This window comes from Pseudoalteromonas sp. AWM4_233 (genome assembly GCF_056158285.1).
Window position 1 is genome coordinate 401,954 of record NZ_JBSWSZ010000001.1, and the last position, 57,671, is coordinate 459,624.

41 protein-coding genes and 2 pseudogenes (2 of these 43 running past the window's edge) are annotated in these 57,671 nt (G+C 41.2%); 34 read left to right on the top strand and 9 right to left on the bottom strand.

Annotation, left to right across the window (positions count from 1 at the left end; genetic code table 11):
• The 11 genes and pseudogenes from ACXAC4_RS01740 to galU all read left to right on the top strand — a co-directional run.
• Nucleotides 1–592, top strand: partial view of a glycosyltransferase gene (locus tag ACXAC4_RS01740; protein ID WP_475158579.1) — the 3' portion only. 548 nt of this gene lie to the left of the window's left edge; the window shows 592 of its 1,140 coding nt (coding positions 549–1,140); the start codon falls outside the window, past its left edge; the stop codon is at nucleotides 590–592.
• A complete protein-coding gene (locus ACXAC4_RS01745) occupies nucleotides 570–1,403 on the top strand; it encodes a glycosyltransferase family 2 protein (RefSeq protein WP_475158580.1) in 834 nt (277 codons plus the stop codon). Before ACXAC4_RS01740 ends, ACXAC4_RS01745 begins: the two co-directional genes overlap by 23 nt.
• Nucleotides 1,404–1,434: 31 nt before the next feature.
• On the top strand, nucleotides 1,435–2,394 hold the full coding sequence (locus tag ACXAC4_RS01750; protein WP_475158582.1) for a glycosyltransferase: 960 nt from the start codon (nucleotides 1,435–1,437) through the stop codon (nucleotides 2,392–2,394).
• Complete coding sequence (locus tag ACXAC4_RS01755) at nucleotides 2,384–3,655, top strand: capsular polysaccharide export protein, LipB/KpsS family (RefSeq protein ID WP_475158583.1); 1,272 nt, start codon at nucleotides 2,384–2,386, stop codon at nucleotides 3,653–3,655. The genes ACXAC4_RS01750 and ACXAC4_RS01755 overlap by 11 nt, the downstream gene beginning before the upstream one ends.
• Before the next feature lie 52 nt (nucleotides 3,656–3,707).
• Nucleotides 3,708–4,790 (top strand): UDP-N-acetylglucosamine--undecaprenyl-phosphate N-acetylglucosaminephosphotransferase, encoded by a 1,083-nt coding sequence (gene wecA / locus ACXAC4_RS01760; protein WP_475158584.1) that lies wholly within the window; start codon nucleotides 3,708–3,710, stop codon nucleotides 4,788–4,790.
• A gap of 303 nt (nucleotides 4,791–5,093) precedes the next feature.
• Nucleotides 5,094–6,091 (top strand): annotated as a pseudogene (locus ACXAC4_RS01765) (integrase core domain-containing protein).
• A 537-nt stretch (nucleotides 6,092–6,628) separates the two neighbouring features.
• Nucleotides 6,629–7,393, top strand: coding sequence for a 3-deoxy-manno-octulosonate cytidylyltransferase (gene kdsB, locus ACXAC4_RS01770; protein ID WP_475158586.1), 765 nt, complete (start codon nucleotides 6,629–6,631; stop codon nucleotides 7,391–7,393).
• Nucleotides 7,390–8,319: a KpsF/GutQ family sugar-phosphate isomerase gene (locus ACXAC4_RS01775; RefSeq protein ID WP_475158587.1), complete on the top strand. Its 930-nt coding sequence runs from the start codon at nucleotides 7,390–7,392 to the stop codon at nucleotides 8,317–8,319. Before kdsB ends, ACXAC4_RS01775 begins: the two co-directional genes overlap by 4 nt.
• 398 nt (nucleotides 8,320–8,717) lie before the next feature.
• Nucleotides 8,718–10,865, top strand: a complete 2,148-nt coding sequence (locus tag ACXAC4_RS01780; protein ID WP_475158588.1) for a YjbH domain-containing protein — start codon at nucleotides 8,718–8,720, stop codon at nucleotides 10,863–10,865.
• Between the two features lie 345 nt (nucleotides 10,866–11,210).
• Nucleotides 11,211–12,461 (top strand): annotated as a pseudogene (locus ACXAC4_RS01785) (MBL fold metallo-hydrolase RNA specificity domain-containing protein); the annotation flags it as partial.
• A gap of 101 nt (nucleotides 12,462–12,562) precedes the next feature.
• Nucleotides 12,563–13,438 (top strand): UTP--glucose-1-phosphate uridylyltransferase GalU, encoded by an 876-nt coding sequence (gene galU / locus ACXAC4_RS01790; RefSeq protein WP_475158590.1) that lies wholly within the window; start codon nucleotides 12,563–12,565, stop codon nucleotides 13,436–13,438.
• A gap of 620 nt (nucleotides 13,439–14,058) precedes the next feature.
• Here galU and ACXAC4_RS01795 read toward each other — a convergent pair.
• Nucleotides 14,059–16,191, bottom strand: coding sequence for a S8 family peptidase (locus ACXAC4_RS01795; protein ID WP_475158592.1), 2,133 nt, complete (start codon nucleotides 16,189–16,191; stop codon nucleotides 14,059–14,061).
• 326 nt (nucleotides 16,192–16,517) lie between these two features.
• On the opposite strand from ACXAC4_RS01795, the gene ACXAC4_RS01800 reads away from it, so the two are divergent.
• A complete protein-coding gene (locus ACXAC4_RS01800) occupies nucleotides 16,518–17,705 on the top strand; it encodes a BaiN/RdsA family NAD(P)/FAD-dependent oxidoreductase (protein ID WP_475158594.1) in 1,188 nt (395 codons plus the stop codon).
• 413 nt (nucleotides 17,706–18,118) lie between these two features.
• Here ACXAC4_RS01800 and ACXAC4_RS01805 read toward each other — a convergent pair whose 3' ends face one another.
• Complete coding sequence (locus ACXAC4_RS01805; RefSeq protein WP_475158595.1) at nucleotides 18,119–18,784, bottom strand: response regulator transcription factor; 666 nt, start codon at nucleotides 18,782–18,784, stop codon at nucleotides 18,119–18,121.
• A gap of 403 nt (nucleotides 18,785–19,187) precedes the next feature.
• Here ACXAC4_RS01805 and ACXAC4_RS01810 point away from each other — a divergent pair, with 403 nt between their 5' ends.
• The 4 genes from ACXAC4_RS01810 (at nucleotide 19,188) to ACXAC4_RS01825 (ending at nucleotide 25,413) form a co-directional block, all read left to right on the top strand.
• Nucleotides 19,188–20,075, top strand: a complete 888-nt coding sequence (locus tag ACXAC4_RS01810; RefSeq protein WP_475158596.1) for a sulfite exporter TauE/SafE family protein — start codon at nucleotides 19,188–19,190, stop codon at nucleotides 20,073–20,075.
• A 142-nt stretch (nucleotides 20,076–20,217) separates the two neighbouring features.
• Entirely contained in the window at nucleotides 20,218–20,862 is a 645-nt protein-coding gene (locus ACXAC4_RS01815) for a TetR/AcrR family transcriptional regulator (protein WP_475158597.1), read from the top strand.
• Nucleotides 20,846–22,195: an efflux RND transporter periplasmic adaptor subunit gene (locus ACXAC4_RS01820; RefSeq protein WP_475158600.1), complete on the top strand. Its 1,350-nt coding sequence runs from the start codon at nucleotides 20,846–20,848 to the stop codon at nucleotides 22,193–22,195. The genes ACXAC4_RS01815 and ACXAC4_RS01820 overlap by 17 nt, the downstream gene beginning before the upstream one ends.
• A 2-nt stretch (nucleotides 22,196–22,197) precedes the next feature.
• Nucleotides 22,198–25,413 (top strand): efflux RND transporter permease subunit, encoded by a 3,216-nt coding sequence (locus ACXAC4_RS01825; protein ID WP_475158602.1) that lies wholly within the window; start codon nucleotides 22,198–22,200, stop codon nucleotides 25,411–25,413.
• Nucleotides 25,414–25,723: 310 nt separating this feature from the next.
• Here ACXAC4_RS01825 and ACXAC4_RS01830 read toward each other — a convergent pair whose 3' ends face one another.
• Genes ACXAC4_RS01830 through ACXAC4_RS01840 form a run of 3 tightly spaced genes read right to left on the bottom strand, consistent with a single transcriptional unit; the run spans nucleotide 25,724 to nucleotide 27,945 of the window.
• Nucleotides 25,724–26,980 (bottom strand): NAD(P)/FAD-dependent oxidoreductase, encoded by a 1,257-nt coding sequence (locus ACXAC4_RS01830; protein WP_475158605.1) that lies wholly within the window; start codon nucleotides 26,978–26,980, stop codon nucleotides 25,724–25,726.
• A gap of 45 nt (nucleotides 26,981–27,025) precedes the next feature.
• Nucleotides 27,026–27,346 (bottom strand): 2Fe-2S iron-sulfur cluster-binding protein, encoded by a 321-nt coding sequence (locus ACXAC4_RS01835; protein WP_130254559.1) that lies wholly within the window; start codon nucleotides 27,344–27,346, stop codon nucleotides 27,026–27,028.
• A gap of 8 nt (nucleotides 27,347–27,354) precedes the next feature.
• Nucleotides 27,355–27,945 carry a carboxymuconolactone decarboxylase family protein gene (locus tag ACXAC4_RS01840; protein WP_475158607.1) on the bottom strand — a complete coding sequence of 197 codons (591 nt, stop codon included), beginning with the start codon at nucleotides 27,943–27,945 and terminating at the stop codon, nucleotides 27,355–27,357.
• Between the two features lie 232 nt (nucleotides 27,946–28,177).
• Here ACXAC4_RS01840 and ACXAC4_RS01845 point away from each other — a divergent pair, with 232 nt between their 5' ends.
• The 9 genes from ACXAC4_RS01845 (at nucleotide 28,178) to ACXAC4_RS01885 (ending at nucleotide 39,898) form a co-directional block, all read left to right on the top strand.
• Complete coding sequence (locus ACXAC4_RS01845; RefSeq protein WP_475158608.1) at nucleotides 28,178–29,251, top strand: alpha/beta fold hydrolase; 1,074 nt, start codon at nucleotides 28,178–28,180, stop codon at nucleotides 29,249–29,251.
• The gene (locus ACXAC4_RS01850) at nucleotides 29,251–30,471 is read left to right on the top strand and encodes an NAD(P)/FAD-dependent oxidoreductase (RefSeq protein WP_390446637.1); all 1,221 of its coding nucleotides are present in this window, start codon (nucleotides 29,251–29,253) and stop codon (nucleotides 30,469–30,471) included. Before ACXAC4_RS01845 ends, ACXAC4_RS01850 begins: the two co-directional genes overlap by 1 nt.
• A 9-nt stretch (nucleotides 30,472–30,480) precedes the next feature.
• Nucleotides 30,481–31,623 carry an acyl-CoA dehydrogenase family protein gene (locus ACXAC4_RS01855; protein WP_475158612.1) on the top strand — a complete coding sequence of 381 codons (1,143 nt, stop codon included), beginning with the start codon at nucleotides 30,481–30,483 and terminating at the stop codon, nucleotides 31,621–31,623.
• Nucleotides 31,620–33,128, top strand: a complete 1,509-nt coding sequence (locus ACXAC4_RS01860; RefSeq protein WP_475158614.1) for an amino acid adenylation domain-containing protein — start codon at nucleotides 31,620–31,622, stop codon at nucleotides 33,126–33,128. Before ACXAC4_RS01855 ends, ACXAC4_RS01860 begins: the two co-directional genes overlap by 4 nt.
• A gap of 85 nt (nucleotides 33,129–33,213) precedes the next feature.
• Nucleotides 33,214–34,761, top strand: coding sequence for an NAD(P)-binding domain-containing protein (locus ACXAC4_RS01865; RefSeq protein ID WP_475158616.1), 1,548 nt, complete (start codon nucleotides 33,214–33,216; stop codon nucleotides 34,759–34,761).
• Nucleotides 34,762–34,784: 23 nt separating this feature from the next.
• Complete coding sequence (locus tag ACXAC4_RS01870; protein ID WP_421963553.1) at nucleotides 34,785–35,414, top strand: chorismate--pyruvate lyase family protein; 630 nt, start codon at nucleotides 34,785–34,787, stop codon at nucleotides 35,412–35,414.
• 3 nt (nucleotides 35,415–35,417) lie between these two features.
• Nucleotides 35,418–36,896: a cytochrome P450 gene (locus ACXAC4_RS01875; RefSeq protein WP_475158619.1), complete on the top strand. Its 1,479-nt coding sequence runs from the start codon at nucleotides 35,418–35,420 to the stop codon at nucleotides 36,894–36,896.
• 153 nt (nucleotides 36,897–37,049) lie between these two features.
• Nucleotides 37,050–38,021, top strand: a complete 972-nt coding sequence (locus ACXAC4_RS01880) for an LNS2 domain-containing protein (RefSeq protein ID WP_475158621.1) — start codon at nucleotides 37,050–37,052, stop codon at nucleotides 38,019–38,021.
• 191 nt (nucleotides 38,022–38,212) lie between these two features.
• Nucleotides 38,213–39,898, top strand: coding sequence for a hemolysin D (locus tag ACXAC4_RS01885; protein WP_475158623.1), 1,686 nt, complete (start codon nucleotides 38,213–38,215; stop codon nucleotides 39,896–39,898).
• A 93-nt stretch (nucleotides 39,899–39,991) separates the two neighbouring features.
• On the opposite strand, the gene ACXAC4_RS01890 is transcribed toward ACXAC4_RS01885, so the two are convergent.
• Entirely contained in the window at nucleotides 39,992–42,115 is a 2,124-nt protein-coding gene (locus ACXAC4_RS01890) for a TonB-dependent receptor plug domain-containing protein (protein ID WP_475158626.1), read from the bottom strand.
• 162 nt (nucleotides 42,116–42,277) lie between these two features.
• Here ACXAC4_RS01890 and ACXAC4_RS01895 point away from each other — a divergent pair, with 162 nt between their 5' ends.
• From ACXAC4_RS01895 to ACXAC4_RS01905, 3 genes are all read left to right on the top strand, one after another.
• Nucleotides 42,278–42,979 carry a response regulator transcription factor gene (locus ACXAC4_RS01895; RefSeq protein WP_130254570.1) on the top strand — a complete coding sequence of 234 codons (702 nt, stop codon included), beginning with the start codon at nucleotides 42,278–42,280 and terminating at the stop codon, nucleotides 42,977–42,979.
• Nucleotides 42,979–44,724 (top strand): sensor histidine kinase, encoded by a 1,746-nt coding sequence (locus ACXAC4_RS01900; protein ID WP_475158630.1) that lies wholly within the window; start codon nucleotides 42,979–42,981, stop codon nucleotides 44,722–44,724. The genes ACXAC4_RS01895 and ACXAC4_RS01900 overlap by 1 nt, the downstream gene beginning before the upstream one ends.
• 421 nt (nucleotides 44,725–45,145) lie before the next feature.
• On the top strand, nucleotides 45,146–46,396 hold the full coding sequence (locus ACXAC4_RS01905; protein WP_475158632.1) for an EAL and HDOD domain-containing protein: 1,251 nt from the start codon (nucleotides 45,146–45,148) through the stop codon (nucleotides 46,394–46,396).
• A 78-nt stretch (nucleotides 46,397–46,474) separates the two neighbouring features.
• Here the strand turns inward: ACXAC4_RS01905 and ACXAC4_RS01910 are convergent, their stop codons facing one another.
• From ACXAC4_RS01910 to ACXAC4_RS01920, 3 genes are all read right to left on the bottom strand, one after another.
• The gene (locus tag ACXAC4_RS01910; RefSeq protein ID WP_475158635.1) at nucleotides 46,475–47,971 is read right to left on the bottom strand and encodes a Ppx/GppA phosphatase family protein; all 1,497 of its coding nucleotides are present in this window, start codon (nucleotides 47,969–47,971) and stop codon (nucleotides 46,475–46,477) included.
• The gene (gene ppk1 / locus ACXAC4_RS01915; RefSeq protein ID WP_475158636.1) at nucleotides 47,955–50,045 is read right to left on the bottom strand and encodes a polyphosphate kinase 1; all 2,091 of its coding nucleotides are present in this window, start codon (nucleotides 50,043–50,045) and stop codon (nucleotides 47,955–47,957) included. Before ppk1 ends, ACXAC4_RS01910 begins: the two co-directional genes overlap by 17 nt.
• A 102-nt stretch (nucleotides 50,046–50,147) precedes the next feature.
• On the bottom strand, nucleotides 50,148–50,654 hold the full coding sequence (locus ACXAC4_RS01920; protein WP_349284586.1) for a glycine cleavage system transcriptional repressor: 507 nt from the start codon (nucleotides 50,652–50,654) through the stop codon (nucleotides 50,148–50,150).
• Between the two features lie 296 nt (nucleotides 50,655–50,950).
• Here ACXAC4_RS01920 and ACXAC4_RS01925 point away from each other — a divergent pair, with 296 nt between their 5' ends.
• From ACXAC4_RS01925 to ACXAC4_RS01950, 6 genes are all read left to right on the top strand, one after another.
• Nucleotides 50,951–53,188 (top strand): ABC transporter permease subunit, encoded by a 2,238-nt coding sequence (locus tag ACXAC4_RS01925; RefSeq protein WP_475158638.1) that lies wholly within the window; start codon nucleotides 50,951–50,953, stop codon nucleotides 53,186–53,188.
• Nucleotides 53,189–53,206: 18 nt separating this feature from the next.
• Nucleotides 53,207–54,856, top strand: coding sequence for a phosphate ABC transporter permease PstA (gene pstA, locus ACXAC4_RS01930; protein WP_475158639.1), 1,650 nt, complete (start codon nucleotides 53,207–53,209; stop codon nucleotides 54,854–54,856).
• A gap of 30 nt (nucleotides 54,857–54,886) precedes the next feature.
• Nucleotides 54,887–55,711: a phosphate ABC transporter ATP-binding protein PstB gene (gene pstB / locus ACXAC4_RS01935; RefSeq protein WP_058028771.1), complete on the top strand. Its 825-nt coding sequence runs from the start codon at nucleotides 54,887–54,889 to the stop codon at nucleotides 55,709–55,711.
• A 22-nt stretch (nucleotides 55,712–55,733) separates the two neighbouring features.
• A complete protein-coding gene (phoU, locus tag ACXAC4_RS01940) occupies nucleotides 55,734–56,435 on the top strand; it encodes a phosphate signaling complex protein PhoU (RefSeq protein ID WP_058028772.1) in 702 nt (233 codons plus the stop codon).
• Nucleotides 56,436–56,738: 303 nt separating this feature from the next.
• The gene (locus ACXAC4_RS01945; RefSeq protein ID WP_138560716.1) at nucleotides 56,739–57,416 is read left to right on the top strand and encodes a TIGR00153 family protein; all 678 of its coding nucleotides are present in this window, start codon (nucleotides 56,739–56,741) and stop codon (nucleotides 57,414–57,416) included.
• Nucleotides 57,417–57,451: 35 nt separating this feature from the next.
• Nucleotides 57,452–57,671, top strand: partial view of an inorganic phosphate transporter gene (locus ACXAC4_RS01950; protein WP_475158640.1) — the 5' end (the start) only. The gene runs 1,049 nt beyond the window's last position; the window shows 220 of its 1,269 coding nt (coding positions 1–220); the start codon lies at nucleotides 57,452–57,454; its stop codon lies beyond the right edge, outside the window.

The following is a 57,671-nucleotide window of genomic DNA, read 5'->3' on the forward strand; positions in this document are numbered from 1 at the left end:
CTATATTGATACAAATAAGTATTACTCAAAAGAGTTTTCTGAAAAAGATGATGTTATTTGTTTTGTCGGTAGGTTTAATAAACAAAAGAATATAATCAATCTATTAAGGGCTTATAAGGACTCGCGTATTAGTCAAGAACTGTTAATAATTGGGCAGGGCGAGTTAGAAAGCGAGATTAGGGTATTAATTGAGAGTCTAGAGCTTTCGGAAAAAGTAAAGTTATTAGGTAGGTTAAGTAATGATGAGGTTGCAAGTTGTTTGCGAAGCTCTCGTTACTATATTATTTCATCATTGTATGAGGGGATGCCTAAAACACTCTTAGAGGCAATGGCAAGTGGCTGTTTTTGCTTAGCAACCAATGTAGATGGCAACAATGAAGTTATTAAAGATAGTTTTAATGGCATTTTAATTGATGATACCAGCTCTCAATCAATAGAGCGTGCATTAAAAGCATATTGTCTTACAAAACCTCAGTCTATAGATTTAATCTCAGCTAATGCAATTGATTATATTAATAAGTATCACTCCCTTGCCGCCTATTCTCAAAGTGAATATAAGAGGTTAAAGTATGTTTATTCCTACAAAAAGTAATGATAAATATGGTGAGTTTAGTGTTTTTAAATCGGAAAATACTCCTGTTAAACCAATAGTTAGTGTAATTATGAGTGTTTACGACTCAGCATCAAGCTTACATTCAAGCATAGAGTCAATTTTAAATCAGTCGTTTTTAGATATAGAAGTGGTTGTTACTAATGATGGTTCAAAAGACGATAGCTTAAAAATTTTACTGGAATATCAAAAAAGAGACAGTAGATTGGTCGTTATTGACCAGGCAAATTTGGGATTAACAAAGTCGCTAAATCGTATGATTAATCTTGCTAGGGGTAATTACATCGCTAGACAGGATAGTGATGATATCAGTAACTTAGAAAGAATTGCTACCCAGTACAAAGCCCTTGAGAAGAGCTCTTGTAACTTCTGTATATCAAGGTATAGTATAAGAAATAGACATCTACCTAATATAAAATATGTTAGGGCTTTTAATATCAAATCGCTATATTTTGGTAATTACATGTGCCATGGAACTTTTTTCGGGAAAAAAGAAGTTTTCAACTTGATGTACAATGATGAACACAAATATGCACAGGATATAGAGTTTGTATTACGAAACAGTCAAAGTTTGAAAATTATCTTCTTAGAGGACGTTCTTTACGAATACATGCTTAGTGAAGACCAAATCTCAATGAGCAAGAAAGCAGAGCAGTTTGAAAGTTTCGCTATCGCTTGCAAGTTGTATTTTGGTCTACGACCAATAAAACACATTTTCTTGCGAAAGTCCCTCAGATTTCTTTATTTAAATTTTAAGTATTATTATGCGAATTTGCTCTCTGTTAAATCGTGATATTAACTGCGCTACAAATAGCGTACATGCAATGCTCTCAGACAAGTCAGCGACCTGGGAAATTAAATATCTTAAAGAGGAAGAAGGTAAAGGCGGGTTGCAATTTTCTCTTGTCTCATTCTTTTCAAAATCTTTTTGGTTAAGATTGACGAGATTACTTGATGCTTACGATGTAGTAGTTGTTGATGGGCTGGTTTCATTTTACTTGATATGGTTTTCTTCTTTTTTGGTGAAAACAGACTGTAAATTCTTTTTATTAATTCATAACGACTACTCTCAAGTAAACACGCGCAGTAGGTGGAAGTTTGTACCTAACTTTTTGTTTACAGCCTTGTATGATTTTGTGCTAAAGCGTTCTGGCTTTCCTATTATTAGCTGCTCTGAATGTACACAACGCTGCCTTTTAGATAGAGGGGTTAAGTCGATTTCTATTGATAATGGTATCAGTTTGAGTGGAAATAGCTTAGAACCTAACAAAGATAATGTAATTTGGTTTGTAGGAAGATTGATCAAATTAAAGAATGTTGACCTTATCATACATGCTTTAAGAAATTTTGATTCTGAAAATTACACTTTAAATATCGTTGGTGACGGGCCTGAAAAAAAGTCTCTTATCGCCTTAGCCAGAATGTTGAATGTTAAAGTTCAATTCTTAGGTTACGTTGATAATCCTTTTAATCTTGTTCGGCCTGGAGATATTTTTATACTTCCTTCGAGCGTTGAAGGACGTTCTTTAGCTTTAATGGAAGCTTTAGATAAAATGAGCTATGTAATCGCCTCCAACATAGAAGCTAATTTATGTTTTGAACCTCACGGCGTAGATCTATTTTGTCTTGAGCAAGAAGGTAGTTTATATACGAGCTTAGAAAAAGCTCTAAAGTTACAACCTTCAGATAGGGCTGATTTGGCAACTTCACATAGATCTATCATTGAAGGCTTATCAGACGATATAATGTTTAAAAAGTATATGGAGGTTATTAGTGCAGTTTAATATTTTAAGCTTAGACCCAATGTATAATAATCTGCATTCTGAAATTGCTCAAGCTTTACCTCAAGGCAAGCGTTTCTCTTTATTATCTTCATTTGGTTTTAACCATTACTTGAAAGGTTTTGAACATTTTTATATTTCTCAAAATATAAAAAAGATTAGTCCTCTGATTTGCAATATCAGCAAAGACCTAAATTTTCACTACAAAGCTAAAGTTGAAAAAATTGAATGCAGAGACCTAACAGCTGAAGAGCTTAACTACTTCAATAGCTACAAGCAGCTTGTCAGACAGTTTATAATTGAAAGGGAAATTAGATTAGTATTATTACATAACGATTTGCGTTGGAATCATGCAATAGCTATCGAGGTTTGTAAAGAGTTAGGAGTTAAATACCTAGTTACTGAGCAAGGTCTGTTTCGTCCTTACACGACAGTTATTGATAGTAATGGTGTTAATGCAAATAGTAGTGTTAAAGAACTGTTTTCTAAAAGAAACGATTTAGTCATTAGTAGCTCAAAACATGCTGTCACTTGCACTCATGATAGCGCAAGGAGTAAACTAAATTTTCTATTTTTTATTTTTCTTCATAAATTAGGGGATTTTTTGGGTGCTAATGCTAAGTTTCCGCACAATGATTTTTCTATGAGTAAATATCTAAAAAGATATATTCTTCAAAGAAAAAAAGGTACTCCGGCTAACCAGATTCAGAAAAACTTTGAGTTTAATGACGGCGTTAAATACATTTATTTCCCTATGCAGTTAAGTAATGATACACAGTTACTTGTTCATAGTCCTTATAGTTCTTTTCATGAAATCTTAAAGCAAGTTGAAAGTGCCATATACAACTCTAAAAGTGATTATGTTTTGCTTGTAAAGAAACATCCAAATGACTTAGAAAGCTACTCTTTAGATCATAGAACAATAATGGTAGAAGGTAATAATGCACAATATATATCCAATTCAGAGTTGGTTATTTCCGTCAACTCTAGCGTTTGTTTTGAAGTATTGAGCAGCTCTACTCCATTAGTAACTTTAGGGGATGCTTTTTTCAACATAGATGGCATAGCAAAATGCACTTCATTGTCTAAACTCGGGGAGTTTATTGACCGTGAAGGTTTTAAGGAAGAAAAGTACTCGTCAAAGGAAAAAAAAGAACAGTTTTTATGTTTTCTGAAAAATACATATTCACTACAGGGGGCCGGTTATGATAACCCAGATTTTGAGATTAAACGGGTCTTAAGAAATTTAGGTGTACAACATTGATAGTGCTCTTAAACTATCGTAATATTTTTGCCAGAAGGCGTGTATTTTATATTTGCATAGGCTAAGGATTGACAATGTTAATCGACTTCTTTTTTATCTTTTTCTTTTCTTTTCTTTTGTTGTTTTGTTTTTTATGAGAAAGGTTGCCAAGGCTACTGGATTGGTAGATAACCCCTCAGAAAGAAAGTTACACTCTGGCAGTATTCCTTTGGTAGGTGGTATTTCAATTTGTATTGTAATCGTTTATTACACTTATCTTAATATGCATATGTTTGAAAATTCTGACGTCTATATTGTTTGTACTCTGGTACTTACGACAATAGGAGCGTTAGATGATCGATTTGATTTAAGTGTTAAACTTCGAATTGTAGCCCAAACTTTGATCTCTATTATAATGATTAATTATGCAGGTCTTGAACTGTTTTCCATCGGTGATATATTTGGTGTTGGTGATATACAGTTGGACAACCTTTCTTCGCTTGTTACTATTCTTGGTGTTATTGCCTGCATAAACGCATTTAACATGGTTGATGGAATAGATGGTCTGCTTGGTGGGGTTTCAGTTGTCACTTTTTGTTGTTTAAGTCTTCTGTTTTATTTGGCTGGAAACAATGGATTGGCAGGTTTTTGTCTATTATTTGTTTTTTGTTTATTGCCTTACATAGCTATGAACTTAGGGATTATAGGCCGAGAGAGAAAGGTTTTTATGGGCGATGCAGGGAGTATGTTGATTGGTTTTACAGTTGTTTGGCTTTTAATAGCAGGTAGTCAAAATCAGAGTCACCTAGCCTTAAGGCCTGTTACAGCCCTATGGCTTATAGCAATACCCTTGATGGACATGGTCGCCATTATGCTAAGAAGATTGAAGCAAGGAAAATCACCTTTTAAGCCAGATAGAGAGCACTTACATCATATTTGTCAGCGTTTAGGTTTTTCGCCAGTTCAAACCCTTTTTCTTATTTGCTTCGTGTCTTCATTTTTCTCTCTAGTTGGATTGCTAGGTGAGGTGTTTGCTGTACCTGAATTTGTTATGTTTTACCTTTTCATTTTTATTTTCTTAATTTATTTGGCTATTTTGGGCAGTTACTCCAAATTTTTTAACGTCAAGCAATTACGTCAATTCGAAGCCAAGTAACCCATAATATACATTTTGATTAGTAACGGTATCTGTATTTATTTCTTGCATTACAGCCTTTTTTAACTTTAATAACTAATACCGTTATTAAGCAGAGAGAACCTGTCTTAAATTGTAACTTTATGTCTTATTTTTTAAAAGAATAGTTTTTGAGATTTAAATAAACCTCTAGCTTTTTACATCTGCAATTTCTTGAATTCTCTTAAAAGCGCTCTTGATAAGGAAAGTAAAACTGTAACTCCCCCCAAAAATGAAACAGTTCATAAGTAGAATTTTCCATTAACTAAAATAGGAAAATTTACGATGAGAAAAAGCAAGTTCACCGAAACTCAAATTGTCAGCATGATCAAAGAAGCTGAATCAGGTATTCCTGTGCCGGAAATTTGCCGAAAGTACGGTATCGGCCACAGTACATTTTATAAGTGGCGCTCCAAGTATGGCGGTATGGAAGCTTCAGATGTAAAGCGCCTTAAAGAACTTGAAGAAGAAAACCTTAGCTTAAAGATATGTTTGCAACGCTTAGCCTAAAGCACTCCATGCTTGAGGATATCATCGCAAAAAAACTGTAAAAACAAGTAGGCGAAGAGCTTGGGTAGAGCATTTAAGAGCTCAATTTAACGTCAGCGTCGCATTTGCTTGTGAAGTGGCTGGGCTAAGCCGCTCAGTTTTTTATTACAAACATAAACGGCCATCAGATTATGAGGTTATCGACGTATTGCTAGCATTGGTCGAACGTCACCAAAGATGGGGGCTGCCCAAATTATTTAAAAGGCTTCGCAATAAGGGAAAACCTTGGAATAAAAAGCGTGTTGAACGAGTTTACAACATGCTAAAACTCAATTTGAGACGTCAAGGAAAACGCCGTGTGCCAACAAGAACGCCAAAACCATTAAGTGCCCCACAGCAACATAATGAATCTTGGTCAATGGACTTTATGAGTGATGCACTAAGCTACGGACATCGTTTTAGGACATTAAAACAGGTCATAGCTTGGCGGGGAAAACCAAAGCAAATTAGAGTAGATAATGGCCCTGAACTTACTTCAACGGCACTTGAGACTTGGGCGGTGGAAAGCAACATCAAGCTAGAGTTTATAAAACCTGGTAGCCCTTATCAAAATGGCTTTGTGGAAAGATTTAACCGAAGTTACCGTGAAGAAGCGCTAGATTTATACTTGTTTGAGTCACTTCAAGAAGTACGTGAAATCACAGATGGATGAGTGGTTAGATATCTATAATTACGAACGACCTCATGATTCACTTGGTGATATGACACCAATTAGTTATCTTGAGGCTGAATAAAATTCTACGGAAGAGCTGTACTAAATAAGGTGGAGTTACAAAACCTCTTTTTTATTTATATTTATACAGCTATTGAAGAAGTATATAATAAATTTAATTGTATAAAGTGACTGTTGAGCAAAAAGGCTTTATTGACGTTCATAAAGGTAGTTGTTTGTGGAGGTTGAGTGTATATTAAGACACTCTGTTTTTATAAAATCAAAAGTTTAATTTAAAAGTTGCCTGGTGTGGATTGAAGAGCAAATATGGAAAAGGTACAGTTTTAGCTCTTTGGGTTATAAATAACGTTTTAAAAACTCCATGAAGTTGAAAATGATTATATGCGGCTTTGTGAATGCGATACCTTTATTTTATGAGCCGAGTTGGTTGCAAGGTAATTTATGTTGCTCCCTATTCTGTAAATAAATTGAATGCTCTAATAAGCGCTTAGCGTTAATCCATATAGCTTTTCTTTCACCATATGTGAGTAATGATTAGGTATTGCCTTATAAAAAATACAGTAAATAAATACAAGTTTCCAGAGAACAGTTTGAAGTTATGTTTGCCGAACATTGTAGTATAAAAGTAGTTATCCCCGCGCGTTATGAGTCTCAAAGACTTCCAGGAAAGCCTTTGCTTGAGATCAATGGGATGCCTATGTTTTGGCACGTTGCTCAACGTGTTTTGGAATCGGGTATTTCTATTAACGATTTAATAATAGCAACGGACGATAGCCGAATATACGAAAGAGCTAGGGCTTTATGTTTGCCGGTAATGATGACCTCATCAGACCATGAGAGTGGAACCGAGCGTTCAAATGAGGTTGCGCGGAGGCTGAATTGGAGTGACGATACTTTAATTATGAATGTTCAGGGGGATGAGCCTCTTGTACCACCTGATCTGTTAAAGGAGTTAGTTACATTTTCGCAAAGTAACACTCAATTTGATATTTTTAGCGCTTACTCTGGCATAAAATCGGTTGAAGATTTTTTAGATAGAAATATTGTTAAAGTTGTAATCTCTGATTCTAATAGTGCTCTTCTGTTCTCTCGAAGCGCTATACCTCTCAACCGAGAACGTTTTGATGACATAGCCTTAGCATATATGCATATTGGTTTATATATGTACCGGGCAGGGGTGCTGAGCAAATTATGTTCTCTCTCACCCTCTAAGTTGGAAAAGTATGAAAAACTCGAACAGTTAAGAGCCTTAAGCAATGGTTTTAGCATAGGGATGCTTAATTACAAAGGTAATGTTTTTCATGGCGTTGATACATATGATGATTATATAAAAACAAAAAAACTAATGGAGAAAATCAAGTGAATTCTTTGGAAGTTGCTAAGCAAGTTATTGAAACAGAAATACAAGCTTTGCGTCAGATGTTTGAAAAATTAGATTCAACTTTTGCAAATGTTGTAGACTTCATTGTTCAGTCTCGTAGCAGAGTTATAATATGTGGTATGGGCAAGTCTGGGTTGATAGGAAAAAAAATCGCGGCTTCTTTTTCTAGCACTGGTACATCTAGCTTTTTTATTCATCCAAGTGAAGCGTTTCACGGTGATCTTGGAATGATAATGCCTGGCGATATTTTTATTGCAATATCCAATTCGGGAGAGACTGAAGAGGTCATTAAACTGCTCCCCTTTTTACGTGATAATCAAAACAGTGTTATCGCTATAACAGGTAATCCAAAATCTACACTTTCTTTGTCGTCTAACTATCACCTAGATATTGGGGTTTCTGCTGAAGCTTGCCCTTTTCAGTTGGCTCCGACTTCCTCTACTACAGCGACTCTGGTTATGGGAGATGCTCTCACCATCGCGTTGATGGAAAAGAGAGGTTTTCAACCTGAAAACTTTGCAAGGTTTCATCCAGGTGGAAGCTTAGGTAAAAGGCTTTTAAGTAAAGTTAAAGATGAAATGATAAAGGATATGTTACCAACTGTAGAGCTGGCTTCACCTATACCTGAAGTTATAAATGTTATTACTAGCGGCTCTCTTGGTTTGGCATTGGTTATTGATAAAAAAGAGCTTGTTGGAATCATAACTGACGGTGATTTGAGAAGGGCTATAGAATCTTTTGGAAGGGATTTGTTCGATTTACACGCGGAAGATATTTGTTCCGAGAGCCCAATTTCAGTAAATGAAGAGTTACCCGTTTCTGTAGCATATGAATTAATGCACGCAAAAAGTGTGAGTAGTCTCGTTGTTAAGAATAATAATTGTGTAGTTGGTGTGTTAAAGAAATAAAGCTTCATTATTCTTAAGCTTGAGAAACTAATTAGACTGTATTGAAGTCGAAAAGAGCTTCAGTGAGACTAACCTAAAGATGCATAGAAGACCTAATCAGACACGTAAGATTTATTTGATACAAGTGGTTACAAGCCAAATGGAAGTGTACAATAAAAATTAAAATAATTGGTAAGGAGGTACAGTCACTTTTATTACTAGCGATTTATATTTAGAGTGATAACTTTGATATTCTTAATTTTAAGTTTTTTAAAGCGAATATTGAAGTATGGATTATAAATACACTTTGCAATATTTTTTTCTTCTCTTATAGGGCTTCAGCTTTTAGGTTATTGGGACAAGTGATATATTAACGCTTATAACTTTGGAACAAATAATAACCCATTGGGCTTTGGAATATGTCTAAATTACTTAATATATTTGCCTCTAGTATGATTGTAGCTGCTAATCCTAGTTGGGCTGACGAACCTTTAAAAACCTACAAAAATTTTACGGGTTTTACTGGGCTTATAAATACCGTCAATGCTGAAGTCTTAGAGCATGGGGTAGTCGGTATGAGTTACAATAATATGCTTGATTTTAGAGGTAAGGAGTATGTTAATGGACATAACTTCACTTTTTCGGCAGGTTTATTTGACGACATAGAAGTAAGCGGTTTGATCGCTTCAAACTCAATGCACGATAATATGTTTAGCTCTAATGTAAAAGAGGAGAGGCAAATTCGAGATTTGTCCTTTAACGTTAAATATCGATTTACAATTATTCCTAAAAACTGGTTTAGTTTTGCTCTTGGTGCGAAAGATATTGGAGGTGCTGCAAATAAATATGAAACTTATTTTGCTGTTGCTTCAAAAGAATGGTCTGACTTCAGATTTTCATTAGGTGTTTCTAGTACAGATCAAAATACAACAGGTGCAATGAATGGCGCTTTTGGTGGTATTGAGTGGATGCCGCTAGATTGGTTTGCATTACAGGTAGAGCATGATGCCGAAGCAGTCAATGCTGCTGCGCGTTTAACAGTGCCGAAAGAGTGGCTATTTGATATTGGTGAACTGACTTTTACTAGCCGTTTTTATAGTAATACCGACTATTCAGAAAATGACAGCACATATTATGGCGTTAACTTTACTATGCCACTATCTAGCCAGGCACGTAAAAACTACACAGAAATTAAACCAGCGCCTGCTATTGTTGTAGCGAAAAACTCAGAGCCTTCTGATTTATCTAAGCCAATCGTAATTAACCAAAGAGCGCCTGAGCCTAAAAAAACAGAGATTACTAAAGTAGACAAATCGGAAGCTGATAGCTTTCAGCCCAAGAATAAACAAAACGTTTCTTTGAGTAGTCAAGTACACCGTTTAAAACTTGCTTTAATTGAAGATGGTTTTGAAAATATCAGTATTGGGTTTAACGAAACACCAAGCGTTGTGGTTAAGTTCGAGAACAGAGTATTTAATCGTAATGACCTAGATGCATTGGGTCTTGTGATGGGGCGAATCGGTGAGTACATTACCAAAGAGCATGCACGTTTCTTAATTCAGTTAGAAAAAAGCGATATTGGTTTATTGAATATTCAAGGCTCTGTTGATAACTATCGTCAGTTTATTGCTGAAGGGGTAAGTCCAGACCTAGATGTTCGCCAAGGTAGTGTTGCAACGCCATCGGGCATGATGTGGGTGGGTAATACCGCAGAGCAAAGCCCATACTTTTTACCTCGGGTTACTTTTTCTCCAGCACTGGCTGCAACTTATGCAACTGAGCTAGGTGTATATGATTTTTCATTGGCGCTTCGAGCTGATGTTGAGGTGCCGCTTTGGAAAGGTGCTGGTGTAAATGTGACTATGCAAAAAGTGGTTGCTAACACTGAAGATTTTGAAAAGGGCGATACATTCAATGGGCGTCGCTTAAAAGGTGGGTTTGATCAAGCCGTTTTCTATCAGGCTTTAGAGCTACCTTTTAATATTTATAACCTGACGCAAGTTGGTATGTTCAGAAACTATCATGAATATTATGGTGTGATTAATGAAACCACTTGGATAAGCCCAAGTGGTCGCCATCAGTTAAGTGCAAATATCACTAAATTTGAGTATCAAGATTATGATGCTTCTCGCGATTATTATTTAGCTGAATATCAATATAATTGGTCAGAGCAAGATATCACGCTTCACGCCAGTATGGGTAAATTCTGGGCCCTTGATGAAGGTGTCAAAGTAGAAAGTCGTTTCTGGTTTGGTGATAGCTATATTGCCATTTATGCGGCCGATACAGCTGCGCAACAAGTTGGTATTGCGTTCAGTATTCCATTGAGCCCACGTAAAGACATGTCAGTTACACCTTATGGGCAAATTAAAGGCAATGAAGCTTGGCGTCATGGAGTAACAACGCGTGTTGGTGAGTCGCATAATGCCTTGGTGAGAGGTCAAGCTTCGAAAATGTATACGCGCATTAACATGGAACGCACATTCTTGAATCAAGGCCGTAATTCTAGCAGTTATGTATATGCGAATTTAGCGAGATTAAGAGAAGCTTATTTGACTTATAAATAAGAGTTTAAAAGTTGTGAGTTAACGAGCGTAAAGTTTGCTAGTCTACGAGTCTAGAATAAGGCGCGGTTCATATTTGTGAAACGCGCTTTTTTGTGCAAAATATACGTTGCGAAGCAAGGTTACTTTTGCGCAAGGTTAAAAGAGCAATTTTAGCAGCTACTATGGAGTACTCAATTATCCAGTTCACTTCTCCATCAATCATCACTTTCTTCACTTTACCCAAAGCTGTAACTTAGCTATTGTTGCTCTTGTTTAAAAAAGGAACACACTATGTCAAGCGGAGATGGCGAAATAATTATAAAGCACCATGGCGCAACCCAAGGGGTAACTGGTTCTTGAAAGCCTCTAAATATCGAATTTGATATTCAAGCCATCTCTGCACTTATCGTCACCCATTGTCATATTGATCATGTTGGGCGTATTCCATAATTGTTGGCAGCAGGCTTTTCTAAGCCTATTTACTGTACTCCTGCAACCGCCAAGTTATTACCGCTTGTGATAGAAGATGCGCTGAAAGTTGGCGTTACTCGAGAACAAACATTAATTAATAGCTGTCTCAAGTTGTTACAAAAGCTGATTGTACCGGTAGAGTTTAACCACTGGCATAAAGTCAATTTAAGCTGCGAGTCTGAGGCAAAAATACGATTTCAGCGTGCAGGTCATATATTGGGTTCTGCATATGTTGAAATTGATATAGGGCAATACCATAAACAAAGCAAAAGCGCTAAGCGCATTGTTTTTTCCGGTGACTTGGGTGCGCCTTACACGCCTCTTTTACCTACGCCAAAACCGCCTTATAAAGCTGATATGCTTGTACTTGAATCGACTTATGGTGATAAAAACCATGATGGCAGAAAACAGCGTACTAAAAAGCTAAAACAAGTGATTGAGAAAGCTGTAAGTGATAATGGTGTTGTGCTTATACCAGCTTTCAGTATTGGGCGAACTCAAGAGCTACTCTATGAGTTAGAACAAATTATCCATAGCGCACCTAAAAAGTCAGTATGGCAGAATATCGAAGTCATTATCGACTCACCTATGGCGTCCAACTTCACTGAATTTTATTTGGAGTTTAAAGAACTGTGGGATACCGAAGCCAAGCGTCGTGTAAAACAAGGTCGTCATCCTTTGGACTTTTCTAGCGTTGTCACAATAGGCGATCACAAAGAGCATGTTGCAGTGGTGAATTATCTAAGAACGCGAAATAAGCCCGCGATTGTGATTGCTGCTGGCGGTATGTGTAATGGCGGTCGCATCGTGAATTACCTAGAAGCATTTTTACCAGATTCTACAGCAGACGTTTCATTTGTGGGTTATCAAGCTAAAGGTACTTTAGGGAGGGATATTCAAAAATATGGTTCGAGAGGAGGGTACGTGTTTATTAATAATCAACGTGTAAATATCAAGGCTGCAATTCACTCTATCAGCGGTTACTCTGCCCATGCCGACCAAGCAGGTCTAATTCGGTTTGCAACTATGATGAAAAGTCCGCCAAGCATGATTAAGCTGGTACATGGTGAGGAATATGCAAAACAAGCACTTAGAAATAAGTTAGCGCCTTTATTGTCAAAAACAGAAATACATATTCCTGAGTAAGGCTTTTAATAGTACTTTACGGGTTGTTATTCGACTCGAAAGGCCGTTAAAATAACGAAAATGCCAAAGAATATGGCGATAAATAATAAATTGGACGAATTATGAAAGCAGTTATCCCAGTAGCGGGCCTAGGTACTCGCATGCTCCCTATGACGAAAGCCATTCCTAAAGAAATGCTACCTTTAGTTGATAAGCCACTTATTCAATACATTGTGAAAGAGTGCGTTGCTGCTGGTATTAAAGAGATTGTGTTAGTCACACACTCTTCTAAAAATGCCATCGAAAACCACTTTGATACAAGTTTTGAACTTGAAGCTACATTAGAAAAGCGTGTAAAGCGTAAGCTTTTAGATGAAGTTCGCGGTATTTGCCCAGAAGACGTAACCATTATGCATGTTCGTCAAGGTGAAGCTAAGGGCTTAGGCCATGCAATTATGTGCGCGCGTCCAATCGTAGGTGAAGATGATTTTGTTGTGGTACTACCTGATGTAATTCTAGATGAGTACACAGCAGATCAAAGCTCTGAAAATTTAGCTGCGATGATTGCTCGTTTTAGAGAGTCAAGTGCTAGCCAAATCATGCTTGAGCCTGTAGCACAAGAAGATGTGAGCAAGTATGGTATTGCTGATATCAACGGTGCTGAGCTAAGTGCTGGTGAAAGTGCGCCAATCAAGACAATGGTTGAAAAGCCTGCAGTTGCAGATGCACCTTCAAACCTTGCTGTAGTAGGGCGCTATGTGTTGTCTAAAAACATTTGGCCACTCCTCAAGAAAACACCTATTGGCGCAGGTGGTGAAATTCAACTGACTGATGCAATCGATATGCTAATGGAGCAAGAGACTGTAGAAGCATTCCATATGAGCGGTCGAGTACACGATTGCGGTGATAAAATGGGTTACCTAAAAGCCATTGTTGAATATGCTATGCGTGATGAAACGTTAGGACCTGATTTTACAAAATTTGTGAAGAGTCTTTAATTCGGTAAAACCGATTTTATAAAGAGTTAGTTAATAAAAGCGTGGATTTATTCCACGCTTTTTTGTATTCGTGCCAAATACATGTTGCGAAGTAAGGTTATTTTTACGCAAGGGCGAAACGCGTCTTGAGGCTTGCTAGTGCGCGCAGCAAGACTAGCGTTGAGCGTGAGGCCTTGGATGGCCGAACCGGACCCATGCTACATGGAAGTATTACAACTCACTATTCTTAAGACCGAAACGAAGTTTCGCAGTATGAGGAGGTGAGGGTATGGGTACCCGATGGGCGTAGCTACATGGATGTAAAACAACACAGCAACCAGAGCTTTTCATTTACAGTGCGCAAAGTGAAATGAGTAATTTTAACAGCTGCAATGGAGTACTCAATCTGTAGTTTTGTCATCGTTAATGGCGACAATTACAAAACCTTGTTGCGCTAAAGCACAACTTACAGGCAGTAGGGCTTAACCTTGTACTAAAGCACAACTTTTTCCAAAACAGAACGCGATATAAAATCGCTGCTACCGAAGTGTTTTAATCATATGTAGGTAGCCATTTATGGCGACAAAAAAGCCGAGCTGAGCTCGGCTTTGTTATAAGAGACCTAATAAGTAGGGTAGAAATTACTTATATTGTGCGTCTAGTGTCACACCAGAGAAAGTGCTGTAAGCACGTAAACCAATGTGCCAAGTACCCGCTTGTGGGTTTGTGAACGTACAAGTTTCAGCATTACCGTTTTTGTACGGACGACAATCGTAAGTTGAAGTAGTTGGTTGGCTGCCTTGTCTTACGTATAGGTCAGCATCACCAGAGCCACCAGACATAGTCACTGTGAAGCTTGTCATGCCCGCAGGGATTTCAACAGTTTTACGAACCCAGTTGCTACGACTTGCTGAAAGGTTCGTTTCAGTGATACCACCTGGTTGAGGACCTACAGAACCAGCAGTTAAATCACCTTGTAAGCTTACGCCTGTGTACGCAGAGTAACCTTGAAGCATTACGTGGTAAGTGCCTGCTGCTGGGTTATCGATGGTACATACTTCGTTGTTACCGCCTTTATAAGGGCGACAGTCGTATGACGATGTAGTCGGTTTGCTACCAGCTTTAACATAAAGGTCAGCATCGCCTGTGCCACCGCTCATAGTGAATGTTACTTTGCTTGTGTTTGCTGGTACTTCCATTGTGTAGAAGTCTTGGCCGCCTTGTGAACCGCTAAGGCCTGTTTTAGCAACGCCATCAGCTAGTACATTGTCACCTACAGGAGGCTCAACTACACCGCCTGAAGCTTCAGCAACTGCTGCAGCTGCATCGATAATACCAGTACCACAGTTGTTACAAGTTGCACCGAAGCTCTTAGTCGTATTTTTAAGAATTGTTTCAATTTCATCAGGCGTCGCTGAAGGTTTAGCTTGCTTAATTAGTGCCGCTACACCTGCAACATGAGGCGCTGCCATTGATGTACCTTGAGAATATGCATAGCTGTCAGAGCTTGGTGTTGTTGAACCTGAGTTGTAAGTAGATAAAACACCTTCAGGGTCATTTGCAAAGCTTTGCGCGCCACCTGGTGCTGCTACGTCAATGTTTGAACCATAGTTTGAGTAGTAAGCACGACCACCGTTACGACCTACCGCAGCAACGTTTACTACGCCAGAACAGTTACCTGGGTTGTAGTTTGCTGAGTTATCGTTGTCGTTACCAGCAGCAATAACAACTACCGCACCATTTGCACGCGCTTGGTTAATTGCGTTTTGCGTTGTTGAACTACAAGCACCACTGCCACCTAAACTCATATTGATAACGTCAGCTGGGTTAGGGTTTGTAGGAACGCCAGACACTGAACCACCTGCAGCCCAGATAATACCGTCAGCGATATCTGATGTTAAACCACCACATTTACCAAGTACACGTACAGGCACAACTTTTGAGTCATAAGCAACACCAACAACCCCTTCGCCGTTGTTTGCTACAGCCGCAACCGTACCCGCAACGTGTGTACCGTGCCAGCTTGAACCTTGTGCACCGTGTGTGTATCCACACTCGTTTGCAGAAATCGCATCACCAGGATCGCTCGCGTCTGAATCACGACCACCACCATCATTAGCAACGAGTGTGTTTGAGATCATGTCATAACCAGGTAGTAGGTTAGCGTTTAGATCTGCGTGAGGGCGGTAACCTGTATCAAGTACAGCAACTACAACGCCAGCACCGGTTGCGCTATCCCATGCCGCAGGTGCGTTAATGCCCGCTGTATTTTCAAAATAGTGCCACTGATCAGAGTACTGCGGATCATTTGGAGTCGCAGTTGGTTTTAGCATTTGGTCAATTTCGATGTATTCAACATTGCCAGATGCTGCAATTTCTTGCATTAATTCGTTTGCTTCAAGCGCTGATAGTTTTTTGTTAACACGCATTACGTGGTGGTTGCTTAACGCCATTGCACGAACGTACTGAGGTGTTACTTTTGCTTTTTTACTTTTAAAGTTCTTAACAAAAGACTGAGCGCGTTGATTCATCATTGCTGGAGAAAGATCTCCAAACTCTGCTGACATCATCATTTGCTGTTGCATGTTGTCTTTATATTTGATGATGAACTGAGTGCCAAGCGTTGACTGGCTTTTTAGTTTTGCCGCTGTTTGGTTAACAGAAGGTGTGTTTACTTGGTCTTGAAAAGGTAAAGCTGAAACTGAGCCTGCTACCATCGCAGAGGCCATTGCCAGGCTAAGTGCGCCTAATTTAAATGGTGTTTTTATTGTCATAATAGTTTCCCAATAGTCACTTGTTGTTTTTCTTCGCCAAACTGCGGCGAGAAAGAAAAGTAAAATAAAAGTTAATTTTTTGAAAGGGAAAGTTTGGTTATTAGTGTATGCGCAATGGTTATATGCAGATGGATAAACGTCTTTTAAATTTTAGATGGTGTTGATTATTAAGGTTTTTTTAAAGTTAAATGAAATTTTAGAGTTTTAACTAGTAATGTAAACATATGTAAATGATTGGTGGTTTTGTGTTAATTTTATGCTTGTTTGCACAAAAGACCCGCCATCAAGGTATAATCCTCCCCGATTTAGGCTAAGCAGAGAAAAATATGTTGCAATACGACGTGGTGATTATTGGTGCAGGTGCTGCAGGTTTAATGTGTGCAGCTCAGGCTGGCTATCGAGGCAGACGTGTTGCAGTTGTTGATATGGGCAAAAAACCGGGCCGTAAAATATTAATCAGCGGCGGTGGACGTTGCAACTTTACCAACGAGGGCGCAAGCCCTGTAAATTATTTGTGTGGCAACCCGCATTTCGTGAAGTCTTGTTTAAGCCGTTATACACAACATGACTTTATAGAACTTGTTGACCGTCATGGGCTTGCTTACCATCATAAAACACTAGGCCAGTTATTTTGCGACAATAGCGCACAAGATATCGTTGATATTCTCATGACCGAATGTGAATGGGCGGGCGTTGAATTACACCTCAGGAATGAAGTATTAAGCGTCTCTGAGTTAGCAGAAGGCGGTTATCAGGTAGCTACCTCTGAGAGTGTCTTTACCTGTGAGTCGCTGGTTGTAGCTGCTGGTGGCTTAACTATGCCGAAATTAGGCGCTACGCCGATTGGCTATAAAATCGCAGAGCAATTTAATTTAAAGGTGTTGCCGACAATGGCGGCACTGGTGCCTTTCACCTTACATGATCATGATAAAACACGGTTTGATGGTTTATCAGGCGTGAGTATTCTATGTTTGGTCTCGAGTGAATGCGGCACTGAATTTAGAGAAAATATTTTATTTACTCACCGTGGTTTATCAGGACCTGCTATTTTGCAAATTTCTTCATTTTGGCGAGCAGGGCAAGCGGTGACTATTAACTTATTGCCAGAACTACAACTGAATGAAGCTATTCATCAATGGCGTAAAGAGCAAGGCAGTAAGTCTTTAAAGAATACTTTGTCTAACATTTTGCCAAAGCGCTTCATTGAAGTGCTGATCAACGAACAAGCTATTCCAGATAAAGCATTGAATCAATTAACACACACCGAAATTGATGAAATTGCAAAATACATTCACCAGTGGCAGATCAAACCTAACGGCACAGAAGGCTACAGAACAGCAGAGGTGACCTTGGGTGGTGTAGACACCGATGAATTAAGCTCAAAGACATTTGAATCGAAAAAGCAAAAAGGCTTGTATTTTATTGGTGAAGTCACCGATGTGACGGGTTGGCTAGGGGGTTACAATTTCCAGTATGCGTGGAGCTGTGGCTGGGCATGCGGGCAAGCTTGTTAGCTCTTAGGCATAAATGAAGGCTTACACAAGACTAAAACACTTGGGCAGCATCGATTTTATATTGCGTTCTGTTGATTGAGTACTCCATTACAGCTGTTAAGACTGTTCACTTCACGTTGCGCAAAAGTAACCTTGCTTCGCGCACTGCAAATGAAGTTTTGGATGTAGTGTTGTTTTACATCCATGTAGCTACGCCCATCGGGTATCCATACCCTCACCTCCTTGTGCTGCGAAACTTCGTTTCGGTCACTCGTCGCCCTTGTGCAAAAGTAACCTTGCTTCGCAACGTATATTTTGCACTATAATGTCGCCATAAATGGAGACCTACAGACTATAAAACCAATCACCTGTAGGTCGTGCTTTAGCGCGACAACTTTATTGATGTAATGCAACACTCAAAGGTAAGCTTAGCCCTATATATTTAACTCATTATTCAGTGCCATGGCTGCAGAACGATTAGGCGCATTTAATTTTTCTAAAATCTTCGCAACATGGTTCTTCACCGTATATTGGCTGATCCCTAGGATCATACCAATCTCTCCATTGGTTTTGCCTGATGATATCCAATCTAACACTTCTTTCTCACGCCCTGTAAGTAAGTGGATAGGTGAGTTATAAGCTCTCATAGACTCATATCTAAACAGCTGTGCTTTATGTAGATAGGGTAAAATGAGCTCAATCAGATAAGACGCTGGGGCTGATGTGTTTGAGCGCTTGTTATTGAAGGCCACTAAAGTTACAAATCCAGAGTCTTGGTTATCTAAATCATATGTCGCGATATCAGATAACGGGTTTCTCGCTTTTGCATAGCTTTTTAATAAATTCACATTGTTTAATTTAGTGCAATTGATGGTTTTTAGTAGTTGTTGTTGTTGGTTAGGTGAGTATTCGATTGAATAATCAGTTTTAACTGATAGGTTCGACTTATCTATTAATGCGATGTATAGCGCTTCTTTTTCAGCAAAAAACATAACCTCTTCAAAAATAGTGAGATCAAAAGAACGGTCTTTTATAGATGTTTTTAATAGCTCTATGGCCTTTAAAATACTAGATAGCTCTTCAGTACAACCCAAAAACATGTGCATTCTCCTTAAAATACGATGTCAAGGTAATGAATTTATTCATATTAATTCTGCAGACGGTGCAGTAACTAAATTCATATTTAATTAATCGCGCGATTAATTAAAGCATGGATGCGGAATTGATAGCAATTAAAAGTGAAGAAATTGTGAATGAAAAAAAATAAATCGCTGATATCGAGTAATTGTCATAAAACTGGGTGGGAAACGAGCAATATAGGGCCGTATAGACGGATACAAGTAATGTTTATGTAATCTAATAATGAATCTGAGCGAGGTAATGGCAGGTGATTCAAGATCTCTGATTTTTCAACATGAGTGATAGATGGTCCTATCAGACTATACGAAGTGTAAGCAGGCATTGTTAGACTTAACAGGCGATTGAAAGGGATCAAGGTGTAATATGATTGAAAGATTACGGCGACCATCGTCATGGCCATTTTATTTTACTGTGCTAATTTATGCTGCATTGATTTGGTTACAAGGCCTCTCGAACTCATTGTTGCAAATAGCTCATGAATTTGAGATCGCATTAACGATGGCATTGGGCTCTTTTGTGGCTGGTGGCACAGCTTTAGGTGGGGGAGCGGTTGCATTTCCTGTGATGACCAAGGTTTTAGCTATAGAGCCCGCGACAGCTAAAGTGTTTTCTCTGGCTATACAGAGCTTTGGTATGACTGCGGCAGCAATCACCATTTTTTGTCGTCGCATTCCTATTTATACCAACATCGTTTTCATGGCATTGCCTATGTCAGCTTTAGGTGTAGCAATCAGTTTGCTGTACGTGGCACCTTTCGCGCCGAGATTATTGGTTAAATCGATTTTTAGTTTTCTACTCTTGTGTTTCGCCATTACCATGGTGCTGCGCTGGTGGCGAAAAGCACATCATCAACCGAGTGCTGAGCATATAAAGCCTAGCCTAGGACGATTTTTATTAGTTGGATTTGTTGGCGGTATTGCTAGCGGTTTAGTGGGGTCTGGCTCTGATATCGCATTATTTGCTTTGCTTATCATTGCCTACCAAGCTGACATTAAAAAAGCGACCGCAACCTCAGTGGTAGTGATGGCATTTACTTCATTGGTGGGCAGCGCTATCAATGCTTGGCATCTCAATGTGATTACACCTGAAATTGAACAATATCTATTGGCCGCAATTCCTATTGTTGTTGTTGGTGCGCCGTTCGGGGCTTATGTGTGTTCAAAAGTGAAAGTTGGCCAATTAGTGAGTTTTTTACTGTTGTTAATCAGCCTAGAAGTATTCTTTACAGGCTTTGAGCTATGGCAGCAGTAAAAGCAATCTCAACTGGCATTCGCAATCAAGAGAGTTATCATAAGTATTTATTCTATAAATAAAAAAAATAAACTTTAGTTGACTAAATAATGAACTTTATATTTAATTAACCGGTTGGTTAATTAAATGTAAAGAGAATAAAATGACGACAAAAGTTACTCGAGGAAGGCCCGTTTGTGAAACCAAAAAAGCGGAGCAAAAGGCTAAGCTGATTATCGCTGCACAGCATTTACTCAACGTGAAGTCGTATAGCCAGATCACTATTCGAGAGATAGCTGCCGAGGCAAAAGTAAACTCAGCGATGATCAAATATTACTTCGATAGCAAAGAAGGCCTATTCGTAGAGCTTATCCAAGCCTTGGCCGATGAACACTTTTCTCAATTTGGTGATTTGCATGCACAGACACGCCCTGTTTATCACTTTATGCGTCAGTTTAATCAAATCTTGCAAACGAATCCGGGGTTTGTGCATTTATTAGCGGAAGAAATTCTCAATAAAACCACGCCATTGGCACAGGCTTTTATGAGTGCGTTTCCAGAGCGTGTGTCGCAATTTTTACCTGAGTTAATCAAACAAGAAGTTGGCATTGATGATCATAAAACAGCCAAGTTGGCGGCTTTTTCACTGATGACACAATTGGTGTCACCTTACATTTTTAAAACACTACGTCAGCAAGCTTGGCAAATCGAAGACGCCGACATACAAAGCGAAAAGCGTGTAAAGGAATTATATCTACAGTTTATTTTTGGCTTAAAGGAGCAACAAACTCATGAGGTGGAATTTTAGTGCAAGAAGGAACTTGCCTATCGCAGTGGCGATTGGCGTTCTATTAGTTGTCATAATAGTTAAATTAAATGCGTCAATGCAGCATCAGCCAGCGACAGATGACGGTCAATTAGCGCATTATCAGTTGCTCAATCAGCGAGCAATAAAGCCAGAAATAGTGGGCTTTGGACGCGTAGAGCCCAATATTCAATTTAATAGTATTGCCGAGGTGTCGGGTAAAATTACCTATGTACATCCAGCATTAAAAAAAGGCGAGCTATTTGAGCAAGACTCTTTATTACTATCGATAGATGACAGTGATTACCAACTCCAACTGGCGAAAGCCAATGCCAACTTAGCGGCAGCAGAGGTCGAACTTGCAGCCAAGAAGACCGAACAATTAAATAATGCGCTCGACATTAAACTTAGCCACAACAAGCTCAAAATAGCGCAAAGCGAATACGAGCGTTTAGCGCGTTTACTTAAACAAAAAAGCATATCTCAAAATGAGCTAGATAGAGCCCAACAACAAGTGTTATTGCAACAGCAAGACTTGCAACGTAACGAAAATACCAAGAGCTTGTTGCCATTAGAGATCAAGGCTCTACAGGCGGGAGTTAATAAAGCCCGAGCCGATGTGAAACAAGCACAGCTTGCGATTGAGCGTACACAAGTTCGTCTGCCATTTACGGGGCGTATTCATAAAGTGAATATTGAGCAATCGCAATGGGTCACTATGGGTATGCCATTATTCAGCGCCAGCGATGTGGCGCAAGTACAAATAAATGCCCAATTCACCTTTAACAGTTTTCATCAATTTACGGGATTCTTTCAACGTCCACCTAATATTACAACGTTATCCGCCCAAGGTATGGCCGCCTATTTTGACGAACAAGGTTTGCAAGCTCAGGTAGAGTTATTGGGCCATAAAGGAATGCGCTGGCAGGCTAAAATTGCTCGCATGAGTGATGAAATAGACCCACAAAGCCAAACTGTTGGGGTGGTTGTCACCATTGACGATAGTTATAAAAATATCGAGCTGGCAAACAAGCCGCCCCTATTGGCTGGTATGCGCGCAAAAGTAACATTAGTAGCCACAGAACAAAACTTCATTGCAGTGCCGAGAGCGGTAGTAAAAGGTCGCTATGCGCTTCTAGCCGATGCACAAAACACATTACAAAAGCTTGATACGCGTAGTGCGCTGAAGCAGCAAAATTATTTCTTATTTCAAGATGAAAAGTTAGTAGGTGCGAAACTGATCACCACAGATCTGTTTCCTGTGATCGCAGGCAGTAAATTACAGTTAGTGCCAGAAAATGCCGTATTGGCAGTGACATCCGTGAAGGAGCTGTAATAATGATCCGCTTATTTGCTGCACACCCCACAGCAGCCAATATTTTAATGCTGCTGTTTATTGTGATTGGCTTAGTCAGCCTACCACAAATTCATCGTGAAACTTTACCTAAAATCAACCAGTACCAGCTTGATATCGTGGTGCCTTACCCCGGAGCCAGTGCTGAAAACGTCGAACAAAAGATCTGTTTAAGTCTAGAGAGTGCCTTAGACGGGATCAGCTTTTTAGAAGAAAAGCATTGTGTGGCAAGACAAAATGTTGGCCAGATGACGGTCAAAATGTTTGAACAAGGTGACTTTGAGCAGTTCAGTACTGACGTTAGAAATGCCATCGACACCATAGATGATTTTCCTGCTCAGGTTGAGCAATGGACCATAAATGAGCGAGGACGTACACAAGATGTGGTGAGTGTCGCAGTGACCACTCATGCGGCACAAAATGGCGCAGATAAGGGTTTATCGCGCGTTGAGTTAAAAGCCTTAGCTGAGCAAGTTAAAGTGACTTTACTGCGCCACCCTGACATTCCGATTGTTGAAATCAACGACTTTTCGAAACATCAACTGCGTGTGACAGCATCGCAAGACGCGCTGCAACAATACGGCATGAGCTTGCAAACCTTGAGTCAGCGTTTAACTACGCAGAATATCGAACTGCCGCTCGGTGTGCTCGAAACTTCAGAAGCCGACACGCAAATTCGTATTAAAGACGAACGTCGCTCTGCGGAGCAGTTGGCAGATGTAGTAGTGAGCACAGGCACACAAGGTAATCATGTGCGCATCGCTGATTTAGGGCAAGTGAGCGATACGTTTGAACGCGATGAAAAGCAGATCTTTTTTAACGGTGTGCCAGCGGCCGTAATCACCATTAAAAAGAACACCAATGAAGATAGCTTGCGAGTGTTACATGCCACCGAAGCGGTGCTGGCAAAGTTACAAACCAGTTTGCCAAGTGGGGTGCATTTAACCTTGACCAACGACAACACCAGTTTAGTTAAAGACAGGATCAACCTGTTGCTCACCAATGCATGGCAAGGTTTGTTGTTGGTTTTTTTTGTAATGTGGCTGTTTTTCTCTTTTAAATATGCGTTTTGGGTGGTGATGGGTCTACCTGTGTCATTTTTAGCGAGTTTCTTTCTAATGATGCACTTGGGGATCTCAATCAATATGCTCTCTATGGTGGCGCTGTTATTGGCGCTTGGGATCTTAATGGACGATGCCATCGTGATCGCCGAGTCTATTGGATCGCACATTGAAAAAGGATTAAAAGTACAAGATGCCGTACTTCAAGGCACTAAAGTCGTCTTGCCAGGGGTGTGTTCTTCGTTTGTCACCACGTTATGTATTTTTGTTGGTTTGATCTTTATTGAGGGCAATTTAGGGCAGATCTTAAAAGTGATCCCCATTGTGCTTATTTCTGTTATCACCGTTTCTTTGATTGAAGCCTTCTTCATTTTGCCGAACCACTTAAGTCACGCCCTACAAAGTAAAAGCAAAGAAGGAAAATGGGCACAACGTGTTGGTGCTATTCGGGCTCGTTTTGAAACTAAGTTTACCCATTGGAATCAGCAGATATTGCATTTGAACCATGTGTTGATCCGCTACCGCTATTTGGTGTTTGGTACGGTGATCGCAACCTTTTTATTGTCTTTGAGTATGTTAGTCTCTGGCGTGCTGAAATTTACTGCATTCCCTGATATTGATGGTGATGTATTGCAAGCGCGTTTGTTGATGCCAAATGGCACGCCGTTGGTTAAAACTCAGCAAACCATGCAAAAGATTGAGCAAGCTTTGGCGCGCACAAATGCAAAACTCAGTGAGCAAGAAGAGGGTGAGTTGGTGATTGCCAGCACGGTGGTGTATGGGCAAAACCCAGACTACCAAGATCAAGGGGCCAACTTGGCTTATATTTCAGTGGATTTACTCAGTGCAGAGCAGCGCAATACTCACTTACAGGCTTTTTCGGATCTATGGCGCAAAGAATTAGGTGATGTACCAGAGGCGCTGAGTTTATCGTTTAAAGAGCCAAAATTGGGGCCTCAGGGCAGAGCCGTCGATATTCGTTTGCAGTCTGACGACATAGAACAGTTGAGTCGGGCAGCCTATGAGCTAAAAAACTGGTTAAAGGGTTATCCTGGAGTGCAAAATATTACCGACGATTTGAGGCCGGGCAAACCTGAGTTTACCTTGACGCTTAAACCGGACGCGTTAGTTACGGGTATTACCTCTGCGGACATAGCACAGCAACTTAGGCCTGCATTTCAAGGTAGCAAACTATCTGACATTCATGTCGGGCTCGAAAATTACGAAGTGACAGTAAAACTGGCAGCGCAAAGCATGGACGAATACAGTGATTTTGATAACTTTCTGATTATTCATCCAAAAAGCCAAGTTGCCATTCCCCTAGCTGCGTTAGTTAATATCGAGCAAACCCGAGGGCTTGCGGTGATCAACCGCGTGAATAATATGCCGACGGTTTCTGTATTCGCTGATATCGACAGTGAGCTTAATACCGCCTCTGCGGTGGTCAAAGATGTCGAAAAACGCTGGTTGTCTGAGCTCAATTCACGCTTTCCCGACATGACTTACAGTATTGAAGGTGAAGTCAAAAATGCAGGGATCACCCAGTCGTCTATGCGCCGCGCTATGTTACTCGGCATGATAGGTATTTTCTTGTTGTTAGCTTTGCAATTCCAAAGTTATATCGAGCCTTTAATTGTCATGGTGTCTATTCCGTTTGCCATGATAGGCGTTATTTTAGGTCACTTTATTATGGGTATTAACTTCTCGATGCCCTCGCTAATGGGCTTTATTTCGTTGGCAGGTATTGTTGTTAATGATTCTATTTTGTTAGTGCAATTTGTGAAGCGTCGTGTCAAAGAGGGTTTGTCAGTACATGATGCTGCCGCTCAAGCAAGTCATGACCGTTTTCGTGCGGTGGTGTTAACATCAGTGACCACAATAGCGGGTATGACGCCGCTGTTATTCGAAACCAGTTTACAGGCGCAGATCTTAATTCCGCTGGCGACCAGTATTGTGTTTGGTATTTTGGCCTCAACCTGTTTGGTACTGCTGGTGTTACCTTGTTTATATAGCATTTTAGAAGACTTTGGGGTGGCAAAACCCTATCACAGTCATCATGGTATAGACTCGGGCGATGCGATTAACGAGCACGCCTTAGATGGTGATGTAAAAGTTAACGCAGTTGTAAAATCAATTTAAACTGAGTCATAACATTTAAAGGCCACAGCGGGGCAAACCGCTGTGGCTTTTTTGTTTCTATCTAGTTCTCTTAATTAAGCTGTCTATTTTGAGGCAAGAAAAACTAGTCGATAACAAGGCGAAAATTTTACTATTTAGTTGTTCTAAATAAGAAGTTCTCAACGACGTTAGCGTCAGTTTTAGTCTCTCAAAATGATTAAGTATTTTTGAGGATTGGTATTAGTCTTTTGAGGCTGAAAAAAGAGCCCTGACGGGCTCAAACACTAGGCTTAATTAGCTGGGTAAAATATTGTTTTAAAAGCAGTGGAAATTAAATAGCTTGAGAGCGACCAGAAAGCTGCTTTATCAAATCAATATCGGTATTGCCTATCATGTCGATAGGCAGAGAGATCTTCTTATCTATTAGCTTTTTTGCGGCCATAAAATCTTTAGCCGTGTTAATGCAATCTGCTGCGATGATGCGGCCTTGCTTTAAATACCACAATGAAAAACTGCTTGATGAATGTTGACGTAATACGGTGTTGTCATAGCCATGATTTAAGCCTGCGATCTGAATTTTACAGTCGTATTGATCAGACCAAAACCAAGGCACTGACGTCACTGCTTGATGTTTACCACATATAGCCGCAGCAGCAGTTTTTGCTTGTGCTAACGCATTTGGCACAGATTCAATACGTGTTGCGATACCACTGTGATGTTCAATCCCTATGGTGCAATCGCCTGCAGCATAAATATTTTTATCTGTGGTTTGGCATAATTCATTGACTACAATACCATTTTGCTCCACCAGTAATCCTGCTTGTTCAGCAAGCTCTGTGTTAATTTCGGCGCCAATACCAACAATGACTAAGTCGGCATTAAAATACTGCTCTGTTGTATCTGATTGGGTTAATGTTTTACAGCGCACCCCAGTCACGGTTTGCTCACCGGTGAATGCTAAAACTTGTGTGTTGGTAAGTACGTTTACGCCATGTTGTTGGTGGAGCTGCCGATAAAACTCAGAAATAAACGGGGCGGTAACGCGAGCAAGCAATCTCGGCGCTTGCTCTAGTAGTGTTATTTGATGGCCCATTTTATTGAGTACAGCAGCGGTTTCTAAACCAATATAACCCCCACCAACCATCACAATACGTTGTTTATCTGTGCTAAGCCGTGTGGCTAACTGTTCAATGTCTTTTAGGGTTTTAATATAAAAAATATTGTTTAATTCACTGCCTGAACAAGTAATTTTACGCGCCCGACTGCCCGTGCACAGTAGCAAGTGTTCATAGCTTAGACATTCACCATTTTGTAGTACCACACTTTGTAAAGCGGGCTCTATTCTGGCTACTCGAGTGCGTAATTTTAGGGTGATGTTATCTTTTTGGTAGGCTTGCTCAGGTCTTATTAATAAGCCTTTTTCATCTACCTGACCCAGCAAATAATTTTTAGAAAGCGGAGGGCGATGATAGGGCAAGCTGTGTTCATCACTGATCAAAACAATTTCGTCAGTCCAGCCTTCTTTCCTTAAGCTAATACAAGCTTGCGCGCCAGCATGTCCGCCGCCAATGATGATGCATCTTGCCATGATGTTATCCCTTTAAGTTGTGGCTAAAGCTAAAATTATCCAGAGCTAGTATTGAGATTCTGGTAATCTTACTTGCAAGCCATGGTGTTCATCAGACACTAAAACCTGGCAACTTAGACGACTTAACTCAGTCGGCTCAGAGACCATTTCTAGCATATCTGCTTCACTACTATTTGGTTCGTTTACCTTGCCTTGCCAGTCGTCTGTTAAATAACAATGACAAGTTGCGCAACTGCCTGAACCTCCACACTCAGCTTCAATGCCATCGATCATGTTTTCCATCGCGGCTTGCATTAAAGAAGTCCCAGCAGGCACATCTATGGTGGTTTCATTGCCGCTAAAATCAATAAAAGTAATATCAGGCATAACAGCTCCTACATCGAAAAACGGCTTAGTTGATTAATTTCAGCCAAGATAGCCGCTGGATCGGCCTCTAGTTGACTGTCCATAGTGGTATTCCAGCGGTTTAAAAAACCACAAATGGCGATGACCGCTGAGATCTCAATCACTGCTGCTTCACTAAAGTGCTTACCTAAGTTGTCATAATGGTGTTTTTCTAGGTGAGCAGGCGAGGTGCTTGCAGCAAATGCAAAGCGAAGTGCAGCGCGTTCAGCATCGTCATATAAAATGCTGGTTTCAAATTCAAATGCGGCCAAGACCTTGGCACGATTCACATTCACGCGACTAGCGATATGCGAGAAATGCCCCTGACAATATTGGCACCCCGCAGCATTAGAACTAATGGTGGCAATCGCCCATTTTAGTTCTGTGCTGATGTGTTCAAATTGGCTTAAGCACCCAAACAACTGCCCAAATGCTTTAGCTAGCATAGGGTTTTTAGCCATGGTCAAAATGCCGTTTGGAATAAACCCTAGGTTGTTCTCAATGCCCTGCAAAATGGGCTCTAACTCAGGAATATCAGCACGACTAACCGGGCTGACTAAGTGATTTTTAGTTTGCTGCATTGCAGTCTTCCTAACTGTGATAGCGAGCCATCAAGGTATAGCTAAGCGTAGAACATTCCTATAGTCCCAACGGACCAAGGCCATAGTCCACAGGGGCTATATGGCTATATCAACATTCCCTGTAAGGTTTTTAATAGATTCAAACTGAACCCGAACATTCGCGGCATCGCTTACTATTCAAAGCAAATAAGTCGTGGTTGAAGGATTTGCAAAGACTAGACAGGAAACTAGCATGATTGAAGAACTAATCGACTTTATAAACAACGAATTACTTGAAGGTGCGGCACCTGATTTAGATCAGCACACACCGCTTTTAGAGCTAGGTATTTTAAACTCACTATCGATGGTGAGATTACTTGCGCATGTAGATCAGCGCTATGGTGCGAAGATCCCTGAGCACGATATTACCCCTGTGCATTTTGAGAATATAGAAACACTTGCAGCACTTATTAACACCTTAAGCGCAAAAGATGAGATGCAGGCTGAGCAATCGGTATCTGAGCTAGAGCGACTGGTGAAATTACAAGAAAGCTATGGCATTCAGAGTGAGCTGGTGGATGTAGGTGAAGGCTTTAAACAGCATGTATTGCGAGTTAAAGGCGATGGCCCTTTATGGATTTTACTGCCTGCGCTTGGCAATCCTTCAACATCTTGGTCTTCAACACTGCGTTCAGTACAAGGTCGTCACAATGCCGTGGCGCTTGATTTAGCGGGGTTTGGGCTGAGCCAAAGTGCCAATGAAGCGCCATCTTATGTTGATCATGTTGAGTTTACATTGCAATACCTTGCAACGCTTGAAGAACAAGAGTGGGTGTTGGTGGCGAACTCTGCAGGTAGCATGATTGCGACCGAGATTGCCCGTCGCTTCCCTGAGAAAGTAAAAGCCCTGGTTTGTAGTGGCTTTGGTTTAGTTGAAGACGTCGAAAACTGGTGGGGTGATTTAAAGAAAATGTCGTCAAACCCAGAGCAATTCTTGGCAGCCGCTTATTACCACCCACCAAAGATGACGCCAGCCTTAGAGTCATTACTTGATGATGTTCTGTCTCGCCCTGCCTATCACAGCTTCTTAGATGATTATGCGCGTCAATCTATTGCGAAAACCTTTGACGGGGTGATGGTACCCACTTTATTTGTGGCAGGTAATCACGACCAAATTATTCCTCCAGAATGGAGTGAAAAAGCCGCTGAGCTTCTTGATAAAGCCAGTGTTACTCGCCTTTCTCGCTGTGGTCACTTCTCGGCTTCTGAACGCCCAGAAGAATTTGTTTGGGTAGTGGAAGATTTCTTAAATAGGGAAGCAATGTAATGGATCAGTTTAAAAGTTACGACGTCGTTATTATTGGCAGTGGCCCAGCAGGCAGCTTATGCGGTATAGAGTGTCGCAAAAAAGGCTTATCGGTTTTATGTATTGAAAAAGATGAGTTTCCGCGCTTTCACATTGGCGAATCACTAACTGGTAACGCGGGGCAGATCATACGCGATCTCGGTTTGGCGGATGAAATGAATGCGGCAGGTTTCCCAGATAAACCCGGTGTGAACGTGATTGGTTCACTATCAAAAAATGAGTTCTTTATTCCTATCTTAGCGCCGACTTGGCAGGTACGCCGTAGCGACTTTGACAACATGTTAAAGCGTAAAGCCCTAGAGCATGGCGTTGAATATCAGCAAGGCTTAGTTAAAGATGTGATCAAACATGAAGAAAAAGTGGTTGGCGCGATTTATAAAGCCGATGGCGTTGAGCATCAAGTACGCTCAAAGGTACTGGTAGATGCCAGTGGTCAAAATACCTTTTTATCGCGCAAGGGCATTGCAGGCAAACGTGAAATTGAGTTCTTTTCACAGCAGATCGCTTCTTTTGCACATTATAAAAATGTTGAGCGTGACTTACCGCCTTTCTCAACGAATACCACCATTTTATATTCAAAGCAGTATCACTGGTCGTGGATCATTCCAATCTCACCTGATACAGACAGTCTAGGAATAGTGATCCCGAAAGACTTGTACTACAAAGAATGTAAAAACCCAGATGATGCCATCGAATGGGGTATGGAGCATATCAGCCCTGAGATCAGGCGCCGTTTCAAAAATGCAGAGCGCGTAGGTGAGTCGCAATCTATGGCAGACTTCTCTTACCGTATTGAGCCGTTTGTAGGAGATGGTTGGTTATGTATCGGTGATGCGCATCGATTCTTAGATCCAATTTTCTCTTATGGTGTGTCATTCGCCATGAAAGAGGGCATTAAAGCCGCAGATGCCATTAAACGTGCCATCGATGGTAACGATTGGAAAACGCCTTTCTACGAATACCGCGATTGGAGTAATGGCGGTCAGCAAATTGCTGCAGATCTTATTCGTTACTTCTGGATTTACCCAATTTTCTTTGGCTATCAAATGCAAAACCCTGATTTACGCGATGAAGTCATCCGTCTATTAGGTGGCTGTTGCTTTGATTGTGAAGGATGGAAAGCCCCGACCATCTTTAGAAATGCCATTGAAGAATACGACCGCAAACAAATGGCTGGTTGAGGATAGAGCATGAACTTTGCGTGGAATGAGGATCAGCTCGCATTACATGAGCACGCCTTGAGCTTTGCACGAGATCTCGACTTTTCGAAGATCTCTGCAGGCGAGTTTCCAATGGAAGCTTGGCGATCACTGGGTGAGTTTGGCTACTACGGTTTACCCGTAGATAGCCGCTACTCACCTTGTGGCAGTGGTTTTGACATTTTAACCACAGTTAAAATTTTAGAGGGTCTTGGTCAAGGTTGTGCAGATACCGGCATTTTATTTGCCGGTGCTGCACACACCTTTGCTTGCGTTATGCCGATTTATGAACATGGCAGTGAAACACTGAAACATGAATTATTACCGGCACTAACCAGTGGCGAGAAAATTGCGGCAAATGCCATTTCTGAAGCTGAAGCAGGCTCAGATATAGGCAAATTAACCACCAAGGCAACCAAAGAAGGTGATTACTACATCATCAGTGGTGCTAAGTCTTATGTGACTAACGGCAGTGTGGCCGACTACTTTGTTCTCTATGCGACCACCAACCCTAAGTTTGGCTACTTAGGTCAAACGGCCTTTGTTGTGCCTGCTGATTTACCAGGCATTGAAGTAGGAAAAAGCTACAAAAAGTTAGGGCTTGATTCGGCGCAGCTCAACCAAGTGTTTTTTGATGAGGTAAAAGTGCATAAGGACTATGTACTAGGCACTGAAGGGCAAGGCGCACGTATTTTTGCTGCTTCTATGGATTGGGAACGCTGTTGTTTATTTGCTTTATTCATTGGTGTGATGCAGCACGATTTAGAGCGCTGCATTGAGTTTGCCAATACCCGTAAGCAAGGCGATAAAACCATCAGCAAATTTCAGGCAGTGTCACATCGTATTGCCGATATGGAAGTACGTTTGCAAAGTGCGCGCTTACTACTGTATTTCGCGGCTTGGCAAAAGTCGCAAGACGTTGATAACACCAAAGCAGTGGCATCAAGTAAGTTAGCCATCAGCGAAGCGTTTGTGCAATCGGGTATTGACGCCATTCGTATTCATGGTGCGGCCGGTTACTTACAAGAAAGCGGCATAGATAGCAGCATTCGTGATGCCCTAGGGTCGGTGTTGTTCTCAGGTACGTCAGATATTCAACGAGAACTCATTTGCAATAGGTTGGGTCTGCTATGAAATTGCTCAATCAAGTATTAACCCAAGGCTTAGTGCGTGCAGGTGAAAAAGCTCTGGCAGTGAGCGATAGCACAGAGTCGTATAGTTATGGTGAATTACAACTCAGGGCGACTCAAATTGCTGTGCTGCTGCAAAAAATTGGCGTTAAAGCGGGTGATAGAGTGGGGCTTTGGTGTGATAAATCATGTCGAGCTTTGGCTGGCATGTTGGCGGTGAGTAAACTCAATGCCGTTTATGTACCAATCGATCCAATGAATCCGAAAGTGCGTGTGGATATTATTCGTCAAGACTGCGACATGAAGGTATTGATCACCAATAAAGCTAAGTTTAGTCAATATCAGCGCGGTGATAATGCTTTATGCGACTTTGTGGTATTAGACGAAGATGCGCTAATAAGCTCAGTATTGCATGTACACACGTGGCAGCATATTTCTGCTCAGCAACCAAGCCAGCTCAACTTACCAAAACAGGGTAAAGGTACAGATTTGGCGTATATGCTGTACACATCTGGCTCAACTGGCGTGCCAAAAGGCGTCAAAATCAGTCATGAAAATGCCCTTGCCTTTATTGAATGGTCGGCGAATAAACTCAATGCAACAGTGCAAGATCGTTTTGCTAACCATGCCCCTTGGCATTTTGATTTATCAGTGCTGGATATTTATGTGGCTTTGTTATCAGGCGCAAGTGTTCATTTGGTGTCTGAAATCGACAGCTATGTGGCACAAAAATTAGTGTCATTTGTCGCCCAAAAGCAGATCAGTATTTGGTATTCAGTGCCGACCGCATTGGTGATGATGCTAGAAGCTGAGGCGGACTTTGCAGAGCGTTGCCAGCAACTTAGAGCCATTATTTTTGCCGGTGAAGCTTTTGCGATTAAACCGCTTAAACAACTTCGTGAAGCGTTTCCCAATGCCGAGCTTTACAACTTCTATGGCCCGACCGAAACCAATGTCTGTAGTTACTACAAAGTCCCTCGGGTAGTACCAGACAAGCTGCCTATAGGTTACCCAGCCAGCAATGCTTTGCTATCAATTTGTGATGAACAAGGTAAAGCACTGCCTGTGGGCGAGCAAGGCTTTGTTACTGTAATTGGCCCGACTGTTTTCAGCGGTTATTGGGGGCGCGCAGATCTGCAATCAGAAGCTTATAACACAGGTGATATCGGCTATTTCAATGAGCTGGGAGAGTTGATGTATGTCGGTCGTCAAGATCATATGGTGAAAGTGAATGGTTATCGAGTTCATCTTGGTGAAGTTGAACGCGCTATTTACCAGCACCCAGCAGTGAAAGAGTGTTTAGTTGAGCTCAGCAGCCAAAAAACACTCCATGCGCATATTGCCGTAGAGGGCGATGCGCCGTCTTTATTAACGCTAAAAATTCACTGTGCCAAACGTTTACCTAAATACATGTTGCCAGAGCAGGTGATAGTGCACGATGCACTGCCTCGTAATCGCAACGGAAAATTATCGCGTCAATGCTTATCTGGGTTGTCTGCTCAATCGTGATCTGAAAATAACACCCAGATCACGATGAGCGAGGCGTAACACGTTTGCTCCGGCAAACACCTCCTAGTTAAACAAGGAATGAAAAATGAGAAAAAAAATCGCAGTCATCGGTGCTGGTTTATCAGGCATTGCCGCCATCAAACAGCTTACAGACGGAGGCCATGAGGTTGTCTGTTTTGAAAAAGCAGAAAGCTTTGGTGGTGTATTTGCCGATAAAAAAATCTATGAAGATTTGCACCTAACCATTTCTAATTACTTTATGGCGTATTCAGATTATGTACCGAGTCAGCAAAAGCTGAAGTTCTGGTCAAAAAAAGAATACGTTAACTACTTAGGCGAATATCTTGCCCGCTTCGAATTAGGTCAATACATTCATTACGATCACGAAGTACGAAAGGTAGAAAAGCAAGCGGGAAAATGGCAGGTCACCACGAAACATGGCATGGCTGAACAAACTGACACCTTTGACATGGTTGCCGTTTGCTCGGGTCATTTCCAAAAGCCAAAACTGCCTGAGCTTGCAGGTTTAGATATGTTCGAGGGTGAAATTGAGCACTCGAATGATTACCGCGATAAGCAAAAATATGCGGGTAAACGCGTGTTATGTGTCGGTTTGGGTGAAAGTAGTGCCGACATTACTTCTGAGATTTCAGAGGTTGCGAGTAAATGTATCTTATCGCTGCGTCGTTACCCGGCGGTGGCACCGCGCTATATGGCGTTCCAAGAAGATCCTTACTTCACCATAGATACCAGCTGGTTAACATCACGCATCGTGAACAAATTACCACATCGTTATCATGGTGGGATCACCAAAGGTATTTTCAATAAATATGTGAATAGCCGTAATGATCATGTGCGGATCAGAGGTGAGTGGCTGAAAAAATCAGGCCCTTCTCACCATCAGGCCGTCACTAAAAATGAGCGACTATTCAGGCCAATCGCCGATGGCAAAGTAGTGCCTAACATTGGTGGCATTGTGCGTTTTGAAAAAAACGCCGTGGTGTTTCAAGATGGCACGCGTGAAGAAATTGATGCCGTGGTATTTTGCACCGGCTATCAACTGAGCTTCCCATTTTTAGATGTCAGCATCAGCAATATGCGTGACTTGTATAAACAAATGTTTATTCCTGAAATGGGTGACTCACTGTCGTTTATCGGTTTTGTTCGCCCGCAACAAGGGGGTATTCCAGTTATTGCTGAAATGCAATGTCGTTACTTATCACAGCTGGCCAGTGGCGAGAAATCATTACCGCCGCTATCAGAAATGGTCGACATCATTAAATACGATACCGAGCACTGGCAGACGGAGTATAAGATCACCCCACATGTGGCGTCTTTGGTGAACTACTGCCATTACATGGATTCTATGGCAAAGCTAGTCGGCTGCATGCCTGAGATCCCTAGCTTGTTTAAAGATCCATTGTTGCGCGTAAAGCTTTTGCATAACCCGCAGTTTGCAGCGCAATACCGTTTAGATGGCCCAAATAAAATGACGCATACAGCGCGCTCGTTTTTATTAGGCTTTCCAAATATCAGTTCTTGGCCACGCATCATTCATTTTGAATTGGCTTTGATCACTCAAAAACTACTCTCACGTCTGCGCCTTGATGGCTTACGTGAGCTTAGTAAATAGCTACTCAGGGACGGGAAAACGTTATGATCCGACTAACCGATGAGTGCTTGTGTAATTTAGATGATGCGTTGCAACCACATCGCTTTAATTTAAGTCGTTTAAGCCATTTGCAAAAAATCATTTTAGGCACAGATGGCACAGTAACCCAATTAATCGAAAGTATTGTCGATGAAAAGTTGGTGGTGAATAAACTGTTTGAAGCCGATGTTGATAGCGACACGATCGCCACAACCTCGAGTGAACAACAAGCTGAAACACATTGCCAAAGGCGGGTTATTTTATTGCAAGGCGAGACCTCAGGCTTGCCTTACCTATACGCCGACTCCTTGGTTTATCACGGCAACATGAACGTGAATTTTTCTCGTGCCCTGACTCATTCTCAGATCCCCATCGGCAAAGCTTGGGAAAAGTTTCAGGTAGAAACTTATAAAACCTTGCTGTCATGGGGATTTGAATATGCCAATGAGCTAGCACCTCACTTTGCGATTTCAAGCCATGATCTGGTGTTGTATCGCACCTATTTGGTGTTCTCTCAGGGCAAAAAGATCTTCCGGATCACCGAAAAGTTTCCTTTCGTTTGGTATCTGCAATCAGAGCAATTCACAGCGAGTGCAGCGACCACTGCAACGCCAACTTTAGTCAGCGGAATTTGAGCAATGAAAAATACAGACAGCGTCGTGGCGCAACCACAAATCAATTTAGACATTAATAAACTGACTCCGAGTATTCCTCACATCCCATTTAACAGCGAAGACGGGCAGCTGTTTTTTTGGGGTGAGGATTACCACCTAATTATCGAGTCTCTATCAAAGAAGTACGGAGATATCTACTCGGTTGAAACAGCCAAGGGCAATTTGGTGGTATTAAACGGCTATCAATACATCAAAGAAGCATTGGTCACACAGAATGATGTGTTTAATGTACGAGCCGACTATAAAATTCTGCAAGTGGCACCACAAAAGCACTTTTTAGAGTTAGAAGCTGGCGAGCCTTGGCAGGTACACCGTAAAGTATTTGCCCATGCCATGCGCGAATATTTTGCCACGCGCTGGGGTAATATTGAGCAATGGATGACTACTGAAATTGAGGATATCGCAGCGGTATGGCAAGCCGACGAGGGTAAGCCATTTGACCCAAATCGCGAAGTATCTATTAAGCTTGCCAGCTTTTTACACAAGGTCATGTTTGATGATCGCTTTGGTGAGTTTGAAAAAGGCCTGTTTGACGAGAAAAGCTTAAGTTGGTTACCAAATGGTTTTATTAACAGCACGCGTTACGAGTTGATGCCTACTGAACTGCAAGAGAAATATTATGCTCAGTATGGTGATGCGATTGAAAAGTTTAGCGGCAACCTAAACGCCCTTGATCAATATGTGTCATTCAATGTTGACCGTCGTAAAGCCGATTATAAACCGGGCGAGTATCGTGATTTATGTGATTATTTGTTTGCTGCAAATGACAGTGTTGATGAACAAACGAAAGCAGCCTTAAACATTGATGAAAAAGAAATTGTCATCGGTTCACTGACTCAAGTCGCGGGAGCTGGTGGCGGTGTTGGTGCATTTGCTATGCGCTGGGCGTTGTTATACTTGGCTGCTTTTCCAAAACAACAGCAGCGTGTACAAAAAGAACTCGACGAAGTGGTGGGTAAAAACGCGGTGCCACTGAATAAGCACAAAGCGGATCTGCCTTATACACAGGCGTTTATTAGTGAGGTATTGCGTCATTGTTCAATTACATCAATGCCTGCAGCCAATTATGCAACAAGTAAAGACACGCTATTAGACGGATATTTTCTTGCCGAAGGCACGCCATTGGTGATTAACAATTACAGTATTACCCGTGATGAAACGCTGTGGGAAAACCCGCATGAATTTATGCCTGAACGCTTTTTAGATGAAGATGGCGAGTTGAGCAAAAAACAGTTGGGTAAGGCTTTCCCATTTGGTTTAGGACAGCGCCGCTGCTTGGGTGAACATTTTGGTAAATACATCATTCATACCTTGTTTGCTCAGTTAGCGCATAAGTTTGAATTTAGTCTGCCTGAAGGGAAGCAAGCCAATCTTAAAGCGATTTCAGGGGTGTTCTTAGTGCCTAAAGAAGTCGAAATCGTGGCTAAATCGCGCAACGTCTAATTCATTTTCATACGCATACATAAAGGCCGCGCACTTAATAAAGTGCACGGCCTTTTTTATATGAATTAAGTTTTTATTTTATATTTAACATTTTTGTAACTTTGAGTTTTTATTCTATTCTAAGTAATTGATGTTTTTACTTAAGGAAAGAATATGAACAATAATAAATGGCTTTTTGCCCCGCTACTGCTGAGCGCAGCCTCGGCTTTTGCACTACCACAGTGCCCGCAACCACAATTAATGGAGCAGCGTTTTGAAGCGCCCAGCTTTGAAACCGGCAAATATAAAAACTGGTCAAATCGTTTTATTACTTGGCTGCCAAGCTTTCATATGATCCACGATGAAATTGTCGCGGTAGGTAAGCCTGTTACAGTAACTGCTAAGTTTGATTACGGCAGTGTGGCGCATAAAGACTTAGAGTTTGAAACAGTGAAGTTTTATATTCGTGGTCAGAACGACTCGCAGTGGCAATATCTATCGACAGCGACCACAAACAGCGATGGCAAAGCGACTTTATCTTTACCAGGTATGTCTGCAGGCCAATACCGTATTTACGCGGGCGTTCCAGCTGATGGCACAGGCACAGAAGGTTTCTTAACGGTCGTAGAGCCAAATACAGAAGCGGTATTATTCGACATTGATGGCACATTGACAGAGTCTGATGCCGAGCAAATTGGTGATTACACGGGCATAGATTATGCTGATGCAAAGGATGAGGCTTATACCTTAGCGCGTAGCTATTTGGATTTAGGTTATCAGCCTATTTATCTGACTGCGCGTGTTTATTGGTATGCCAAAGGTACACGCAGTTGGCTATCTTGGATGGGCTTGCCTCAAGGTTATCTGCGCACATCATTGAGTAATGAAACCAGCTTATTCCGTACTGCTGAGTACAAAACAGAGCAGATTAATCAGCTTGAAGCGAATGGCATTAAAATTGTGCGTGCTTATGGCAATGCAAAAACGGATGCTGAAGCATTTATCAAATCTGGGTTGAGTGCATCTCAAAGCTTTACCATAGGTAAAGATGCGGGTCATTACGGCACAACGCCGATTTTAAATAACAGTTACGCCGATCATATGGCGACTCATGTCAGTAACTTCCCGAACTCGAATTGCCAGTAATCATTACTCACTCCAGCCCTGAGTTCCCCCAACCGCTTAGGGCTGTTATCAAAAAATCTCACTTATTCCCTTTAAACTTTTATTAACATAGTTGTAACTTTAAAGTTTTAACTCTACTATGCGCGTGATTTTTATTGGCTTAAGGAAATGAGCTGTAAAAAGCTTATTAAGCCCGTTCTATAAGGAAAATTATGAATATCAAAAAACTGAGTATTGGTCTTGCACTGCTAGGTGCGACGTCAGCAAGTGCATTCACGCAACTAGGTGGCGGTGGCATCATGCCAATGGGTCACGAATGGCTCACACGTACCGCGGCACTGGAGTTACTAGACCAAGAGCACATCATTCAAACTGATCCCAATGATCCTCGATATCACTGGCAGCAAGGGCTGGCGAAGCGCACAGACTTAACTGCAGCGTATGATGAAGTACAGCGTATACAAGCTAAAAGTAATAACAATGCGAGTTACCAGCCTAAGTATGACGATATCTATGCAGCTATTGTGGGCGAACGCTGGGTGGACATTGCAGGGTTTAATGTGACGAATGCCAGTACGGATCCGACTGGACCAAACTGCTTTAGTGCGATTTCGCAAGAACCAGCCGATCTTCAACAAGATCACTTTATGCGCCGTTATGATGACATAGGTGGTCAAGGTGGTGTAGATGCCGCTTACCGCGGTCAAAAGCGCTTTATTGAACACTTTGTTAATGCCGCAATGGCTGAGCAAAAACGTATTCAAGTATGGGATGGCGGAGGCTATTCAGCTAAAACTGAAGTGGATCATAACTACTTCTTGTTTGGTCGAGCGGTGCACTTATTCCAAGACTCATTTAGCCCGGAACATACGGTACGTTTACCAGCGGATAACTACGAAAAAGTATGGCAAGTAAAAGCCTATTTATGTTCAGAAGGTGCAGAGCAGCACACACATGACACTAAAGATGTGCTCGACTTCAGCAGTGGCGATGTGATCTGGCAAGAAAATACTCGACTTGATTCAGGATGGGATTCATATTCTGCAAGTAATATGAAGCCAGTTGCGTTGGTGGCCTTAGAAGCAAGTAAAGACCTATGGGCGGCATTCATTCGTACAATGGCCGTAGACAAAAGTGCACGCAAAGCTTACGCAAGGCAAGAAGCACAAACCTTGGTAGACAATTGGTTGTCGTTCGATGAACAAGCGATGCTTGCGTGGTATGACAACCAGCATCATAGAGATCATACCTATGTACTCGCCCCGGGTGAAACTGGAACAGGCAAAACACTTGAAGCCTGTATGAGTGAATTAAATGTAGGCACAACCAATCAAGCTGAGCGTGTTGCGCAATTAGATGCTGAGCGTCGTCAGTGCTTATATAACATTGAAGCAGAACCCGGATACGCAGATCTGTACGATGATTATATGGGAATGCCCTATAACTGGCGCTGGAAGTCACTTACTTGGCAAACACCACCAAACGACTGGCAACCTTCTAAGCAGCAAGCTGACAGTGGCAAAGCGGTTGTGATCAAGTCTGCTGTAGATGGTAAGGCGCTGTCGGTATCTGCTTTAAATAATAATGAGCGCTTAACTACAGTAAAGAATAACCCTGTAGAGTGGTTAAAAGTACCTGCAAGTGAAGGGCGTTACTATTTACGAAGTCGCCAAGCACCTGCATTGTTCTTTAGCTATAGTGGGTCTTCATCAGGGTATGGCAAATTATGGAACTCGCCAAAACAAGCGGAGTACGAGTTTGTTTATCAAGGAGGCGTTTGGAATATTAAAAATACCTATTGGCAGCAGTATTTTTGGTATAACCAAGATAAGCAGCGTCCACAATTAACGTCGACAGGCAGTGCTGATAAACAGCACTCAAAGTGGATTTTAGAGTAGTTTTGCTCTTGTTTTTAAGAGCTTGCTAAATACCTAACGGGTCTCAAAAGGCACGAAGCTACAAACGTGCCTTTTGAGAGATAAAGGAGTCAGTTAGAACTGACCGCTTAGCAGTAAAGTAAAGCGCGGAGAGCGTTCAAAACGACGATCTTCGTACTGTGAAATGCCATTTTCAGTAAATAAGCCGGTGTGTCGAGTTCTGATATTTCTGGTTTTACGACTCAATAAACGATCGCCTTTAAGCGTTAACTTCAAGTCAGATGATAACTTATAATCTAACTCCATTCTGACTTTGAGTTTATCATCCAGTGTGCTGGTGTAGTCGTATCGTGTAAATGGTGAAGCGCTTTTATCAAAGAGTGTCATGCTCCAATCTACTTTGTTAAATAGATTGGTTTGGTTGATTTTAACTTGCCATTCGTTATCGCTAAGTCTCGCTATTTTATTGTCTTGACCTGTAAATGGGTCACGCATATTACTGTCTCGCCAAGTGTAGCTGACACTGACCATAGTATTTTTTAGGCCAATAGGGTCGAGGCCAAAATCAGTTTCAAGTTTCACACCATATTCTTTCGCGTTATCAACATTACCTTCACCTGAATAGCTCACTAGTGGGATCTCAACAATGAGATCGGTGATCTTATGGTAATACGGCGTCAGAGTCAGACTACCTGAGGTTGCTTGCCATTGTCGCTCAAAACTTACAGAGAACTCGTCTCTGACTTCTGGGCGTAAGTTAGGGTTGGTTTCTTCTAATCGCTGTTCTTCTCGGTTAAAGCGAGGCACAAAATCATTTAATCTTAATTGGCTCACCGTTCGCTCTAAATTGGTACGTAACTGAATGGCGTCATTTAAATCATGGCGCAAGTTAATACGTGGTTTTAAGTAATTAAATGAACGGGTTGAGCCACTAGTTGCTTGCTCAAAGGTATCGGTTTGCAAGCTAAAATCAGTAGCGACATCCAGTTTTGAATACTCGTAAACCAAAGAGGCCTGTAAGTTCGTTGCTTGTGATATTGAATAGTTATAATGACTAAAGCCTTCATAGCGGGTTTCTTTGATGTCATTAAGTTCAGTCGAATGATAAACATCATTTTGGTTGTCAATAAATTGAAGGTTCTCATCGAGTTTATTAATAGCTAGCTCAACGCCAGAATCGAAGCTATGTTGCTGGTTGAGTGTGTATTTCCAACTGCCTCTAACGACGCTTTCTGATTCCCTGTAAAGTCGAGGGAGTTGGTATCCCGCCGTGGTGCTGTCATCGTCATTGATAATGGTCTGCCAAAGTTGATCGTTGGCTTTACTGCGGTTTTCGATAAATAGCAGCTTTAAGCTGTGTTTGTCGTTAATTTTATGACTGATATCTCCGCCAATTTCCCATTCTCTTAGGCCCCAATCAAAAGTCAGGTTATCCGCCGTTGTGGTGTTATCTGCAAGTTGAATGTAGGTCGAGTCAAAGTCGCTATCCAGATAGATTTTTTTATACATGCTGTTCAGCGTCATAGAGGTGTTGTTGGAGTGCTTGTAACTTAGTTTATTGCTGAATATGTCTTCGCGGAACCAATTTTTACGCACGCGCTTGTAGTGTTTTGTCGGCTCATTGTCAGCAGAGCTAAACAGCTCATTGATTTTTATTTTTGTAGGGTAGAGCTTTCTCTCAAAACCAAAGCGATACGTTAAATCGCCTTCACCTCCACTTAGTACTAAAGAACCTAACGGTTTACCTTGCATAGAGTCTGTTTTCGTGACCCCTATATTCCATAATACCGCGGTGCTGATGTTGTCTTTTAGCATGACATTGATGATTAAGCCGTTACTTTGTACATCAAGACCCGATACCGACCCTCTGATCAGCTCAATATAGTCAACATCTTTAGCCTGAATATTGTCTAACTCACTTTTAATGCTATTACCTTTACCCGATACGCGTTGTCGATTAATTAATATTTGCTCGCCTGACGAGCCAAAACCTCGGGTTTCATTGTTATTATTCATGGCCAACAGCAGGTTATTAGCTCCTGGAATTTTTTCTAAGATATCGCGCAGGTTTTGTGGTGAAAATGGCGTGAAGAAACTCTCGTCGTAAGTATCAATGTTAGCGGCTGTGTTGTTGCTTACATCATCATTGGCACAGCTTGTTTGGCTGTTAAAAAACAAAGTCAATGCAGTTGCAACCGCACTTAATTTTAAAAGACGAGATGTGAAAAGGCGTTTCATGATATTTCCCTCAATGGCGTTTGAGCTCATATTAAGAAAGCGGGTAAAGGTAAAATAGGCACAAAAAGTAAAACTCTGAGTAGGATTTTTTTACAAAAGTTTACTTAAGAAAATGCAAGGTCTGGGGTAGGGTAACGCGTGTGTAAAAAGGAGTACCGAATTATGAGCATCAAACCGAAATTGTTAATCGTGGAAGACGAAGCCAGTATTTTACGCGGCTTGACCGACTTATTTATTTTCCATGGTTTTGAGGTCGACAGTGAAATGGATGGCAAGCAAGGGTTAGAAGCCGCGTTGCAAGGCCATTATCATTGTGTGATTTTAGATGTGATGCTGCCGAGTATGAATGGCTTTGAGATCTGTAATGCGCTACGCCAGCACTCGCAAAGCCAAGCGATTTTGATGCTGACTGCTAAAAACAGTGAAGAAGATATCATTAATGGCCTTACTTTGGGTGCTGATGATTATTTGGCTAAACCATTTTCGACATCAGAGCTGGTATTAAGGGTTAAAGCCTTGGTACGTCGTTCAGGATGGAGCCCCGAAGACAGTAAACTAACCATTTGCGATCAAGTGGAGATCTGCACCCAGAGTTTAACAGGCCAGTCATTTAATCAAACGGTGCGCTATACCCGCCGGGAAGTGGAGATCTTAAACTATCTGAGCCAGCAAAAAGCACCAGTTTCTCGCTGTGAGCTGTTAAGAGAAGTGTGGGGGTATAAGTCAACCGACCACATAGATACCCGAACGGTTGATATTCATATTGCCAAGTTACGCAAGAAAATTGAACCTGATCCTAAAGCACCAAAATACCTAGTGACCCTGCGTGGCGAAGGGTATCAATTATTCGGGCAGGCTTCTTGATGAAAGCATTCTTAAAACCTTCACCTTTGCTCAATTATCAACAGCGTTTAAAAAGGCTAAGAATTTTCACGCTGAGCTTTTTCTTGCTGCTGTTTATTCCTGTGTCTTTAGTGTGTGTGTTTGTGTTTCAGCAGTTCGAGCAAGAGCAAATTGCTAAATATCAGAAACATGCGACCAAGCTCAGCGACATCATTAATAAACGGCTATTTAAACAGGCGATTATCACCAACTCGGTTTCTCCCACAGAGTTCGATTACTACCAATATGCTTACAATCCAGAAACCAAAAAGGTCACGCGACAAGTATCTCCGCTTGCTGATCCAGAAAGTTTTCAGCGTTATGAAGGCTTAGTAGGGTTCTTTCAAATAGATGCACAAGGGCGTTTTAATAGCCCTATGTGGCCTGATGTGATCCAAGCGGATGATGTTTTCTCGGAAAAAGAAGCTCAAAAAGACAGCCTCAAAATGGCACGTGGTTTATACGATGTGGTGATGCGTTCAGAACAGGTAAAAACTTTAATTAATAATGGCTTTATCGTACAACCTGAAAAATATGAAGTGATAGAAGACGTACCTGATTACTTTATTTTTTATCGTGCAGTCACGGTGAGTGATGAAGTAAAAATGCAAGGCTACGTGCTAGATAAGCAGCGCTATTTACTCGGACTTATCATGGAAGTCATGACCAATAAGCGTCCCAATGCATTTCTCGGACTGACTATCAGTGATAAGAAAGGTCATGCCGAAGATGCGTTTATTGTTTCTAAGATGCTGAAAAATGGGGATATGGACGTACAGCTACAAGCGTCATTACCGGCAAAGTTGATGCAAGTTCACTTAAAAGAAAGCAAGTTGCACTGGCCATTTCCATCATATTGTATCTCGTTTTCGACTAAAGCGTTTGGCACCAGTAGTCTTGCCTTGTATGGGCTAGGGTTAATGGGGGTCTTATTGCTGACTATTGCAATCGGCTGTTATGGTTTTTATGCCTTGGGCAAACGTCAGTTAAAGTTAGCCGAGCAACGTTTGAATTTTGTTTCGTCGGTGAGTCATGAATTAAAAACCCCACTTACATCCATTCGCATGTATTCAGAAATGCTGAAGTCAGGGCAAATTCTATCGGAGCAACACCGCAGCGATTATTATGAGTTTATATTTAGTGAGAGTGAGCGGTTGTCTCGCCTCATTGATAATATTTTGCAGCTATCAAAACTCAGCCAACCAGCTCATAATGTTGAACCGAATTGGGTAAAATTGAGCATTTTGAATGATGTGATCCAATCCAAAGTCTCGTCTTTGTTAGTGAAAAATGATTTCAAACTTACTATTAATCAACCCTTTGAACGGCCAGATAGTGCATTGCTGTGGGTTGATATGGATGCCTTTGCGCAAGTGGTGATCAATATTACTGACAATGCCGTGAAGTTTTTTGATCAAGCCAAGATCAATGATGTTGATAGGCAAAAAATCGATTTCAATTTTCATTATTCTAAGCAACAGCCTGAATCTATTCAGTTGCAAATACGTGATTATGGTTTTGGTATCAGTGAAGAGCAGCAAGAAAAGCTATTCGAGTTGTTCTATCGAGGCGGTAATGAGTTAACGCGAGCTACTCAAGGTACGGGAATTGGTTTGGCTTTGGTTAAGGAGCTGATCAATGCCCAGCAGGGTGAAGTGAGTGTGGAACGTATGTCACCTGGCTTGGCGTTGAATATACGATTTAAGTTTAAAATAGCTGACAGCTAGGCTTGCCTGATTGCTTTGGCACAATTCGTTGGTAAATTTGTATATTTCGTTATAACGACTAATTAGGTTATGAACTTTATTGCAGCAGAGTAAACTAAAACACGCCCTCTTATGAGGGCTTTTTGCTCTGTGTATGAAGCCTAAGAAAAAGAATAAATTGATCAACTTAAAACATATTTACGTAAGTTGCTGTTTTAGAGTTAGTACAGGTCGCCTTTTGGCATTAAGACATGAAATCCGTTTTTAAAACGGTCAAAATTTATTAGGTAAAAGGGATTAGAATAAATTATTATGATCCTAACGAAGGTATTTTTGTTTGCTCATCCTCTTGTGCTGGCGTAACCTTTAAAAATGCGACAGAATTTCTAATTAATTCTCAGAGTTTTAGAGCTAGAATTACATTATCAGGTTTACACTATCTATGACAAAACCCGCGACTCAGTACATTGCTAGGCAGGCAATTCTCGATTCGACAAAGCAAATATTTGCTTATGAATTGCTTTATCGAGATTCGCAAAATAATGCTTTCCCTGTCGGGGTAAGTGATGAGCAAGCCACTGGGCGAATGTTTTTTAATTCACTTATTTTGGTTGGTAAAGAAAAGCTGGTTGCCAATCATTGTGCGTTTATTAACCTTTCTGATACCACGTTATTGCAAGAGATCCCTCGACTATTAAAACCTGACAACTTAGTGCTTGAAATTGTTGAGCGTTCGCAGAATATTCAGCAATTGCTTGAAACCGTAAAATTACTACGTAAACAGCATTACCGCTTTGCGCTGGACGATTATGATGCCGACTCTCGTTGGGAGCCGCTGTTACCTCATATGTCTTATATTAAATTGGAGCTTGAACAGCCTATTCTTAAAACCACTATGATGGTTAAGAAGCTAAAGCGTTTATATCCAAAAATAAAAATTGTGGTTGAGCGAATTGAAACCTACGAAGAATTTGAATATTTGAAAAGTGCCGGGGTTGATTATTTTCAGGGCTACTTTTTTGCTAAACCAGAAATGTTGACGCACGGTAATGTTGAGCCTTCTAAGCTGGTGGTATTTGATTTATTAAAGTCAACGGCGCAGCCAAACCTGTGCTTTAAAGATATTGAGAAAAAAATCTCTAAAGACCTGAGCTTAACGGCTAGGGTGTTGAAGTTGGTGAATGCTCGCTCAGGTCTAGAAAAGTTAGAGATGAAGACGATTTCTCAGGCGGTTGTTTACCTGGGTGAAGATGCCCTTAGGCAATTTGTTCGGGTTTTAGCACTCAGTGAGCTGGGGGTTGATAAGCCAGCTGAATTGACCAAATATGGTTTAATGCGTGCTCGCTTTATGGCATTGTTTCTAGCGCCCGGCGGTGAAGAAATGGCAGAGCAGGGGTATCTGATCGGACTTATGTCGATTTTAGGCGCTGTGCTTGATATGGAACTAAGCACCATCATTTCTGAATTCTCACTCGATAGTAATTTAAGTGGTGCACTGCTTAATTACAAAGGTTTACTTGGTGGGGCATTAAAAGTGGCGATAGCCGTGGAGCAAAATAACTGGCAAGAAGCTGAAGCTGTATTAGCAGCCGTAAGACCGGCAACACCTATTAGCAATATTTATGATTTAGTTGCACAAAGCCGTGAATATGCTGATGAAATTTTCGCAGTGGTGTCAGTTCAAAAAGTATGACTTTCTAATTAAACTCATATTTAAAAAGGCTGCATATGCAGCCTTTTTAATGGTTAAGCTATAGCTTTATTCTTACGATTACTCACCGACGACAAAAGCAAGTTCGATCCCAATTGAATCAAGGTACAGTTGTTCTTGCTCTAGATCTGCGCAAAGCAAAGCTTGCTCTTCAGGCAGTTGCGCATCAAAAAGTACCGTACATTTATTGTCTTTTACAGACAAAGTAGGGCGAGACAAGTCGGTTAATTGCCGGGTTCTATTAACTAATACGGCCAGCCTGAATAGCGTTAAGAGTTTCGCAAAGGTGTCTGAACACAGAATATTAAAAATATCTAGTTCAGGAAGTTTGATTTTTTTACGATGAAAACGGATCAAAGCACTTAATACACTCTGTTGTTGCTGCGTGAACCCTGGTAGGGCCGAATTCATCACGATATACGCACTGTGTTTTTGAATGCCAGATGAGTTAATTGATAAACCTACTTCATGTAATTGTGCTGCCCACTGTAACTGTAAAAGGTCTTTTTGCTTCAACCCCCAGGTTTTTTTACATTGTGAGAATAAATGTTTAACGGTATCAAACACGTTATCAGCATGGGCGGTGTCGATGTTGTAGTGCTGACCAAGCGCGATGATGGTGCGCACCCTTAAGTCAAACTCATCGTAGTTTAGCATTTCATGTAAAACGCCTTCACGCAGTGCATAATCACAGTATTCTAAGCGCTCTAATTTAAGCTCTTTAAACGCGGCAATGACAATGCTTAAACCGCCAGCGATATTGGTATGGCGTTCAGGGTTTAACCCTTTAATATCAAGCTGCTCAATACTGCCTTGGGCAATGAACAGTGCTTTGATGTCTTCTAAAATAGGCAGTGTTAAGTATTCACAGTCGAACTGAGCTTGTGCAATACCGATTAAGGCTTTGATCGTGCCTGATGTACCATAACTTTGTTTCCAACCGGTTTTTCGATAGCGGGGAGAGATGGGCTCAAGTGCTTGTCGTGCGGCTATTTCGGCTTTTTTAAACGTGCCTTTACTGAGCTTGCCTGAGCTAAAACAGGCTTTGGTTATATTGGCACAGCCAATGTCACGACTTGTTAGTTGTAAGGCTTCAAAGTGTTGACCTATGACGAGTTCAGTACTGCCGCCACCAATATCAATGACCAAGCGGTTATCTTTACCATGCACATAGTTTGCAACGCCTTGGTAAATTAAACGCGCTTCTTCCTGCCCGGATATCACATTGATATTAAAAGGGAAGTGAACTTGAGCTTGTTGCAAAAAGTGTTTTAGATTTTTAATGTTTCTAAGCGTGTAAGTCGCGACAACTTCGACATTGGCAGGGTCAAACCCCTGTAGAGTTTGTGCCAGTTGCTTAAAAGCCAACATAGCACGTTCAATGGCCTCTTCTGAGAGTTCAAAATCTTCATCAAGACCAGCAGCTAAATGCACGCGATGCTTTTCTTTATGAAGAATTTGTAGTCTGCCCTCAACTTTACGGGCGATGACTAAATGAAAGCTATTAGAGCCTAAATCGAGCGCTGCAAAACTCGCAGGCTCAGGTGTGTTGTGCATAATTGTGTTCCCATTTACTCAAGAGATCATAGATGGCAATTTGCGAACGTACTTTTTTACGGTTACCTCGGGCAACGTATTTATTTTGTTGTTCGACATCTATGATTCTTGCTTTACAGCAATCTTTAAATTGTAGCTCTAAAATATTGATGATTAACTGCTTTAAGTGCTGATCGTAAATAGGCACACCGGCTTCAACACGGTGATCTAAATTTCGCGTCATCCAGTCAGCTGAAGAAATATAAATCTGCTGATCGCCTTGGTTTTCGAACACCATTACCCGAGGGTGTTCTAAAAAACGATCAACGATACTGATAACTGAGATGTTATCGCTAAATTTCGGCAATCCAGGGACTAGTGCACACATGCCACGAACAATAATACGAATTTTTACACCCTGTCGAGCAGCACTGTAGAGCAAATCAATGAGCTGTTTGTCGACTAGATTATTCACTTTTATGGTGACTTGTGCAAATTTACCATTCTTAGCGGCTAAAATTTCATTCTCTATGCCCTCATAAATACGCTCTCGGGCATTTAATGGTGAAATTTGTAGGTGCTTAAAAGTAAATGGGCGATAACTGGTTTCGATGAATCTGAAGACTTCATCACATTCATCACAGATTTCGTTGTGCTTGGTGAATAGGCTGAAGTCAGTGTAAATTCGCGCGGTCTTTTCGTGGAAGTTACCCGTACCAATGTGGGCATATTTTACAATCTTACCCTTTTCTTTTCGGTGAATTACGCAGAGCTTACTGTGCACTTTGAGTGCTGGCAAACCAACTAGTACCTTAATACCCGCTTCGCTGAGCAACTTAGCCCATTCAATATTGTTTTGTTCATCAAAGCGTGCTTTTAGTTCGACCATGACGGTGACTTTCTTACCGTTTTTGGCTGCATTAATTAACGACGAAACTAGTCTTGAGCGGGAGGCTACACGGTAAATATTAATTTTAATTTGAGTGACCTTAGGGTCATAGGCAGCTTGTCTTACATACTCGAGCATATGGTTGAACGTATGGTAAGGGTAATAAAGTAAAATATCCTGCTCTGAGATGGCCTTAAAGACACTGTCATGTTTTGCAAAAGCGCTACTAGTGAGCGGTTTCAACGGCTTATTTTCTAAGTGCTTACGGCCAACATTAGGAAAAGAAATAAAATCTCTAAAATTACGATAACGGCCACCTGGGATGAGTGCATCTTGTTGGCTTGCGCCAAGACGCTTTTTTAGTACCTTTAGCATCTCGTCAGGCATCGCTTGGTCATAGACCATACGTACCGGCTCAGCATAAAGGCGCTGCTTCAGGCCTTTCGACATTTTATCGAGTAAGCCTTCTTCAATCTCATTATCTAAATTGTACTCAGCATCACGGGTCATTTTGATTGAATAGCCTTCAATACTGTCAAATTTCACAAAGCTTTTAAAAACTTCTGCCAAATAAAATTCGACTACATCATCAAGCATGACAATGGTTTTGTGACGACGGCTTTTTTCAGAAGGCAAAATGACAAAACGGTCTAGCCTGTCAGTAGGGATCTCTAATAATGCGTATTGTGACTTTTCGCCTTGCATATGGATAAAAAGATAAGTCATCGCATCATTGATGTTGCTTGAGTAATCTTTAGATTCAGTGAGTAGCATAGGCGACATATGCTGCAAAACTTGGTCTTTGAAAAAGTCTTCTAACCAGTCTTTGTGAAAGTCAGATAAGTCAGATGGCTGTCTGATATGGATGTTTTGCTTGTCTAGATCCGCTAACAGTTGGTGGTGGATCTGATTGAATTTCTTACCGAGTGACAAGACCTTTTTGTTAACTTGGTTTAATAGTTCTTCGTCTGCGTCAAAGTGGGCGTCGGATAGACTGTTTAATAAAATCTTTCTTTTTAAATCAGCTACTCTCACCCTAAAAAATTCATCTAGATTATTTGAGAAAATACCTAAAAAACGCAGTCGCTCGATAAGTGGGTTATTTTGATCTTTGGCTTCTTGAAGTACGCGTTCATTGAACGAAAGCCAGCTTAATTCTTTGGCAAAGTAACTAATAGTCGTAGAGGTGTGTGGTACAGAATGCATGATCTATCCATGGGTAATCAAAGGTACAACAACAAAATATATGGGGTTTTTGTGACACTTATATGACAGGCTTATTCCTCAGCCTGTCATAAAATTTAATTTTTATTCACTTTCGATATCAACGACTAGATCGCTGGTGATCGATTCAAGTGCCTCAATCACATTATCTTTGTGCATGCCCGCAGGTAAAGTGACCGTGGCAAATGCACTGAAAATTGGCACCCCCCAATTTGGTGCGCTGCGCTGACGAGAATTCAGATGGGTGATGTTTGCGCCTTTATGACGGATAACACTTGAAAGTTCTTTGACAATACCCGGCCTGTCATTGCCTGTAATCACTAGATTAAGTGTTTCAGGTGTTTGATCTGCAACATCGGTATCGCCAGACTCAATATGTACTTCCAAGCCTGGTAATGCATTCAGTGCTGATTGTATTTCTTGAAGATGCTCCTCTGCTACGCCAATTTGAATGATACCTGCAAACTGACCTGCTAAATGACTAAGGTTACTGGTCATCCAGTTACCATGGTGTTCTAGGATGGTTGCTGAGATTTCGTCAACGAGACCCGGCCGGTCCTTACCTATTATTGTTAAAACTAACTGCTTCATATCAATGTCTCTTATTATTTTTACTCACCGTATAGTGAGAGTGGAAACGATCAATGCTCTACTCGACGTATCCTTACGCCAATAAAACATTGCACTCTAAGATTAGTTAAGTTTTAAGGCTTGTCCAGAAAATCGGTTTATATCCTTGAGGTAAAACATGATTATCGCTACTTTTTTATGACTTTTAAGTGTTAACAAAAGTTCATACTTACAGCGCTTAAAGTCCTTTTTATGTAACAATACTGTCATCTTGATGAAATATAATGCGCACAATTCAAAGATAATAAGGTGTTTTAATGTCTACCTCAGCACAGCAAAAATCTTTTAAAACGGACAAGCGCCGTTTATTTAAAGATCGCTTTGCACAATACAGTATTACCGCAGGCGGGGTAATGGTACTTGTGGCATTGCTGTTGATCTTCTTCTATCTACTATATGTCGTAGAGCCAATCTTAGAGTCAGCAAAAGTAGAGAAACGCACAGATGTGAGTTTATCTTCAGAGAAAAACTATGTTGGTATTGGTGTTGAAGAGCAAACAGAGATTGCTTATCTATTAGAAGATTCTGGGAGTGTCGATTTTTACCATATAAAAGGAGACAACTCAGGGCAATTAATGAAAAGCCTAGATGTTGAACTTGATGGGAATATCACGACATTTGCGAAAAGCGCGCCGTTTTTGGGCTTATATGCATACGGTTTAGATAATGGTGCAATTAAGCTAGTTAAACCGAGCTTCTTAGTGACCTTCCCAGGTAATGAACGCTTAATCACCCCGCGTATTGGTTATCCATTAGATGGTGAGCAATTATTGGTAGATGAGCAAGAACAGGCGATTGCTAAGTTTGCCTTTAGTTATTATGAAGATAAAGCAGCAGCAGTTGCCGTTACTGAAGACAAGCGCGTGGTATTTGCGGCATTTACACCTGAAGAGAATATGTTTACTGGTGAAGTTGAGTGGCTAATTGAGCGCACTGAGCTAGACATTGATGGCCGAGTAAATGAGTTACTGATTTCACCTGATACGAGTCGTGTATTTGTTCGAAGTGCGAACAAAGTTTATATCTTTGACACGCGTGATCCAGCTGAAGTTGAGCAGTTCCAAGTGCTAGCAGCCAATGAAGAAAATGCAAACCTAGTGAGCGCGACATTACTTGCTGGTGCAAACTCTTTGATGCTGGCAAACGACAATGGTGAAGTGTCTCAGTGGTTTGAAGTAAACACTGAAGATAATGGCCGTCAATTTGCCAAAATCCGTGCATTTGAAACTGAAAAGACAAATAAGTTAGACATTTACACTGAATACTACCGTCGTACTTTCTTCACGACGACATCATCAGGCGACTTAGGCGTTTACTACACGACCAGTGAAGCTGAATTATGGCGTGGTAAAATTAGCGAGCAAGCGATTGATGCCTTTGCTGTATCACCTCGAGCGAACGCGGTTTTATCTTTATCGAATAACACGCTTTCTGTATTTGAAGTGCACAACGAGCACCCTGAGGTAACTTGGTCAGCACTTTGGAATGAAGTGTGGTACGAAGGGTATCCTGAGCCTGCATACACTTGGCAGTCAACGTCAGCGTCTGATGACTTTGAATCTAAGTTTTCTTTAGTGCCAATTTCATTCGGTACGATTAAAGCGGCGATGTATGCCATGTTATTTGCTGTGCCAATTGCCATTTCAGCAGCAATTTACACAGCCTACTTTATGTCGAGTGAATTACGTCGCGTAGTAAAGCCAACCGTTGAGATTATGGAAGCACTACCAACAGTTATCCTTGGTTTCTTAGCGGGTCTTTGGTTAGCGCCTTTAATCGAAACGCATCTTCCAGCAGTGATTGCACTGGTGACTTTACTGCCAGTGGCGGTGATCGCGACGGCACTTGGTTGGACTAAACTGCCAGCGAGTATTCGTCATTTAATTCCAGACGGTTGGCATTCAATTTTACTTATTCCTGTAGTGTTATTTATCGGTTGGTTGTCATTCGCAATCAGCGGTCAAATCGAACTGTGGGTATTTGATGGCAATGTACGCCAGTATTTAACGAATGAGCTAGGTCTAACGTTTGACCAACGTAACTCACTGGTTGTGGGTATTGCGATGGGCTTTGCGGTTATCCCGACTATTTTCTCAATCGCAGAAGATGCGGTATTCAGTGTGCCTAAGCACTTATCAAATGGTTCATTAGCGCTCGGTGCGACGCAGTGGCAAACCCTTGTTTATGTTGTGCTTCTAACGGCTAGTCCGGGTATTTTCTCTGCAGTCATGATGGGTCTAGGCCGTGCAGTAGGTGAAACCATGATTGTACTGATGGCAACGGGTAATACGCCAATTATGGACTGGAGTATCTTCCAAGGTATGCGTACTTTAGCGGCGAACATCGCGGTTGAAATGCCTGAATCAGAAGTGGGTAGTTCTCACTACCGTATTCTATTCCTTGCTGCATTTGTGTTGTTTATTTTTACCTTTGTATTTAACACGCTCGCTGAATTTGTTCGTCAGCGTCTACGTGAAAAATACAGCTCAATGTAATTATCGGAGTTTCATGACATGGTAAAGCAATGGTTTAAGTCAGGATCTCCTTGGATCTGGATGACAGGTGGTGCAGTTAGCATCAGTTTAATCTCGGTTATCGGTTTATTAGCGATGATCGCGTGGAAAGGTCTAAGCTTCTTCTGGCCATCAGAAGTGGTTGAGTTAAAGCTTGAAGGCTCAGTGCCTAAGCAAACAGTGATTGGTGAGATTTATGACCGTGAGATGGTGCCTAAATCTCGCCTTGAAGCGGCAGGCTATGATTTATCGGCATACCAAGATGAATATATTGAACGTATCTTGGTAAAAACGGGTAACCGTGAATATGTAGACCTAGATTTCCGTTGGATATTAACAACAGATATCCAATCTCAAACTAAGCCAGAAGCGATGGCGGTATTTGAGCGTAGTAAAAACGGTAACTTCTATGGCTATGTAGAGCGTGTAATTGAAGACGGTAAAGAAGTTGTAAGTGCGCCTAAAGAACGTTTAGTTGAACTGGTTGAGCGTGCTGTAGATTTAAATGAAGAAGCACTTGATCTACAAAACGGTGATATTGGTCACATTAACTATGAGCTTGAGCGTCTGCGTTTAAAAGAAAAGAAATACGCACTTGATAATGCTTTAACGGATGAAGTGCTGGCTGATTTAGAGTCACAACGTGCAGAACTTCGTGCTGAATACAAAGTATTAGAAGCGCGCTTATTTGAGCTTCGTAAGAAGGCGAAGCGAGACCAAGTGGTTGTACGCGACATGCGTGGTGAGTTGGTGACTTTGCCTATCTATCAGGTATTAGACTTGTGGTTCCCAAATGACATGGGCTTTTTTGCAAAGTTAGGTCACTTCTTTGTTCAGTCAGGCAAGTTCATTTCAGACGATCCCCGTGAAGCGAATACTGAAGGTGGGGTATTCCCTGCAATCTTCGGTACTGTTTTCATGGTTATGTTAATGGCTGTGATTGTGACGCCATTTGGTGTAGTTGCTGCAATCTACTTACATGAGTATGCGGCTAAGAACGCTGTGACTAAGATGATCCGTATCGCGGTTATCAACTTAGCGGGTGTTCCTTCGATTGTTTATGGTGTATTCGGTCTTGGTTTCTTCGTTTACATGTTAGGTGGCTCAATTGACCAATTGTTCTATCCAGAAGCTGCGCCAAGCCCTGTATTTGGTACGCCAGGTGTAATTTGGTCGGCATTAACCTTAGCAATCTTAACGCTACCTGTGGTTATTGTTTCGACTGAAGAAGGTTTATCACGTATTCCAAGTTCAGTACGCCATGGTTCATTGGCACTGGGTGCGACAAAAGCTGAAACGCTATGGCGCATCATTGTACCAATGGCAAGCCCGGCAATTATGACAGGTTTAATCTTAGCGGTAGCTCGTGCTGCCGGTGAGGTTGCACCACTTATGCTAGTAGGTGTTGTGAAAATGGCACCGACGTTACCGATTGATGGTAACTTCCCGTTTGTTCACTTAGATCGTAAGTTCATGCACTTAGGTTTCCACATCTATGATGTAGGTTTCCAAAGCCCGAACGTTGAAGCGGCGCGTCCATTGGTTTACGCAACGGCATTCTTACTGGTCAGCGTTATCATCGCACTGAATATTACCGCGATTGGTATTCGTAACCATTTACGTGAAAAGTTCCGTTCTCTTGAACATTAATAGTAAAGTATATAACTAGGTATTTTAGAAATGATTACAGTAGCTCCTGAAGTGAATAACACAAATCAAGTTAAATTAGATTTAGCTAATTTGAGCGAAGAGCAAACCGCACTAGAGATCAAAGACCTAGATCTTTACTATGGTGACAAGCAAGCGCTTAGCAAAATCAATATGAAAATTCCTAAGGGTCAGGTAACAGCGTTTATCGGTCCATCGGGTTGTGGTAAATCAACATTATTACGTTGTATTAACCGCATGAATGACTTAGTTGATATCTGTCGCATCGAAGGTGAGATTAACCTTCATGGTCAGAATATCTATGACAAGAGCGTAGACGTTGCGGCACTTCGCCGTAACGTAGGTATGGTATTCCAAAGACCAAATCCATTTCCTAAATCAATTTATGAGAATGTGGTATACGGCCTACGTCTACAAGGTATTAAAGACAAACGTAAGCTAGATGAAGTCGTAGAGCGCTCATTACGTGGTGCAGCGTTATGGGACGAAGTTAAAGACCGCCTTCATGACAGTGCATTTGGTTTATCAGGTGGTCAGCAGCAGCGCCTAGTGATTGCCCGTTCAATTGCAATCGAGCCTGAAGTATTACTGCTAGACGAACCAACATCGGCACTTGACCCGATTTCAACATTGGTAATCGAAGAGCTGATCAACGATCTGAAAGAAAAGTATACGGTTGTGATTGTAACGCACAACATGCAACAGGCCGCACGTGTTTCTGACCAAACTGCATTCATGTATATGGGTGAACTGATCGAATACGCTGACACAAACACGCTATTCACAACGCCTTCTAAGAAGAAGACGGAAGACTACATCACAGGTCGTTACGGTTAATAGCGAGCGAGAGGAATAAATCATGGAAAACAATTTAAATAAGCATATCTCTGGTCGCTTTAACGAAGAGCTAGAAAATGTTCGTAACCACGTATTAAGCATGGGTGGTTTGGTTGAAGAGCAATTAAACCTTGCACTTGATGCGATCAACGACAACGATGCTGAAAAAGCACGTAAAGTCAGCGAGAACGACTACAAAGTTAATGCCATGGAAGTAAACATTGACGAAGAATGTACCCGTATCATTGCTAAACGTCAGCCTGCTGCAAGTGACTTACGTTTAGTGGTTGCAATAGCTAAAACCATTGCTGACCTTGAGCGTATTGGTGATGAAGCTGAGCGTATTGCACGTGTTGCACTAGATTCATTTACTAAAGATCAGCAAGATTTATTGGTGAACTTAGAGAATATGGGTCGCCAAGTGTCGAAGATGTTGCACGATGTACTAGATGCTTTCGCGCGTATGGATGCGCAAAGTGCCTTTGAAGTGCATAAAGAAGACGCAAAAGTTGACCGTGAATATGAAGCGCTAACGCGTCAAATTATGACGTACATGATGGAAGACCCGCGTTCTATTCCTAAAATTATGGATTTAATCTGGTCTGTACGTTCATTAGAACGCATTGGTGATCGTTGTCAGAACATCGCTGAATACGTCATCTATTTTGTGAACGGTAAAGATATTCGCCATACATCTCAAGAAGATATCGCGAAAACACTGTAAAAAATATATGCCTCTCTGCGCTGAATTTTTATGATTCAGCGTGGCTTATACCAATTCTTATAATAAAGTAAGCTACTTTGAGGCAAGGAAAGTTGCTCGATAACAAGGCAAAAATTTTGTTATTTAGTTGTTCTAAATGAGAAATTTTTAACGCGGTTAGTGACAACTATAGTCCCTCAAAGTGTTTAGGTATTAATGAGAATTGGTATAAATTCGCATTTCGGACAAAAATCCGTTCACAACGTCGGCTAATGCTGTAAAATTCACCCCGCAAAGCATATTAATATGATTTAAGGGTCAGTTATGCCTACTAATGCGTTTTTAGGAGTATTTGCTAAGTCTCCTATTAAGCCAATAGAAGAACACATTAAAATCGTACATAAAGCTAGCAGTTCTTTAGTACCGTTTTTTAATCATGTATTCAAATCTGAATGGAAAGAAGCCGAAGCACTTCGTGTTGACATCCGTAACCTTGAACGTGAAGCAGACGTTTTAAAGCGTGAAGTAAGATTACACTTACCTCGTGGTTTATTTATGCCTGTAGAGCGCACCGATTTATTAGAGTTGATCACTCAGCAAGATAAAATTGCGAATAAAGCGAAAGACATCGCAGGTCGCGTTGTTGGTCGTGAAATGGTGATCCCTCAAACTATCCAAAATGACTTCATTGCTTATCTTGAACGTTGTGTCGATGCAACTAAACAAGCCTCTAAAGCCATCAATGAGTTTGACGAACTATTGGAAACTGGATTCCGTGGTCGTGAAGTAACTCTGGTTGAAAGCATGCTTGAAAAGTTAGACTCAATTGAGCAAGACACGGATGAAATGCAAATCAAGATCCGCCAAGAGCTTCGTGCTATCGAAGGTGAACTTAACCCTGTTGATGTAATGTTCTTATACAAGATCATCGAGTGGGTAGGTGAGCTTGCTGATATTGCAGAGCGTGTTGGTTCTCGACTTGAGCTAATGTTAGCTCGTTAATCATTTTATTCGTATTTAAAATTTAAGGTTTAACAATGGATATCATTGCTAACTATGGTTCCATGCTGATCCTAATTGCTGCAGCAGTAGGTTTCTTCATGGCATATGGTATTGGTGCAAATGACGTTGCAAACGCCATGGGTACTTCAGTAGGCTCGAAAGCACTTACCATCAAACAAGCGATCATCATTGCGATGATCTTCGAATTCGCCGGTGCATACCTTGCAGGTGGTGAAGTAACATCAACAATCCGTA

What these genes read in the sequence shown, in the direction of transcription:
- ACXAC4_RS01840 (WP_475158607.1), bottom strand. Translation starts at nt 27,945, where the DNA reads ATGCAGCAAACTAAAAATCACTTAGTCAGCCCGGTTAGTCGTGCTGAT.
- ACXAC4_RS01830 (WP_475158605.1), bottom strand. Translation starts at nt 26,980, where the DNA reads ATGGCAAGATGCATCATCATTGGCGGCGGACATGCTGGCGCGCAAGCT.
- ACXAC4_RS01780 (WP_475158588.1), top strand. Translation starts at nt 8,718, where the DNA reads ATGTCTAAATTACTTAATATATTTGCCTCTAGTATGATTGTAGCTGCT.
- ACXAC4_RS01810 (WP_475158596.1), top strand. Translation starts at nt 19,188, where the DNA reads ATGATTGAAAGATTACGGCGACCATCGTCATGGCCATTTTATTTTACT.
- kdsB (WP_475158586.1), top strand. Translation starts at nt 6,629, where the DNA reads ATGTTTGCCGAACATTGTAGTATAAAAGTAGTTATCCCCGCGCGTTAT.
- ppk1 (WP_475158636.1), bottom strand. Translation starts at nt 50,045, where the DNA reads ATGCATTCTGTACCACACACCTCTACGACTATTAGTTACTTTGCCAAA.
- ACXAC4_RS01905 (WP_475158632.1), top strand. Translation starts at nt 45,146, where the DNA reads ATGACAAAACCCGCGACTCAGTACATTGCTAGGCAGGCAATTCTCGAT.
- ACXAC4_RS01745 (WP_475158580.1), top strand. Translation starts at nt 570, where the DNA reads ATGTTTATTCCTACAAAAAGTAATGATAAATATGGTGAGTTTAGTGTT.
- ACXAC4_RS01880 (WP_475158621.1), top strand. Translation starts at nt 37,050, where the DNA reads ATGAACAATAATAAATGGCTTTTTGCCCCGCTACTGCTGAGCGCAGCC.
- ACXAC4_RS01795 (WP_475158592.1), bottom strand. Translation starts at nt 16,191, where the DNA reads ATGACAATAAAAACACCATTTAAATTAGGCGCACTTAGCCTGGCAATG.
- ACXAC4_RS01925 (WP_475158638.1), top strand. Translation starts at nt 50,951, where the DNA reads ATGTCTACCTCAGCACAGCAAAAATCTTTTAAAACGGACAAGCGCCGT.
- ACXAC4_RS01885 (WP_475158623.1), top strand. Translation starts at nt 38,213, where the DNA reads ATGAATATCAAAAAACTGAGTATTGGTCTTGCACTGCTAGGTGCGACG.
- ACXAC4_RS01835 (WP_130254559.1), bottom strand. Translation starts at nt 27,346, where the DNA reads ATGCCTGATATTACTTTTATTGATTTTAGCGGCAATGAAACCACCATA.
- ACXAC4_RS01805 (WP_475158595.1), bottom strand. Translation starts at nt 18,784, where the DNA reads ATGTTTTTGGGTTGTACTGAAGAGCTATCTAGTATTTTAAAGGCCATA.
- ACXAC4_RS01855 (WP_475158612.1), top strand. Translation starts at nt 30,481, where the DNA reads ATGAACTTTGCGTGGAATGAGGATCAGCTCGCATTACATGAGCACGCC.
- galU (WP_475158590.1), top strand. Translation starts at nt 12,563, where the DNA reads ATGAAAGCAGTTATCCCAGTAGCGGGCCTAGGTACTCGCATGCTCCCT.
- ACXAC4_RS01850 (WP_390446637.1), top strand. Translation starts at nt 29,251, where the DNA reads ATGGATCAGTTTAAAAGTTACGACGTCGTTATTATTGGCAGTGGCCCA.
- ACXAC4_RS01945 (WP_138560716.1), top strand. Translation starts at nt 56,739, where the DNA reads ATGCCTACTAATGCGTTTTTAGGAGTATTTGCTAAGTCTCCTATTAAG.
- pstA (WP_475158639.1), top strand. Translation starts at nt 53,207, where the DNA reads ATGGTAAAGCAATGGTTTAAGTCAGGATCTCCTTGGATCTGGATGACA.
- ACXAC4_RS01920 (WP_349284586.1), bottom strand. Translation starts at nt 50,654, where the DNA reads ATGAAGCAGTTAGTTTTAACAATAATAGGTAAGGACCGGCCGGGTCTC.
- ACXAC4_RS01900 (WP_475158630.1), top strand. Translation starts at nt 42,979, where the DNA reads ATGAAAGCATTCTTAAAACCTTCACCTTTGCTCAATTATCAACAGCGT.
- ACXAC4_RS01845 (WP_475158608.1), top strand. Translation starts at nt 28,178, where the DNA reads ATGATTGAAGAACTAATCGACTTTATAAACAACGAATTACTTGAAGGT.
- ACXAC4_RS01910 (WP_475158635.1), bottom strand. Translation starts at nt 47,971, where the DNA reads ATGCACAACACACCTGAGCCTGCGAGTTTTGCAGCGCTCGATTTAGGC.
- ACXAC4_RS01860 (WP_475158614.1), top strand. Translation starts at nt 31,620, where the DNA reads ATGAAATTGCTCAATCAAGTATTAACCCAAGGCTTAGTGCGTGCAGGT.
- ACXAC4_RS01875 (WP_475158619.1), top strand. Translation starts at nt 35,418, where the DNA reads ATGAAAAATACAGACAGCGTCGTGGCGCAACCACAAATCAATTTAGAC.
- ACXAC4_RS01870 (WP_421963553.1), top strand. Translation starts at nt 34,785, where the DNA reads ATGATCCGACTAACCGATGAGTGCTTGTGTAATTTAGATGATGCGTTG.
- ACXAC4_RS01890 (WP_475158626.1), bottom strand. Translation starts at nt 42,115, where the DNA reads ATGAAACGCCTTTTCACATCTCGTCTTTTAAAATTAAGTGCGGTTGCA.
- ACXAC4_RS01820 (WP_475158600.1), top strand. Translation starts at nt 20,846, where the DNA reads ATGAGGTGGAATTTTAGTGCAAGAAGGAACTTGCCTATCGCAGTGGCG.
- ACXAC4_RS01825 (WP_475158602.1), top strand. Translation starts at nt 22,198, where the DNA reads ATGATCCGCTTATTTGCTGCACACCCCACAGCAGCCAATATTTTAATG.
- ACXAC4_RS01815 (WP_475158597.1), top strand. Translation starts at nt 20,218, where the DNA reads ATGACGACAAAAGTTACTCGAGGAAGGCCCGTTTGTGAAACCAAAAAA.
- pstB (WP_058028771.1), top strand. Translation starts at nt 54,887, where the DNA reads ATGATTACAGTAGCTCCTGAAGTGAATAACACAAATCAAGTTAAATTA.
- ACXAC4_RS01895 (WP_130254570.1), top strand. Translation starts at nt 42,278, where the DNA reads ATGAGCATCAAACCGAAATTGTTAATCGTGGAAGACGAAGCCAGTATT.
- ACXAC4_RS01865 (WP_475158616.1), top strand. Translation starts at nt 33,214, where the DNA reads ATGAGAAAAAAAATCGCAGTCATCGGTGCTGGTTTATCAGGCATTGCC.
- ACXAC4_RS01800 (WP_475158594.1), top strand. Translation starts at nt 16,518, where the DNA reads ATGTTGCAATACGACGTGGTGATTATTGGTGCAGGTGCTGCAGGTTTA.
- ACXAC4_RS01750 (WP_475158582.1), top strand. Translation starts at nt 1,435, where the DNA reads ATGCTCTCAGACAAGTCAGCGACCTGGGAAATTAAATATCTTAAAGAG.
- phoU (WP_058028772.1), top strand. Translation starts at nt 55,734, where the DNA reads ATGGAAAACAATTTAAATAAGCATATCTCTGGTCGCTTTAACGAAGAG.